We start from the raw sequence: 57,671 nt of genomic DNA, 5'->3' as shown, positions 1-57,671 counted from the left end.
GATAGTATTGCTTAGTACTTTGATTACTCACTACAGCCCCGAGTACCAAACCTGCAACAATAATGGGTAACGGCATAATGTACCTATATTATAAATGTTAAATTATCTTATTTAATTTTAGACCAATAATTGACTAAATCCTGTTACTGATTGAAACAAAATGTAAGCAAGGTAATCGACTTGTTTTTAATAGCTGTTATGCTAGACACAAGTAAAATAGTTAGAAGTAAACATATGGAAACCAGTCATTTTTTTGCAAATATCTCTAGGCTAAAGCTTATTTTTAGATGGCCGCTAATGCGAACCGTAACCGCTGAAAATGTTCAAGAACATAGCCACCAAGTCGCTACCGTTGCTCACATGTTAGCCGTCATCAAGAATAAAAAGTTTGGTGGTCGCCTTGATGTAAATCAGGTTGCTATAGTTGCTCTTTATCATGATGCCAGTGAAGTGTTGACGGGAGACCTGCCTAGTCCTATTAAGTACCATAATGAAGAAATAGCAAGAGCCTATAAAAAATTGAGAATATAGCAGAACAGTCTCTTTTAGACATGCTGCCAGAGGAATTCAGAGAAGATTTTGCTGATGTTATCGACCATCACAAAATACCAGAAGACATTGCCTTGATTGTTAAATCTGCAGACGTAGTCTGTGGTTATATAAAAGCGATAGAAGAAATTGCAGCGGGTAATCATGAATTTGAAAAGGCGAAAAAGAATATCGAAAAATCTTTAGAAAAATACCAAACTGAAGAATTACAGTATTTTATGAAGGTGTTTTTGCCAAGTTTTTCCCTTAGTTTTGATGAAATATCACGTCCGCTATAACTTACCTAGAAAATTAAAGCAGAGAGAATTCATATGGAACTATCCCAGCGCCGTTCAAATTTATCAACTAAACGGCCAAATGATCATAGGGAGCCTTATCAACGAGATAAGGCAAGAATCCTGCACTCTGCTGCTTTTAGGCGACTTCAAGCGAAAACTCAGATACTAGGAGTAGGCCAAGACGATTTCTATAGAACCCGACTTACCCACTCTCTAGAAGTTGCACAAATTGGTACAGGGTTATTGGCGCAATTAAAGCAAAGCCATCAAGTTATCAACAACCCAATATTTCAAAAGCTTCTCCCTCCAGACTCTTTAATTGAATCATTATGTTTAGCCCATGATATTGGCCATCCACCTTTTGGTCACGGAGGAGAAGTTGCACTAAATTATATGATGCATAACTTTGGCGGGTTTGAAGCCAACGGGCAAACATTACGAATCGTCTCAAAATTGGAACCATACACTGAATCACATGGTATGGATTTAACACGACGTACATTTTTAGGCCTAATAAAATACCCGCAATTTATAAGGGAAAATCCTAAGTATATTGCGTCACAAACTAATCACGAATTTATAAATGCAAAACAGTGGAAACCAACAAAAGGCTTATTCGAAGTAGATAAAGATGTTTATTCTTGGGTAATGGAAACCGCAACTGCAAACGACGCTAAGCTATTTACCAGTGCAGTTAGCGAAGACAATCAATCAAATACACCATATACTAAGTCAAAAACAAATTATAAATCTTTTGACGCTTCTATAATGGAGTTGGCAGATGATATAGCCTATGCCGTCCATGATCTTGAAGACGCAATAGTTTTAAACAACGTGACAGAGTCTGTTTGGCGCTCACAAGTTTTAGTTTCATTTAAAGCTTTAGATAATAAATGGGCCAAAACGCACTCAGAACAACTAACTGTAATGTTATTTAGTTCAAAACACTTTGAACGTAAAAATGCAATTGGCGCTTTAGTTAACCATCTAATTACTAACATCGCCATTACAGAACAACATAGCGGTTTTGAGCATCCCATTTTACGTTACAACGTAAAACTAGAGAGTTCAGCAGAATCCGTTCTTAACCTCTTAAAAGACTTTGTATACCAGAACGTTATTTTGTCAGCTCCATTACAACAAGCAGAGTTTCGAGGTCAACAAATGTTAGTGTCTCTATTTAAAGCGATTCAATCAGATCCCTTTAGATTGTTACCTACAGACTTATCACTTGTTTATCAAAGTACCGGGTCACTGGACCTTCAAAACCGGCTTATTTGTGACTTTTTAGCGAACATGTCAGACGTTCAAGCTACCCGTTTGTACAATACAATGTTTGTAGGTTAATCAATAATGGAACCCAATGTGTAACCCAACACGAAACATTACAAAACAACTTTCATTTTGTTCACTTTTAATTTAGTATCCCTTTTATCAACTGAGATTGGTTAAAAAGGAGTCTGTTATGAACGAAGAGTACAAACAAGAGCCTACTTGGCTACCCTACTACCTGCTTAAGTAACAATTAGTAACCTTTAAACAGCCATGTTAAATGGCTTTTTTTTTGCTTTGCAATTATAGTTACGTCATAAATTATTTTTTGTTACATAGCCTATACAAGCGATTATATGACTGACAAATCAATTTCAGAAGTAATTAAACTTCGCGAAATCAATACTCGTATTGAGACAAACCTTAGTAGCACTTTTAAAGTAATTGACCGATTTGGTGTTATTTTGAAGGGCAATCACAAAGAGCTTGATCATAAACTCGCTGAATTACGCAAAGGCATAAAAAAAGCGGAAGATTCTTCTGAATTAGAACCTTTTATTACCGCTACAAACCAGTCACTAAAATCATTCGAAGTAGAGTTTGCGAACAGCTTAAGAGAACTCAAGTCTGATGTATTAGAAATCGGCGAATCTCTACAATCTACAAAGGGAATGGATTCTACCGTTCGTAGAAATTTAAGGATGATATTAAATAAAATTAAGTCTACCGACTCTAGTATTATTACGGAAATCCAGCCTAATATAGCCAATTTAATGAAGTTGCTGGTAGCGGTAAAATTTAGTGATGTTGCCAACGAAGATGCTCCTAATGACGAGCCCAACAATATCGCCGAAACGTTCAATTCCAATATGATGCAAAGCCTAGTCTCTGGGTTAATCAAACTGTCTAAAAGTGATGTGATAAAACCAAGTTTAGATACGTTCAGTGACCGCATAAAAATAGCCGATAGCGAAGACCAAAAGCTAGATATTTGCCTAAGCTTTTTCGAAGACGTGGTTGGACGTTTTAGTGAAGAGTTTTCGCAGACACAACGCTTAATTTTAAATATCAACAAAGCGCTTGCTGATGTTCATGCTACGCTTCTCGATTCTCTTAAAAGCTCTAAAAACTATGACAAACAACTAAAGTCGTTAAATAGCCAAATCGATAAGCAAATCAAAGAACTCTCTGACAGCACGAACTCTGCAACTTCATTAAGTGATCTTCAGGTTGTGATAGATAAGAAGTTATCTGTTATCAATACTTCAATCCGCAAACGGGACGATATAGAACAAGAGCGGTCTGATAAATTACAGTCGGCATTAAATGCGATGGAAGCCAAGCTAGGTGGATTGGAGCAGCGGACTGACTACTATCGAAATAAATGGCTCGAAGAAAAGGTAAGGAACGGAATTGACACTTTAACCAGCTTACCTAATCGCGGTGCCTACGATAATCGTATTCAAGAGGAATACCAGCGTTGGTTGCGACAGCCTCAACCATTGTCTATAGCGGTTATTGATATAGACCACTTTAAAAAAATAAATGACAACTATGGTCATAGTGTAGGCGATAAAACGTTGAAAATTGTTGCCAATACTCTCAAAAAAAGCCTTCGCAAAACTGACTTTTTAGCGAGATATGGTGGTGAAGAGTTTGTAGTAATTATGGTTAACAGCGATCCAAGTAAAGTGGCTGAACCTTTAGAAAATTTAAGAAAGGCAGTTGAAAAAATTCCTTTTAAAGTAAAAGATACACCATTAAACATTACAATATCCATTGGATTTACCGCATTTTTAGCGGCTGATAATGTACACACCGCTTTTGACCGAGCGGACAAAGCCCTTTACGAAGCCAAACATACCGGCAGAAATAGGGTTTGCTATAAAAAATAGGAGTAGTTATGCGGATAGTATTAAGCCCGCTCGATGGAATGAATTTATTGTCTCAAGTCGAAGTGAAACAACTAGAAAAGTCGTCAAATAGTGACTTATACAAGCTTTTTAGGAGTTGTGCACTCGCAGTATTAAATGTAGGTAGCGAAACTGACGACAGTGCAGAGATCTATAACCAATATAAAGACTTTGATATTCATCTGATTTCAAAAGAACGTGGAATAAAAATAGAGTTAATCAACCCACCTATGTCAGCGTTCGTAGATGGTAAATTAATTGTAGGTATACAAGAACACTTACAAGCTGTAATACGTGACATATTATTTAATGCTAATAAATACCAGCATCAACCGTCATTAAACATTTCTGAGAGTAAACAAATTACGAATAATGTCTTTGACATGCTTCGGAATGCAAGAGTAGTTCAACCTATAGACGCACCAAATTTAGTCGTATGCTGGGGTGGCCACTCAATTGGGCCAGAAGAGTATGACTATACGAAGGAAGTTGGTTACCAACTTGGCCTACGAGGATTAAACATTTGTACCGGTTGTGGTCCAGGTGCTATGAAAGGACCAATGAAGGGTGCAGCGTTAGCACACTCAAAACAACGGATAAAAATGGCCGATACCTGGGTTTAACTGAACCTTCAATTATTGCGGCAGAAGCGCCTAACCCAATAGTTAATGAATTGGTTATACTGCCTGACATAGAAAAGAGGCTTGAAGCCTTTGTTCGAGTTGCACATTCAATTGTCATTTTCCCTGGGGGTGCGGGTACAGCTGAAGAATTGCTCTATATCTTAGGTCTTATGCTGAACCCAGAAAACGAACAGCAAATTCTGCCTATAATTTTGACGGGTCCTAAATCTTCAATTGCCTACTTTGAAGAGATTGCTGAGTTTGTTGAAAGTGTATTAGGTGAAAAAGCGAGAAGTTTACTTACTATAGTAACCAATGACGCAATAGAAGTTGCCTCTTTAGTAAAGGCACAAATGGAGCCTTTGCGTATACACAGGAAAACCATAGGCGATGCATATCAATTTAATTGGACGTTAAAAATACCAGAACCTTTCCAGCAAAGTTTTGACCCAACGCACCAAAACATGGCTAAATTAAACTTACATTTAGACCAGCCTGTGGAAGACCTAGCGGCAAACCTTCGTCGAGCTTTCTCGGGTATTGTTGCCGGAAATATAAAGCAAGAAGGCTTGTTAGCAGTAAAAGAGCATGGGCCTTTCGAATTATCCGGTGATACCGGACTAATGAACAAGATGGACAACCTGTTAGAGGCATTTGTAAAACAAGGTCGAATGAAGTTGCCCGGCTCAGTATATGAACCATGCTATAAAATAAAAACTTAATACAAAAACATTTACAAAGTTAACTTTGACAATACAACGGCCTTTATCGTTATAATGATAAAGGCTTTTTAATATAAACAGGTTAGACAATGAGTAAGAAAGTAGTTAAATATTCGCTAATTGGGTTTGGTTTATATGCCGTGTTAGCTGCAGGTGTATTAACGTTTTATGAAGATAACCCAGACCAAATGAGATGGGATGACAGGCAAGCATACAATAAAAAGTATATAAATGAGTTGTCTATAGACGAGCCTATATTTAAGGAGCGTATAATACAGTCGTTGGGTTCACCTGATATTACAGAGGCAAAAATACTAAACGGCGAAACATTTCAGGTTATGTTCTATCGTACTAAACATGAAAAATCTGATGGCATAACGACTAAAGACGAATGTACACCACTTTTATTTAAAGATGGCAAGCTCATTGCTTGGGGTATATCAGCCTTTGAACAATTTGACGCGATTAGAATTTGAACCAAGAACTCGCTTTAATAATGACAATACTAAGTCAGACGCAATAAACCACTTTATTGCGTTGGCTGGTAGATGCGCCACTGATTTTAGAACTCAAGACATTAGTACACTAAAAGTATCCATTGGTCACTTTATTGACGCAACGCAAGAAGTTCTAACGCATACACCAGGCGCCTCTCTACTTTTATTAAATGTGAGAGATAAAAAACAAAGTTACTTAACAAATCTTATTATTAAGACGGTATTGATTGCCAATGTTCTAGCTCATCAAGGCAATTATTCTCTGGTGACGAAACAGAAGCTAGTTACCACAACATTACTAATCATTTATACCATGTCTCCTTATTTTCTTAAGATAAAAGCTGACCATAGTTTATTCACTCAATATAAGAGTATTTTTAAAAATGCGGCTAAAATCACTTTCAAACAAGTCAAAAATGAATACATAGACGAGCCTGATATTCTTCGGATACTTTCGCAAATAGCGAATATCAATGAGTTTAAAAATAAAAACCAAGTATGCCAAACAATCGTTATTCTATCTTTGAACTCGGCTATTTACACCTGCCCTTTTACCTAAGTAAACCGTTATCGGCAGATGCAGCACTAGCTAAGTCTTTGGTGCAGCTTAATTTAATTTGTCCAAAACCATTTACGGCAAGTTATGTTGGAATGTTTAGCCAATGTATGTCTCTTTTGTCATTTGGCAAGTTGTGTGTTTCTGCTGACAACAATTTTTTAGTATCTGTAAACTATAAAGTTAATAATAGAAATGACATTTCAGAGGTTCCTTGTATAAGTTACGAGAAAGTTGAAGAACGTAATGTATTTGTCGCCCCCATGGTATTGAGTACAAACAAAATAAGATTTATTTTGCCGCAACAGGCTCTAAGTTATAAAACGTCACTCAGCCATTTATCAGTAGAAGTTATTGAAAGCCTTATAGGTTTAGCACCAAATAATAATGAATTAAACGCTAGGTATTTACCTCCGGAGTACTTAGACAAAACTTCAAAAGCACTGCTATCGGAAACGACTTTATTAATTGCCGACTACCTTTCTCAAGATACTCAAAAGTCTAAGTTAGTGATGGACTATGCCAAAGGCGTTACACGCACTCACCAGCCTGTTTCTAACATTCGACACGCTATTGCCCTTTTAGGAATGATTCGTATATACCCAGTAGTTTGTATTTCTGAAATGAAATTACTCCAACAAAAAAACTTAGCCTTTGGTGAGTATGAAGTTATAAACAAAGAAAATGTGTTTGCTGGTATAGCGAATGGCTTAAGCAAACTGGTAAGCTTTTCTATTCCTGAATATCAAGAACTAGTGTCTAGAGTTATATTTCAAGGTTTGATGATTATTCCAAAGAGTCGCTACGCCGCTAGCATTGCCACTTTACTAGGGCCGAATGAAAACGAGTTTTACACCCTAAACGACGCGTTTGGTAAGGCAAGAATAGTTGATTGGGCACGTTGCAGTAAAAGTTAGCTATTGACTGGAAATTACCCAAGGCCTACGCTGCTACTCTAAATAGCTTCTTTGAAGTAAAGTCAAAACTTATAGATTATAAAGCTGTTCCTAAACAAATTAGAGTAAACGTAAGCGGGTTAATTATAGCTGAGTGGACACTTTTAAACTGGTTAAAAGGTAATAACCGCCCTAGTTCTTTGGATGATATTTCAGGCGCATTATCAGTTTTGAATATAAGTAACAGTGAGTTTCTAACTATTTATCAGCAACTCATCGACAATAACCAACCTTGGTCTAGCTTGCGTTAAGCCTTATCAATATTACCCTTTAATGTAAAAACTAGTGTTGTCCATCCTCCTAACAACAAAATACCTCCTATTGGCGTAATAGCACCTAACAAGCCAATTTCAGTTATCGCTAAAAGGTAGAGAGAACCTGAGAAAAGTAGACTTCCGAATAAAAATAACTTTGAAGCTACTCTAGCAGCCTTAGAGTCTTTTAATAGCGATGTGAATAGCAAAACTATTGCATGATACATTTGATATTCTACCGCGGTCTGCCAAATTCCTAGCTGGTAGTTACTTAACATTCCCTTAAGTCCATGGGCTCCAAAAGCGCCAAAAGAAACAGCAAGAAAACCCAGTATAATCGCACTAATGAAAGCAAATTTAGAGTTAATATTATTCATTTAGCTGACCAGTTACAAATTGTTCTATTTTACTAACGGCTAACTGCATGTTGCTTAATTCAGTATATCCAGAAGCCTTTCTTGGTTTAAAACTATGATCACCATCAGGAATAGCAAAGGTTTGCATGTTCTTAGGCAGTTTTAATGATTGAATTAATTCGGTCCCACCAAAAGAATCTCTTTCTCCCTGCAGGATCAAAGTTGGTTTGACAATTTTAGGAAAATGGGCGATTCGTTCTTCAAGCTTCTCTGGTTTACCAGGTGGTATAAATGGATATCCCAAAACAATTAAGCCGTCAAATAAGTTACTAACGTCTGTTGCTAATAAACTCGCCATTCGCCCCCCCATACTTTTGCCTATTAGAAATAACGGCAGTTTAGGTGCAATACTTGTCTTTACCATTTCCATTTCTAGCTGAAAGTATTCTAATAACTGTGGGGCTCGATTAGGTGGACGTCTTTTTTCCGTTTCATAGACTGTTTGCATGTAAGGAAAATTGAAAGTAACGACATTAAACCCAAGTTTTGCCAATGACATTGCATAATCAACAATAAAAGTGTGCTTATTTCCGGCGCCTGCACCATGTGCAAATATTAAGGTTGCTTTAGCCTCTTCATTTAAATAAGTAGTTCTTTTATATCCGTCTTGTATTACGTTAATCAAATGCTAACCCCTGGGATTCTTTTTTACCTTATTCAACAACCACTGCCTAAATATTTTTATTTTAGGGCTATCAATTTGTGAATCGCGGCACGCTAGATAGTAAGCTCGTTCACTAATCAATGCTTGAGTAAATGGCACCACTAACCTCCCTGATTCAATATCCGGCTGTGCTAACACACTATGCGCTAACGCTATTCCTTGGCCGTGAATAGCGGCTTGGAGCACCATAGAGGAGTGGGAAAAAATAGGGCCCTGATTAACGTTAATATCCCTTAATCCTACGGACTTAATGTAATCTTTCCAATTATTGCGTGCAGTATCGTGAAGTAACGTAAAGTTTTTTAAATCTTCTAGATTCTTTAAGCCATTATTTTGGGCTAGCAATAACGGCGAGCATACTGGGATTAGGTATTCAGTATGCAGTTTGTCGGCATTTATGCCATTCCACTGACCTTTGCCATAATAAATAGCCACATCAACGTCATCTGTTAGTGAGTTTCGTCATGATCCTGAGCTTTAATGCGAACATCTATATCAGGATTGTGTTTAGAAAAATCACTGAGTCTTGGTACTAACCATTGAATCGCAAAACTAGGTGTCATTGCAATACTCACAGAGCCTTTTGCGCCACGGCTTAGTAGCCGCTCGGTTGCATCATAAAGATTAATAAAAATGTCTTAATATCTAAGTAGTAACTTTGTCCCTCTTCCGTAAGCAATAAGAGCGATTACGCCTCATAAAAAGTTTAATACTTAGATGATCTTCTAATAATTTTATTTGATGACTAATTGCCGCTTGTGTAACAAATAGCTCTTCAGCTGCTTTTGTAAACTGAGGTTTCTAGCCGCGGCTTCAAAAGCTTTAAGGGAATTTAGAGGGGGTAATCTTCTAGCCATTATTTTATTTTTATCATTAGAAATATTAAAGTGAGTTTACCATTTCATTTACTAAAGGCTACTGAAATATTAAGTACAGGTATTCAAATATACATACCATTAGTTAGTAACAAACCTTCTTTATTGTGAAAAGTAATATTATATGACGTATTTGCATTTCTCTTATGCGTTTAAAAAGCCTATCTTTAAGGTCAACATAATTTTACAAACGTTCCGGACATTATGGATAATATTTATATAGATAACTCTCAAAGCATAGGTAATACACCGCTCGTTAAACTAAACCGAGTCACGACAGGAAATGTATATGCCAAAATAGAATCGCGTAACCCTTCTTTTAGCGTTAAGTGCCGAATCGGTGCAAATATGATTTGGGACGCTGAGAAAAAAGGTTTGTTGACGGAAGGTAAAGAGTTAATTGAACCTACTTCAGGTAATACCGGAATTGCATTAGCCTTTGTTGCTGCATCTAGAGGCTATAAGCTTACGTTAACGATGCCTGAAACCATGAGTTTGGAGCGACGCAAACTACTTAAATCACTTGGTGCCAAACTAGTGCTTACTGAAGGCCCAAAAGGCATGGGCGGTGCAATCGCCAAAGCAAATGAAATTGTTGCTCAGAAACCTGATAAGTTTGTATTGCTACAGCAATTTGAAAACCCTGCGAATCCACAAATACACTTTGAAACAACGGGGCCAGAGATCTGGAATGCGACACAAGGCAAGATTGATATATTTGTTGCTGGTGTGGGTACTGGCGGAACTATCACTGGTGTTTCTCGTTATATTAAAAACGAAAAGAATAAGAATATACAGTCCGTTGCGGTGGAACCAACCCACTCTCCTGTAATTAGTCAGCAATTAGCAGGACAAGAATTAACACCTGGACCACATAAGATTCAGGGTATAGGCGCTGGTTTTATTCCTAAAAACTTAGACTTAAGCCTTATAGATTCAGTGGAACAAGTTTCTAATGAAGAAACTATGGAAATGGCACATAGACTAATGAAAGAAGAAGGAATTTTAGCTGGTATTTCTTCTGGTGCTGCTGTTGTTGCTGCCAAAAGACTTGCTGAACGACCTGAAAACAAAATAAGAATATTGTTGTTATTCTACCTAGTGCATCGGAGCGCTATTTAAGCTCACCTTTATTTGATGGTGAATTTGAAGAACAAGAACTAACTCAATAACCAGTAAGACTTTATTTATAAGCTTTTGTAGTACACTTGTTGTTGTCCCGTTTCAATTGGATAACAACAAGTGCTGAAAAAAAGCTTATTACTATATTTGATATTATTACTGCCGTTAGTAGGTTGTGAAGAAAAAAGTGACAACATCCCTGCATTTGCAAATCCCAATGCTCCAGAATATAGAGCTCTTACATTTTTCGATGCGATTTATAATAACGCCGATATGGAACTTGCGCTTAAATATTCTACCAAACAGCATGCTCGAATTATTAAGTCGTATGGAAGCGTAAAGGGTTACTCTAGATACGTATTGAATCTACAGTTTGATCCTGGCGTCGACTTAAAAATAGACAGAACATTAAGCCAAGTAGAAACCACTTCACAAAAAACAACGTCTGTTAATATTTTGTTTTCTGGCTTCTATCATGGCAATAAGATTAATGACTTAAGAGAAGTCAAATTTGAAAAAGTGAAGGGCCAATGGCTAATATCAAAGATAGCCGGTGACCCATACGCAAGAAGATAATTAGAGCCCTTCGGACGTCCCTTCTCTTCTTGGGTCAGCTGCACCTTGCCAACCACCTTCAACTTTTAGTATTCCGTGTATACCAGAGGTTAAGTTAAGCATTCTAACTTTATGGCCTTTGGCTTCTAGCTCTGGTTTTATTTCTAATAACTCAGCCCTATTCTCTAACGACGTGTAACTATTTCGATTAGAAATTCGTGGTAAGTCCACTACCTGCTTCATATCCATTTTATAATCAAGCAGTCCAATTAAGGCGTAACCTACATAGTTGATAATTCGGCTGCCGCCTGGCGAACCAATTAACGCAAAAACTTTATTGTCTTTTAGCACAATCACTGGTGTCATTGAGCTTCTAGGTCTTTTTCCGGCTTCAACACGGTTTGCAACCAACTTACCATTAACACTTGGTTTCAATGAAAAATCCGTTAGCTGATTGTTTAGTAGAAAGCCGCCTGACATTACGTTTGAGCCAAAGCCCATTTCAATACTTGTCGTCATAGATATCGCGTTTCCAAACGAATCAACTATTGAGAGGTGACTCGTATTTGGTTGCTCAATACTTACATTAGATGCAATTCGGTTATCACTGAAACGACCCGGTTTAGCTTTGCCCAAATCTTTTTATCGTCTATCAAGTTTGAACGCTTTTCTAAATAGTCACTAGCTAACATCTTAGACACGGAACATCAACGAAGTCACTATCCGCTATATATCTATTTCTATCTGCAAAAGCTAGCTTTGCTGCTTGCGTGTACCTATGAATTGTTTCTGCACTATCTACTGGAAACTCTGTTAAATTATAACGCTCTAAAAGTTTCAATATTTGTAATACAGTAACGCCACCAGAACTTGGGGGTCCCATGCTACACACTTTATATACGTCACTAGCTTGGTATTCGACACAAACAGGCTCCCTTTCTATGGATGTGTAGTTTCTTAAGATCGCTTAAAGACAATAAGCCAGGGGAAATCTCACTAGTTTGTACCGCTGTAACAATCTCTTTAGCTATTGTTCCGGTGTAAAATTCTTCTACGCCATTTTCAGCCAATTTTCTAAGCGTTTTAGCGAAAGGCAAGTTTTTGAGTAACACTCCTTCTTCGATAGCCTTTCCATTGGGATAAAAGTATTCTTTGGCTGGTGAAAGTAATTTTAACCCTGGGTTCATTTCCATCTTTACGAGCGACGCTAATCGAGGGCTAACCATAAAACCCTTTTCGGCTAATTCAATAGCTGGCTGAAATAGCGAAGCCCATGGTAGCTTGCCTTTTTTATTATGAGCATCTGACAACATTCTCATGACACCCGGTGTACCAACAGACTTACCACCAATAACGGCATCAATCCACTTTATTGGCTTCCCATTTATATCCAAAAACAGAGCTGGAGTCGCGTTTTGTGGTGCAGTTTCTCTACCATCAAAAGTAGTAACTTTCGATGTTTTTGCATCAAAACTTAGTAAAAATGCTCCTCCACCAATTCCTGAAGATTGGGGCTCTACTAGTGATAACACTAACTGGGCAGCAATTGCCGCATCAGTAGCAGTGCCGCCCATTTTTAACATTTTTAATGCAGCGTCAACGGCGTGCGGATTAGCTGCACTCACCATCGCATTTGTACTCAAACTTGCTTTTGTATAATTAAGACCTGTAAATGCCTCTGGAACAGCTCTAGAAGGCTCGTCTGCAAAAACAGAGCTTGCAAACATTAAAGGAATAAGACTAAATAAGCGCATAACAATCTCGAGTAATCATAAGAAAACATGATAGTAACAAAACCAGATCAAATTCTCATGGAGTTTTCCATCAGCCTACCTAAAAACAAGAGGAGCTAACGTTGCTAGGGTTTCCAACTCAACTGAAATATATAATTGGCCCTGTTTCTGTCGCTTTTTTTATAGTTATCGCCTCTCTTATCCCAGATAATTTTTTGGAAACGCTATATTTCGAACCCAACAAAGCTTTCAGTGGTGAATTATGGAGAATAATCACTGGACAGTTTTTGCATTCAAACAATGCTCATATGTGGATGAATATAGCGGGACTTGCATTAGTTTGGGCCTTACATGGCGATCATTATCGAATTCATCATTTTTGGGTATTAAGTATTGCTGGAATGTTATTGGTTGGTTTATTGGTAACATTATTTAGTGAGTACGGTATTTACACAGGTTTTTCCGGTGTTTTACATTTTCTTCTAGCTTATGGCGCTATGATAGATATCAAAAATAAAGATAAAACGGGTTACCTATTAATAATCGGCCTTATCGCTAAAGTCGCCTATGAGAATATTTTTGGTGCGGCGCAAAGCACAGAACAACTTATTGACGCTAGTGTAGCGGTTGATGCGCACGCATTTGGTTTAGTAACCGGTTTCTTGTTATTTATAGTAATAAAAAGCCTCTATATATAAAATAAAGGCCTTTATAGTATTTTAATTTAAAGCTTAGATACCTAAATTAAGGTTATTCTCAAACAACTTGTATATTCGCCTATATTCATCCAACCAACTTGATGGCTGAACAAAGCCATGTGGCTCTACAGGGTAGATAGCAGTTTCGAAATTCTCTTTCTCCAACTCTATAAACCTCTGAACGAGCCGCACTACATCTACAAAAAAGACATTGTTATCAACCATTGGAGCATTAATCAACAGTGGTTTTGTTAGTCCTTCTGCAAAGTAGATTGGTGAGCTTTTTCTATAAGCAATCATATCGTCTTCAGGTCGATTTAATATATTGGAAGTATAACCATCATTATAATGAGCCCAATCAGATACCGGTCTTAACGCGGCGCCTGCTTGAAATAGATCAGGTTGTGTGAACAACGCCATGAAAGTCATAAAGCCGCCGTAAGAACCTCCGTATGTACCTACTCTATTTCTATCAACGTTCGCATTTGAAACGAGCCAGTTAACGCCGTCTGACAGATCTTCAATCTCTGGAGTGCCCATTTGACGATAGATAGCAGTTCGCCAATCACGCCCGTAACCTTTAGACGCCCTATAGTCCATATCCATAACAACATAGCCTTGCTGTGCAAGCATATTGTGGAACATAAACTCCCTGAAGTAGCCAGACCAACCTTTGTGGCTATTTTGCAAATAACCAGCACCGTGATTGAATATTACTGCTTTCCTTGGCTCACCCTTTTTATAATCGGTAGGGTAATACACTCTTGCATAAATTGGCTTGTCGGTGTTTGTAGAAGGGACTGCTACAATTTCTGGTGCAGTCCAAGGCATCGCTTTAAACTCTTCTGAAACTGTATTGGTCAGTCTAGTAGATTCACCTGATTTGACTGTATATGTATATAAGTCACTAGGTCTTAGTAAATTTGAATGACTAACCAACAACTTAGTTTCATCCGGACTTAAAGAAAACGTATTTTCTCCAGTTTTATCGGTGATGGCAGTTGGATTCATAACCTTGTTAACAGAACTTTTCAGCTTATAAACATGATACTCACCCGGGTGATTTACGTTCGCCCTAAATATAAACTGTGAATCGTTTTTAGTTAAAACAGGGGTTGAAACCTCATACTCACCATCAGTTAACTGTTTAGTTTGTTTTGAATCGATATCTTTAGTGTAAGGTGAGAATATCCTGTTTCTTCCGACAAATAGTAAAGTTTTTCACTGTTGTTAAACCAGCCAAAATCATTAAACGTATAGTTTATCCATGCGTCGTCATGCAATTGATGTTGGTTTACAAACTTATGTTCATTGAGATCTACAGTTGATAACCAGCGGTCTTTGTTGTCCCAAGCCTCAAGCATAATAGCCACTTGTTTACTGCTCTTGTGCCATTGTATTGCTGATTGTGACCATGACCAATCTACTATTAGGTTAATTGTTCTCGGTTTGCTTTCTGACTTATACTCTTTGCCTTCTGCTGCATAGTTTTCTGCTCTAACGTCAGCTAAGACATCTTTATCAAAATCTGGCAGCGAATTTATCGCTAGCTCAAATTTCTCTCCTTTGGCAATATCAACTAACCAAAACTCTTGTTGAACAGGTTTAGCATCGGCTACTCTTCTGCGTACTTTTTCAACTTCGATACGACCATCTTGAGCGATATAGTTAGGCATAACATCCGTATCATCGCGCCAAGATGACTTTTTTTGCACAACAACAATTATTTTCTCAGCATCTGGAGATACCTTGGCTGCTGAGAGTACGTTACCCTTTCCAAAATAAAAGTGCTTTTTATGAGCAAATTTATTCTGTGCTTTAAGGGCCTCATTCGACTCATATCTTTCAATGTTATCTTTGTGCTTATTGGCTACATAATTTATAAGTGAGTGTTGCTCAGACGCTATAAGATCAGCTGGACCTTTAGGCGCTCCGGGCTTGTCACTCATTGACAGCTTAAAGACTTCATTTACTTTTCTATTCTTAATATTATAAGAAATAAATCGATTAGCTTCCCAATAACCAAGCAAGTTATCTTTTACAAACTGTGGTGAAGACTCGTAGTCACTCGTATTCGTAACTTGAGTTACTTTACTAGTTTTTACATCCCATAAAAAAATATCACCTTTAAAAACGTATGCTGCAAACTGGCCATCAAGACTGTAAGTTGTTTGTGACAACTTAGTTTTGTGAGCTTCATCAAAGCCTATTTCTTTAAAACTCTTTGGACTCAAACTGTCCAAACGAATTTGTTTATTCACAGCGGATGATTTTACGTCTTGATTAAAAGTGACATGTCTAGAGTCCGGTAGCCATTTAGGCGATGTTGGTGTTGTTGCAATCCAACTAGGATCAGACATGATTTTTTCTAACGATATTTCCGTATCGCTAGCGGCATAAGAATTAGCGCTAATTACGAATAATGCGCTCAGAATATTAACGGCTAGCCTCGATGTACTAACCTTTATATTAAGTTTTGACATAGTGAATTCCATTTTATTTAGTGTTTGTCACTGACCACGTACTAAGTTTACCTAACACTTTAGTAATTGCAGTAGAAGCAGCGAAACCGAATCGCTCTGCAATATTGTGCTTCACTTTGTACTCAATTTTATAAACATCATATTTATCGACAGCTTCTAGTAGAAGGTCATCGCTTGTCATGACTCTATCAACTAAGTTTAGCGTCAGAGCTTGGCTACCATACCAATGTTCACCTGTTGCTACTTTATCAATATCGACAGAAGGACGGTTGTCGGCGACAAACTCTTTAAATAGTACATGTGTCTCTTCAAGCTCTTCTTTAAATTTTGTTCTAGCCGTGTTGGTATTTTCACCAAGTACCGTTAAAGTACGTTTAAACTCGCCGGCAGTATGTTGCTCAATTTCTACATCATACTTCTTTAACAACTTGTTAATATTTGGTAATTGAGCAACAACGCCTATAGAGCCTATGATGGCAAATGGTGCTGCAACAATTTCATCTGCCACACAGGCCATCATGTAACCACCAGAAGCAGCAACCTTATCTACAGCTACCGTTGTATGAATATTCTTGGATTTTAATCTCGCTATTTGCGATGAAGCTAAACCATATCCATGAACAACACCACCTGGGCTTTCAAGGTTTAGTAGAACTCGATCGCCTTCTTCAGCTATCGATACAATCGCTGTTATCTCTTCTCGTAGAGACTCAGTTGCGCTTGCTTCAACATCGCCGTCAAACTCTAAAACAAATAACCGCGACTTTTCTAACTCTTCAGTGCTACTTTTCGATTTTTTCTTATTTTCTTTTTTCTTGCTTTTATCTTCTGCTTTTTGTTTTTTATCAAAGGCTTTAATTTGTTCTTTAGATAATAATGCTTTCTTTAAATCTTTAATGTCTTCTTGATACTCTTCTGACAAGTATTCAATGTTTAATTCGCCCTTTTTACTATTTTTTGGCTTAATAGCGGCGCCCGCTATAAAACCTAAAACCAACCCAATCGCGACAACTATTGTTGCTGTTTTCGCAATAAACAAACCGTACTCATATAAAAATTCCAACTTTAACTCCTGATGGGCTTAACAATTTAACAAAAAGTGTACTTCATTTGATCTAGCAGTCACAAACAAAAAAACCAGCCGAAGCTGGTTTTTATTAACTAACCGAAAATTCTATGGAGCTGGAGCTTCACAAGCGTTCTCTTCTAGTCCTTCAATAATACCTGCACCAATAGCTGTCGATGAGATATTTATAAGTTTACCGTTTGAACCAAAGAATGTACCAGCCATAATCAATGTTTCAGCATTCACAGCTGAATACAGTGATGGGTAAGGCATTGGTAACGCAGTTGCCGGGCTAAGGATAGTGCTATGTGCGCCATACTTAAATTCAACAATGCTTTGGAAACCAGTTTCTGACATACCACAGTTAGTCACTTTAGTAAGCTCTAGAGACTTTTCTAAACCGCTTGTTCCTGCAATAAAGTTAGTTGAAACTGAATTTGGAACAACCAAGTCAGATGGGTTTAAACCTAAACCAGCTGTTTCAGAACCTTCGTCACCAACCATTTCATAGACTAAAACTGGAGTGCCTGTTTGCTTCAATAAACCAGCATAGTTAGTAGGGTCGCCCGCGTCTAATACAGTTTGAGCTGCAAAAGAGAAAGAGGCAAAACCAGCTTGCATTGCGGCTTGTTGTTCTTCCGTAGCGCTCGCTTGTAATGCTTGGTATGCACATACAAGCGCAACGTTTTGATCAACTACATTATAATTTGCATCAAGCGCTGGACCACATTGCTCAGGATTAGCTGCGACAATCGCACCGAACGCTGCAGGTTCTAAATTAGCCGCTAAAGCTGCTGTTAGCTCGTTGCCAAGTCCATAAATAACTGACGCTTGAACAAGTGGGCCAAATGCTTTTGACTCAACTAAGAAGTTTGCAACACCACCACCTGGGTTAGACAAAACTGAACTGTTAATTTTGTACAGTCCGTCTAGTGCCTCATTACCCGTCGGTGTGTTCGCAACTGCTGTGAAATCAACACCAGTAATAGCACCTAACGAGTGACCAAGATAATGTACATTACTTGTATCTATAACATTTACATCAGGAGCCATTGGATTTGTAAAGTCTGCTAGGCCATTGATTGCTAGACGAAGTTTAAGTCCATCAGCAACTGATTGACGTACATTGTCACGCGCTGATAACAAGCTTTGAAGATTTAGATATGCGGTAGGGTTGTTACCTGGCACGCCAGATGAAGCATTAACAACGATAGGGTCCATGCCTTCAACTTCTACTACGAAACCGCGTTCGCCGTGTAGAGGATGGTCTATAGCCACAGTTACAAAGCCCATAGCTGAAAGAATACCCGTTGCCGCTAGCATGTCTTCTTTTTTAGACGTTATGCCATGCTGAAGGATAACCACTGGCCAACCTGCTTCAGGCTTAACTAAAGGATCCATTAGGCCAAATGCTGGTCTAACCATATTAGCATTGTCAATATTTGGTACCGTAATTTGTACCGGCACTTCCTTCACGCTTTGTACAGCTGGAATAGGATTGTATTTTGTCAAATGACGTGCAGTATCCACACCAAAATCAGCTAAACCAAGTTGTACACACATTTCGTGGTTATCACCTGCGCCAGCTGCTAATGCCGCTTTTTGCTCGTCAGACAAACCGCTTAACGTTGCTCCGCTATCACACATTGCTTTCCAGCGAGTAGTTAGTGCATCAACACCGTCTTCTAAATAGTATGGTAACTCTACCGAAGAACCAAATAAGTTTGCTGTGTTGTAAACCATATAAGCTTGTGACATTGGGTCTGCAGGAATCGCGCCTGCTTGAGCTAACGCCATGGCAACCGTAACTGGTGCTTGTATTGGGTTGCCTTCACCGTCAACACCTACCGTAGCCATTGCTTGTGCCATTGGCATAACAACTGAAGTTGGATCCGCCGCCGCCATCGCGCCAAATGTTTGGCCATTTAACTTTTTAACAACTTGTAACGGATCTGCTGCAGGTAAACCGGCTGATTGAACCGTAAATGCTTGAGTGTAAACAATAGAGGCACCGTCAGCACCTAAATCACCTTCAAGCACGTCTTCAAAGTTGTTGATCATTGTTTGAAGTAAACGAATACCAGCTTGCGTTGAATTTAACTGGTCAGCTGTAAGGCTAGGTAACACGATTGGAGACGTGTTTATATCTGCTTTAATGCTTGAATAAGTGCTAGACGGTAGTAATGAATTACCATTGCTGTCCATTACTTTGTCAGTTAATACTGCAACATAGCTTGCGCCGCCTTCAAAGGGCTTGAGTGGTACGACAGCAATTGAACCACCGCTTAACGTCGCAACAAAATCAACACCAAATGTTAATTTTTCTTCACCTTTACATAACAAACCTGACTTAGCTGGATCCATACAATCTGCATCAGTCAAGCTAGGGAATTTTTCTACTTTATATAGTTCTACTGCACCAGGAACCATAAGGCTAGCAGGGTCAATAGTTACATCGCTTGCAGACGAATAATCTAATGCAATAGTAAATGAGTTCTGTGTTCCCCAACCATCTAGAGCACCAATAGCTGACTGTGGATTTGAAAAGTCAACTTCTTCGCCAGCAGCTTTAGCGGCTGTTTCAGATGGCATTTCAAGTGTACCGTCAGTAGAACCACTAAATAGCAAGTCATTTGGTACTGAAATTTCACCAGCGGAAGGATTAAATACCACGCTGATACGAGGTGTTGTTGCTTTAGCTACTGCAGCAGCTTGCAATTCTGAGCGTTGTGACGCCGTGTCTGTTTGTACATCTGCAAGTGTTGTATCGTCACAGGCGGTAAGCCCGAGCGCACTTGTAATGGCTAAACTAAGTACTAATTTTTTCATTTCTCTCCCCAGAGTCCTAGTTATTATTTTTATTGACGTTATTCCGTCTTTTTTAATTTGGGACAATATTAACAGCTTAGACCAGTCAAAGTTACATTAGATAAATCCAATTAGCTAGTCTTAGGTTTAAAATCAATACAAAAAATTGTTTCTGGTAATGAATTTTAAAGCGATGCCCTGTAACATACGGTTATTATAATAATTGTTGATTAGCTTGAATATGAAAAATTTGCAACTTCCTGAAGATAAAACGATTTTAAAAGACAAAGTTATTTTAGTTACCGGCGCAGGCGATGGTATAGGACGACAGGCTGCCCTTACCTTTGCTAAATATGGAGCTACTGTAATCCTTTTAGGGAAGACAGTTAAAAAATTGGAATCTATTTACGACGAAATTGTTGAATTAGGTGCACCACAACCAGCCATCATTCCATTGGATATGAAAGGTGCCACAGTAAAAAACTATCAAGATATGGCTTTAACTATTATTGACCAATTTGGTCGTTTAGATGGTCTATTGAATAACGCCTCTATATTAAACTCGTTAAATCCAATCGAACACATTAATGAAGAAACGTTTGATAAGGTAATGAAGGTTAATTTTAAAGCTACATTTTTCCTTACTCAATCACTTATTCCAGCACTAAAACTTTCGAAATCACCAAGCGTCTTATTTACTTCAAGTAGTGTTGGTAAGCAAGGTCGAGCATTTTGGGGAGAATATGCGTTTTCTAAGTTTGCAACAGAAGGCTTAATGCAAACTATGGCCGACGAATACGAACACATAGGCATGAGAGTTAACGCAATAAACCCAGGAGCGACTAAAACTAGAATGCGTGCAAAAGCCTACCCTGGCGAAGACGCAAATAAGTTAAAAACTCCTGAGCAAATTATGCCAGCTTATTTACACCTAATGTCAGATGAATCCATTGGCATTTGTGGACAGTCTATTGATCTTTAAGTCTTGTCGGGATTTCAATTATAAATTGTGATCCCTTCCCTAATTCACTTTTAACTTCAATCTTACCCTGTAAAGCCTCGGTTACAATATTAAAAACAATACTCAAACCCAAGCCACTTCCACCTTGTCCTCTTTTTGTCGTGTAAAAAGGGTCAAAGATTTTTTCAATATTACCTTCTGCGATTCCTACACCATCATCTTCAATTGAAATAGTAACACTATCGTTATCATTACTGCAGATTACATTAACGACGCCGCTATCATTTTTTTCATAGCCATGGATTAACGCATTAATCAATAAATTAGAGATTACTTGTGAAAATGCGCCTGGCCTCGTAGATACATTTATACCCTGAGGGCAAGTTAGTTTAAGTTGGATATTCGTTGGCTTATACTTTGGCTTTACCGTATCAAACACTTTGTTGAGGTAATCATGTAAGTTTAACTCTCTTACATCAAAGTTATTTTGGTCCACTGCGACTTCTTTAAAGTTTTTAATAAGAGTTGAAGCCACATTCAGTTGTTCAGTCATCAGAATTAAAAGGTTTCGGTTGTCTAGAATATATTGGTCGAAGCCACTAGCCGTTAAGGAGCCGGAATTCTTATGTGTTTCTAAAGTATTTAGCTGCGATATTGCTTGGCTTACTCCGGTAACAGCTACGCCAAGCGGTGTATTAATCTCATGAGCTACACCTGCAACTAATTCCCCTAAAGACGCCATTTTTTCTGCTTTGACCAGCTCATTCTTGGCGTCGTGTAGATCCTCTAAAGCACCAAGTAACTGCGTATTAGCTTCTTGAAACTCTCTTGTTCTTTCATCAACAGCTAACTCTAGGTTTTCCGTTAACCTTTTTAATTGTGCTGTACGTTCTTCAACTATACCTTCTAGATCTTCATTCATTCGCCATAAACTTTGCGCCATTTTTCTAATATTCACTGATAATGTAACTATTTCTGTTGGGTCTCGGTCCTTAAACTCGATCTCTACCCCCTTCTGGCCTTCTGCAACTTCTCCAACCTTTTTATTTAGCACGGTAATGGGATTTGTTATTTGTTTACTAAACCACATACCTATTAGTAGCGTTGCTATGAGTACTAACACAAAAGCAGTAAAAAGCTGTTTGTAAAACTGGTCAATTGCTGAGAAAACTTCATTACTATTTATGTTCACTTCTACTGCGACTTTTCGACCCGGAATTAATTTGTCTATCGTGATAAAAGGTAATCGCTGAGCTAAGAAACTATTTAAAAAGCCATCATAGGATACTTTTTTTATCGTCACTTTAGGGTTGATATCAGCAACTAGTTTTAGATCTTTCAGCTCAACCCATTGATTGCTTGAATTTATTACAAACACCTGAGAAGAACCTTTTTCACCAAACCCCGTATTGTCGTAAAATGTTTCAATAAAACTTGTAACATCAAGAACTATTTTTAATACACCTTGAAGTTTGCCATCATAAATAATGGGTTCCGCAGTATGAATATATGTTTTGCCAATTTTAGTTTTACTTATTTTAAAAAAGCTATATTGATTTGGCTCATTTTCATTAATTAAGTTGATGCTTTTACTTATATCATTTAGCTCACCCAATGATGCCAATAAGGAGCCGTTAGCTGAGAACGCTTCGATTTTTACCAATACGCTTGATGATGCCATGTAGTCATTCAAGATTTGTCTGATCGCTACAAAATCCTTTGGTTTATTGGACGCAACATAGTTAGTTATTATTGAAGAAAGTAAGGAGTTATCAGATATTGACGGTCCAATTTCTAATAACCCGTCTAATGCTTGTTCAACTTTAATTTCTTGGCCACGTACAAGGGAGTCTAGTCGTTCGTTCAAGTTTTCATTGATATAACTCTTACTAAAATTAACGGTAAGAAAAATAAGGATAATAAGCGCTGCTAAAGCAGTACCCATAACTAAGATTAAAGTACGTGTAAAAATTGACAAATCACTATTCCTCTTCTATTTGTTTAATTTAGTTGTGGATTTCTTGTAATCCTTCACTAAACGTAGCACTTCATTAGTTTTAATTTAGAAGGGAAATGAATATATGACAACAAACGGTTTGAATTCGTCTTTTATGTTTGCTCCAGAAGAAGATGCAGGAATAGCAGAGAAGACAGTAAACCTTGCCCCTTGGATTGTCATTATTGTTGATGATGAGCCTAGCATCCATCAAATCACCGAAATAGCGTTAGGCCAGTTCACGTTTGCAGAACGTCCTCTAGAGTTTTTACATGCATATACAGGTAAGGAAGCTAGAGAGATTATTAGCTCAAGAAACGATATTTCTTTAGTTTTATTAGATGTAGTGATGGAAACAGATGACGCAGGTTTACAAACCGTCAATTATATTAGAAATGAATTAAACAATCATAATATTAGAATTATTCTTCGCACTGGTCAGCCAGGACAAGCGCCAGAGTTAGAAGTCATCGAAAAATATGATATCAACGGCTATAACGAAAAAACTGAACTCACTGCGAATAAACTACACTCAGTCCTGTATACGGCTTTACGGTCTTACCGGGACATTATCGCATTAGATAAGCATCGCCATGGCTTAGAAAAAGTAATTGATGCCACTGCGTCTATTTTGGAAAAGAATTCGATTAAAGAGTTTGCACAAGGCGCGCTTGAACAGTTAGCTGCAATTCTCTACCTAGAAGAGGATATGGTTTTAGTAGAATATGATGCACTAATGGCTACTCGTTCAAAACAAGATATTAATATATTAGCCTCTCTAACATCAGATATGGATAAAAATCACGATTCTGACCTTAACTTTTTAAATACAAATTTTGAGCGTGAAAGTAGTAATTTTGCAACGCACTCTCTAGTAACCGATAAAGATCAAGTTGTATTTACGAACAAATACGGTGACAAGCGTTTAGTACTATCTATTAAAGGCCGCACCGTAATCTCCGATATCGATTACTCGTTAATAGAACTATTCTGTAAAAACGTTGCTATCGCTTTAGAAAATATTGAGCTCTACGAAGAAGTTTCTGATACCCAAAAAGATATTATTTACTCTGTTTGTGAATTAGCAGAGTCTCGTTCACAAGAGACAGGTAATCACGTTCGCAGAGTCGCTATGTACTCTAAGGTCATGGCTGAAAAATATGGCCTAGAGCATGACCAGTGTGAGGAGCTGTTTTTTGCATCCCCATTGCATGATGTTGGCAAAGTTGCGATTCCGGACAACATACTAAATAAACCAGGACCCTTAGATAAAGGCGAGTGGGAAATAATGAAGACTCATGCTGAGGTTGGTTACAACAGCCTAGCTCATCTTAAAAAGCCAATTTTTCAGGCCGGTGCGACCATTGCTGGTGAACATCATGAAAATTGGGATGGTTCAGGTTACCCTAAAGGACTTTCCGGAGAGAATATCCACATTTATGGACGGATCACTGCTGTTGCAGATGTTTTTGACGCCTTAATGAGTAAACGTTGTTATAAACCAGCTTGGGATCAAGCTACCGTAAACAGTTTTATTCTTGAGCAAAAAGGAATAAAGTTTGAGCCAAAGTTAGTGGATATCTTTATAGAGCACTATCAGGAGTTTGTTGACATATTTGAGGCTTATAAAGACCCAGAATAAAAAAGGGCCTATGAAGGCCCTTAACGATAGTTACCTGAAGTAATATCTATTAGAAACAATTACTTCTTGTTTTTAGCTTGGCGTACTTTGTGTTTCTTCACCGCTCGTTTAATTCTAGCATGAGCAACACGTCTGGTCTGAGCCGTCTCTTTTTGAATGTTCGGGTTAAACTCCCTTAATTCTCGGTCAAGTCCTACCTTTTTTCGTAGTTGGTTTAAGTCATCTAAACCTAGCTCTTTCCAGCCACCTTGAATAAGACGACGGTCTAATTTAACTTCAGAGTATCTAACTCTTACAAGTCTAGAAACAGTAAGCTCCTGTGATGCCCATAAACGACGAACTTCTCTATTTCGCCCTTCTTTTAGACTAACACTAAACCACTTATTTGAGCTTTCATCATCAGAGTTACGTTCCGCTTTAACTCTATCAAACTTTGCCATGCCATCTTCAAGCTCTACACCTTTTGTTAAGTTTTGAAGCTTTTCATTGGTAACGTCACCAAAAACACGAACAGAATATTCACGCTCTATTTCGTAACTTGGATGCATTAGTCTGTTGGCAAGTTCACCGTCATTTGTAAACAATAACAGGCCCGACGTGTTTACATCTAGACGACCTATACCTATCCAACGGCTATTTTTTAGCTGCGGCAATCGGTCATATACTGTTGGTCTGCCTTCAGGGTCCTTTCTTGTACACATCTCACCTTCAGGTTTGTTGTACATGATAACTCGACATATCTCGTCTTCTTGAGACCTAATATCTACGATATGCCCATCAACTCTAATAGTCTCTGTTCCTTCAACTCTATCGCCAAGCTTTGCAACATTACCGTTTACGCTAACTCTGTTTGCACTTATATATGCTTCCATTTCGCGACGTGAACCTACGCCACAACGCGCTAGTACTTTCTGTAATTTTTCACTCATTATTATCTAATTCTCTACTATTTATTCTTTATCAGGCAGTGAGGTTTCACTACCGCTAAATTCGTTCTCGAGGCGACTTGAGATCAACTCGATAGATTCTGGTTCCATTAAAGTGGGTAACTCAGACAAAGACTTCAAACCAAAATAATCTAGGAATGCCTTGTCTGTACCGTAAAGCGCTGGGCGGCCAGGAACTTCCTTATGCCCTACTACTTTTATCCACTCTCTTTCACTTAGTGTTTTTATAATATTAGAACTTACCGATACACCGCGAACATCTTCTATTTCACCGCGTGTAATAGGTTGATGGTAAGCTATCAACGCTAACGTCTCTAACAACGCTCGACTATATTTTGTTGGCTTATCCTGCCACAAACGATTTATCCAAGGACCAAACTCATTTTTAGTTTGAAAACAAAATCCGCTAGCAAGCTCAACTAGCTGAATAGGTCGATTCTTGTAATCTTTTTTTATTGAATCTAAGGCAGCTTCAATTTCAAGCTTCTTAACCAATTCATCGCCAAATACTAAGCTTTGTATTTTAGAAATTGAAATAGGCTTTGAGTAGCTAAACACAGTTGCTTCAACTATAGACTTTAACTGACTTTTTGACAGCGTATTTACTTTTAAGTCACTCAATTTCGGCCCCTTTGTATTTTACATGCAAAACACCAAAAGCCGAAGCTTGAACCACATCTAACATCGATTCTTTTACTAATTCTAGTATCGCTAGAAACGTAACAACAACGCCTGCTTTCCCTTCAGATACTAAAAACAAGTTTTCAAACGGAACAAATTTATTACTTTCTCTTAATTTGTGAAGGATTTGTGTCATACGTTCTCGTGTCGATAGCGTCTCTTTAGATATTTCGTGATGTTTAAATGCAGAAGCTCTTTTTAGTATATCTTGAAAAGCTATCACTAATTCCTTTAAATCTATTTCAGGCCGGTTCGCAGCAATGGCATCGGTTACTGGAGCTTCAATTGCAACAATAAATGCTTCCCTACCCAATCTGGGCAGTTCATCTAAATTTTCTGCTGCTTTTTTAATGACTTCATACTGTTGAAGCCTTTTTATAAGCTCCGCTCTAGGGTCATGTTCTTCATCTTCTAATAAGTCATGCTTAGGTAACAGTAATCTAGACTTTATCTCTGCTAGAAGCGCCGCCATCACGAGATATTCAGCAGCTAATTCTAGTTTTAGGCTGCGCATAACATCTACATATTTCATGTATTGTTTGGTTATCTCAAATATTGGCAAATCAACAATATCAAACTTCTGTTTTTTTATTAGATACAGTAAAAAATCCAGTGGACCTTCAAATGCATCTAAAAAAACTTCTAATGCATCTGGTGGTATAAAAAGATCCTGTGGACGTTCAATGACAATCTCGCCCCTAACTAATGCAAGTGGCAAGTCTTGCTGAATCATGTTTGTTGTATCGTTAACGTTTACCATTACTATTCAAAAAGACTTACGTCTCCTTCGCCACGCCTAATGATTTCGGCTTCGCCTTCAGAGAAATCTATTATAGATGTTTGAGTTTCAATTAGATAACCACCATGAATGATAAGGTCCACTTGCTTTTCTATTCTAAACCTAATTTCATCCGGATCAGATTCCGAAAAGTCTTCACCTGGTAAAAGTAATGAGGTTGACATAATTGGTTCACCCAACTCTTCTAACATCGCTAGTGCTATTTTATTGTCAGGGATCCTTATACCAATCGTTTTTCGCTTTTCGTTTAAAACTCGTTTAGGCACTTCTTTTGTACCCTTAAAGATAAATGTATATGGGCCTGGAGAATGGGCTCTAATGGCTCTAAATGCTTGATTATCTACTCGAGCAAAATTCGCTATCTCTGAAAAATCCTTACAAACCAGTGTGAAATTATGGTTCTTATCTATTTTTCTGATTTGAACAATTCTATCCATCGCTTTCTTATCGCCCAGTGCACAGCCGATAGCGTACCCAGAATCTGTTGGATAAACGACTACCCCGCCTTGGCGAATAATTTGTACAGCCTGGCTAATCAGACGTCCTTGAGGGTTCTCAGGATGAATGTGGAAAAACTGGCTCATATTAATTCCTTACCAATTATATTTTTTTTTAACTGCATTATGGTGCGTTCCAATCGTCATGTGTCCATACGGGTCGACATGTTTCGCTTAAGTGTAGGCCTCTGCCCAACTCTGTCCAGCGCGTTGGAGCATGAAAGTCGGAGCCTTGTGAACTATATAAGTCATGTTCCGTCGCCAACGATGAAATAAACTTGCGTTGGTCTGGGCTCATTTGAGTTAACCCTACTTCTAGTGCATCTCCGCCAGCAGAGGCAAACTCAGCTACTAGTTTTCTTAACCATTTATTCGACAAATCATAGCGTATTGGATGAGCAATAACAGAAAGACCTTCAGCCTCTTTAATTAAGCGAAACTGCGTCTTCGACTTCCATCCATTCAGGAGTGACATAAGCCCCTTTTCCTTTACCTAAATACTTTTTGAAAGCTTGCTCAAAATTAGCTACGGCACCCAATTTAATTAGCGCTTTAGCGAAATGAGTTCTGCTTATAACACCGTCACCAGCGTATTCTTTAGCTAACTCAAACGTATTTTGGATCCCTTTTTTAGCTAATTTAGCCGCTATTTTTAAAGCTCGGCCATTGCGCTGTTCTTGTTGCTGTTTCAAAGAGGACACTAAATTTTCATTTTTAGTATCGATACACAGACCAACAATATGAATTTCAAAACCATGCCATTTCGTCGAAACCTCAACACCGTTAATAATCTTAACAGCATAGTTTTTATCGTTAATTTCTTGCTTTGCTCGAGCTATACCATCAATACAATCGTGATCCGTAATTGCTAAAACATCAACCTGTTTATTACTTGCTCTAAATACCAATTCTTCTGGTGTTAGTACACCATCTGAGCAGGTTGTATGGCTGTGGAGGTCATACTTAGTATTTGGGTTTAAATTTGTCTCTATTTTCATCCGCGCATTATGCCACAGTGGTCATTGCTCTACCATTGATTAAAATTATCATTGACATAATCTTTAAAACGCGTTTTTATATGCGGGTCTTAAATTTAAAAAGCAGAATCAAACAGATGATAAACTTACATTCAACTCGCAGCTGGCATTGGTGGTGGATTCCTAATTAACGCGGGTGGATGATCTGTATCTGACTATTGAGATACGAATTTGAAAAAGAAAACCCGCTTTGTGCGGGTTTTTTTGTACCCGTAATTCGGGATAAAATAAAGGGCAAACTGAAACATGTTATTTAGTCAAATTAAAACCGAACTCGGTGAAGCAACAAGCATATGTATGCCTTGTGATTACATTGCTTCACCTACGCAAGCATTTGAAACACTTGCTAACAATAGCGACTATAGTTTGCTATTGGAATCAGCAGAAATAGACAGCAAAGATAATCTTAAAAGCCTTATGCTTATTGATGCCGCAGTTGTTTTTGAGTGTTTTGGTAATAAGGTGGTGGCAACAGCTAAATCTGAGAATGGTGATGCAGTATTAGATTATTTGGTAGAAATTTTCACCGATAAAAGTCTACCTATTTCGTCCCATTGCGATATAAGAAGAGACGTTTTAAAAATTGAGTTTTCATTCTTGGGTGTGCAGCCTGACATTGATGAAAGTACTCGATTAAAACAGTTTAATGCTTTTCAGGTATTGCGCTCAGTTATTCAAGATATTAAACATAACTCAGACGATGTATTCTCCGTATTTTTAGGCGGTGTTTTTGCCTACGATATGATCGCAAACTTTGAGACTTTACCAGACGTGCCCATTGGAACTAATACTTGCCCGGATTATTCCTTTTATTTAGCAGAAACCATGCTAGTTATAGACCATCAAAAACGTTCCACTGACCTAATAGGAAATGTTTTTAGTGGTGAAAAGGTGTATCAAACTTGTTTCGCAATTGGTAAACGCCTAGAAATGCTGAAAAAAAGTATAAGTAATTTGCCGAATGAAACTAGTATCGTAACTACATTCCGCAATATCGATTTTTCTTTAGCTATACCAAACATTTCAGACTCAGACTTTAAAAATACAGTTACCAACCTTAAAGAAAATATAATTCAAGGGGATGTGTTTCAAGTTGTACCATCTAGAGGTTTCGCTTTAGATTGTAAAAGTGCAATAAATGCTTACAAGCAGCTTAAAGCCGACAATCCTAGCCCTTATATGTTTTATCTGAAACATCCTGAGTTTGAGCTGTTCGGTGCTTCACCTGAATCAGCCCTTAAATATGACGCAACTTCAAAGCAAGTAGAAGTCTACCCTATCGCAGGTACACGAATTCGAGGCTTTAGGAATGACGGTTTCTATTGACCAAGACTTAGACTCAAGAATTGAATTGGACTTGAGAAACGATAAAAAAGAAGTTTCTGAGCATATAATGTTGGTCGATTTAGCTAGAAATGACGTAGCTAGAATAAGTAAAACAGGCAGCCGATATGTTAAGGACTTTTTAAAGGTCGACCGATACTCCTACGTTATGCATTTAGTGTCGAGGGTCATTGGTGAATTAGAAGACGATTTAGATGCTTTGCACGCTTATCAAGCATGTATGAATATGGGCACTTTAGTTGGCGCACCAAAAATAAAAGCTTCGCAATTAATAAGAGATGTAGAAAAAGAAAGGCGTGGCAGTTATGGGGGTGCAGTAGGTTATCTAAACGGTCGAGGAGACATGGATACCTGTATTGTTATTAGAAGTGCATTTGTTAAAAATGGGCAGGCCTATGTTCAAGCTGGAGCAGGTGTTGTATTTGATTCAGACCCAGACTCTGAAGTTGAAGAAACGAGTAATAAAGCGAGAGCCGTTATTAAAGCTGTATTAAACGCAAATCAACAAGAATTGGAAGGGAATGCATAACGTGGCAGATATAATTTTTATCGACAATCAAGATTCCTTTACCTACAACCTTGTTGATGAGTTGGAAAAGCTAAATCATAACGTAATCGTATATAGAAATTCTGTAGAGGTTGACGTTCTCAAATGTAAACTAGAGGCGCTAATTAGTGAAAACAGTGAATGTATATTGTTTTTCTCGCCTGGGCCTGGAACCCCTTCTAATTCTCCAATAATGGGTACTATGCTAAGGGCATTTGTAGGCAAATTACCAATTATTGGCGTTTGTCTAGGTCATCAGGCAATAGCAGAACATTTTGGTGGTACCGTTGGGTTAGCTGGTGAAACAGTGCACGGTAAATCATCAATAATAGAATGTAACAATCACCCTATTTTCAGCGGACTTCCTAATAACCTTACGGTAGCTAGGTATCATAGTTTAGTTGCAACAACCGTACCCTCAAACTTAGAGGTGATCGGTCACTACAAAGAAATGCCGATGGCATTTATAGATGAGAAAAATCAAATTTTAGGTTTTCAGTTCCACCCTGAGTCTATTTTAACGACATTAGGTTCAAAACTGTTAGAACAAAGTATTAACTATTTAATAAAGGAAAGTTGTAAATAATATGAATACTGTACAGCTAGACCTCATTCACTTAGCAATGACAAACCGCTCTTTAACAAAAGAGCAAACGTACAAACTTTTTACAGATGTTGTTAACGGAGAAATGGAAGATATCCCATTAGCTGCTTTATTAAGTGCATTAAAAGTCCGTGGCGAAACGCCAGAAGAGATCGCTGGTGCGGCGATGGCACTCGCAGATAACGCAATACCTTTTCCTGATTTAGATTTTGAAACGATAGACAACTGCGGTACAGGTGGTGATGGAACGAATACCATTAACATCAGTACTTTGTGTGCAATCGTTGCCGCGAGTATGGGCCTAAAAATGGCAAAACATGGCAATAGAAAAGTATCTTCTAGCTCTGGTTCTGCTGATGTGTTGTCAGAATTAGGTGTTCCACTTGATATGACTCCAGAAGTAGCGAAAAAGTGCCTAGTAGAATCTAATCTAACGTTTCTTATGGCACCGCATTACCACCGCGGTATTAAGCATGCAATGCCAGTAAGAAATACGCTTCGTACGAGAACTATATTTAATGCATTGGGGCCACTAGTTAACCCTGCAAAAGCCAAAACCTGCATTATAGGCGTGTACGACGCTGACCTTTGTCGCCCTATGGCTGAGTCTTTAAAACTATTAGGTAAAGATAGAGCTTGGGTCGTTCATGGTGCTGGTATGGATGAAATTGCCGTTCATGACAAAACAAAAGTGGTGCAGTTAATCGATGGAAAAATCTCTGAGTTTTATGTTTCACCTGAAGACTTTGGACAAATACGATATACCATTAAAGACCTTGTAGGTGGAGATCCTGCACACAATGCCCGAATTATTAGAAAGGTTCTTGCCGGAGAAGGTGAAGCTGCCCACAACGCTGCTGTCATCCTTAATACAGCCCCGTTATTAGTATTAACAGGCCAAGCTGAGTCCTTAATGGAAGCCGCTAAAATGGTTGAACAAAAACTGTTGTCAGGAAGTGCCTTAGATACTTTAGAACATTTCGTAACTATAGCAAAAAACGGATAACACTAGCGCATGAATGTATTAGAGAAAATAGTTTTAGATAAACGCGACGAGCTCGTTGGCAGAAAAAACACAATGCCACTCTTTGCTTTCAAAGATGGCTTAGAGCCTTCGACACGAAATTTTTATAGCGCCATAAAACAAGACAAAACAAAGAATAATCGTGGTTTCATTCTAGAAGTTAAAAAAGCAAGCCCTTCTAAGGGCCTAATCCGAGAAGATTTTGACCTTGAGGAGATATGCAGTGCATATAGAAATTATGCTAGCTGCGTATCTGTTTTAACAGATGAAAAGTACTTTCAAGGTGACTTTGAACGTTTACCAAAAGTCCGCGAATTGATGCAACAACCGATACTTTGTAAAGACTTTTTTGTTGATGAGTACCAAGTTTATTTAGCTCGTTTATATGGTGCAGATGCAATATTACTGATGCTATCTGTGCTTAATGATGAAGAATACCGCAGCTTGGCAGATTTAGCTCTTTCTTTGGAAATGGACATTTTAACTGAAGTTTCAAACGCTGAAGAAATGGACAGGGCAATAAATCTTAACGCGAATATTGTTGGCATTAATAATCGTAACCTGAGAGACCTAAGTACAGATTTAAATCAAACTATTGTATTAACAGAACAGTTTCTATTAGGCACCGATAGCGAGCGCCAAGCAAATACGTTATTAATTTCAGAGTCTGGAATTTATACACATCAGCAAGTGGCTCAGCTTTCAACGCTAGTTGACGGCTTTTTAGTAGGCAGTTCGTTAATGGCGGAGAAGGACCTAGATAAAGCCTGTTCAAAATTAACTTGTGGTGAACACAAAGTGTGTGGGTTAACGACGTCAGAGCACGTTATTGGCGCGGTACAAGCAGGTGCAGAGTTCACAGGATTAATTTTTGCGGAACAAAGTAAGCGGAAACTTGGACTATCAAAAGCGAAGCAAATCGTTGATGACGTTAGGGCCTCAAACAATGCTATTAGAACTAAGTATGTCGCGGTTGTTCAAAATCAAAGTATCGAGTTTGTTCGAGATTTAATAAATGAATTGCCACTATTTGCTGTGCAACTACATGGAAACGAGTCTGAAGACTACATAAAACAGGTTCGAGCCTTGGGTACTAATTGTGAAATTTGGAAGGCTTGTTCAATTGGTGCTAGTGAAGACTTGCCACTTAATTGGCCTAATGTGGACAGAATTGTGTTAGACGCAAAGAGCGTAGATGGCGAACTTGGCGGTACAGGGCAAACATTTGAATGGAGCAAGTTAGCTCCGCTATTTTCAAAGTTTGATGGACCAAAAATCATGCTTGCTGGCGGTATTAGTATTTCGAATTTAGATTCCGCTCTTTCGCAACCAGTCATAGGTTTAGATTTAAACTCTGGGGTAGAAAGTTCACCTGGCGTTAAATCCACCGAAAAGTTAAACAACATATTTAATAAAATCATGAGTCGTACAGCGTCTCTTAAGGACCAACATGAATCAGAATAAAAAAACATTACCTGCCTATTTTGGTGACTTTGGCGGTATGTTCGTGCCAGAAACTGTTTGTTCCGGCCTTAGAACAATTAGAGCAAGCTTATATTGCAGCTATGGATGACGACGCTTTTCATAGCGAGTTTAATGCTTTACTGAAGGACTATGCAGGTCGCCCTACTCCATTAACCTTATGTCGTAACCTTACTGAAGGCACAAAAACCAAGATATATCTTAAACGAGAAGATTTATTACATGGTGGCGCGCACAAAACTAACCAAGTGTTAGGACAAGCACTGCTAACTAAACGAATGGGTAAAACTCGTGTCATTGCGGAAACGGGTGCTGGACAGCATGGCGTAGCAACGGCTCTTGCATGTGCACTGCTAGGATTAGAAGCTCGTATTTATATGGGCGCTAAAGATATTGATCGCCAACAGCCGAATGTTTTTAGAATGAAGTTGATGGGCGCAGAAGTCATTCCAGTTACATCAGGCTCGGGTACCTTAAAAGACGCAGTAAATGAAGCTATGAGAGATTGGGCTTCAACTTATGAAGAAAGCCATTATTTACTAGGTACAGCTGCAGGTCCTCATCCTTTCCCAACGATTGTTAGAGACTTCCAAAAAATGATTGGAGAAGAATCTAAACAACAAATTTTAGCAGCTGAAGGAAAGCTACCTGACATGGTACTTGCTTGTGTTGGTGGTGGATCAAACGCAATTGGTATGTTTAATGACTTTATTAAAGAAGAAGCCGTTAAACTAGTTGGGGTCGAGCCTGGTGGTAAAGGCCTTGATAGCGGCCTTCACGGTGCCGCGTTAGCCGTAATAGATAAGGGGATTGACTCTACTGGTATTTTGCACGGTGCCTATACCCATATAATGCAAAACCCTGATGGCCAAATAGAAGAGTCTTACTCTATTTCTGCTGGTTTAGATTATCCTGCTGTTGGCCCTCAACATGCGCATTTAAAAGCTATCGGTCGAGCTGATTACGTAGCTATTAATGATGATGAAGCGCTTGACGCGTTCCAAGTTCTGGCTAAAAAAGAAGGTATTATACCAGCCGTAGAGTCTTCTCATGCTTTAGCGTATGCACTAAAACTAGCCAAAGAGTCTCCAGAAAAAGAACAAGTATTATTGGTTAACCTTTCTGGTCGTGGGGATAAAGATTTAGCCCACGTACATGCGGTATTATCGGAACAAAACAAACAGAACACGGAGAGTAAATAATGAGCCGTTATGATCAGATGTTTCAACGCTTAAAAACGGAAAATGCAGGTGCATTTATACCTTTTGTAACTATTGGTGATCCTAGTTTAGATAGAAGTTATGCAATTATTCGTCAACTTATACTATCCGGCGCTGATGCTCTGGAGCTTGGCTTGCCGTTTTCAGACCCAATCGCTGATGGACCAACTATTCAACAAGCTAATATTAGAGCGCTTGAAAGTGACGTCACAACTCAAGATTGTTTAGACGTTATTGCGCGCATTCGACAAGAGTTTCCGGATACACCTATCGGCTTGCTGCTTTATAGTAATCTAATAATGGCAAAGGGTTTACCAACTTTTTATCAAGATTGTGCTAATTCTGGAGTTGACTCTGTACTAGTGGCAGATGTGCCAGTTCGAGAAAGCCAGCCATTTAGAAATGCTGCAAAACAAGCAGGCATTGAACCTGTGTTTATTGTACCACCTCATGTTACAGACGAGACTCTGCGTGCCGTTGCGTCTTATTCTAGAGGTTATACTTACTTATTGAGTAGAGCGGGAGTAACTGGAGCAGAAACAAAAGCCAATATGCCTCCAGAGGTTATGATAAATAAACTGCTTGAGTATCGAGCTGCACCACCTGTACTTGGCTTTGGGATATCCTCACCTACACAAGTAGAGCAAGCAATATCCGCAGGTGCATCAGGCGCTATTTCAGGCTCTGCAATTGTTAATATAATTGAGCAGAACCTGCATGATCAAAACAGTTTGCTAGAAAAGTTAGGCAAGTTTGTTACTGAGATGAAAGCAGCAACAGTTAGGAACTAGGCTTAACTAATTCCTATATATTTATGAACCTGCACTGATAAACGCCAATTTTTATCTTTGCAGGTTTCTATTGCCAGTTTTGTTGCTGATGTCTTTTGACTGATAGGTTGCAAGTAAATCAGAGCATCGTCAGAAATTGGTGCCACCGCAATAAGCTCTTCCAGTTCTTCTACATGCTTTTGTCTAGCTATCGGGTGCTTAATCTCATTTGCCCTAGCCATACAACTTTCTAATACTTTATAGCCTCCGGCCATGTTTATTTTTGGCGAAACCGTTACCCATGTTTTTTCCGGTACTTTTATTTCAAATGTGCCACTCGTCTCTATCTGTGTAGAATAGCCATTTTCATGTAAAACATTACATAACGGATTAAGGTCATACATAGCGGGTTCGCCACCAGTAATAACAACATGCTTAGCTCTATAACCTTCGTTTTTAATAAATGACAGTAATTCCTCGGCGTTAGCTGCGGCCCACTCCTCAGTTTCATCTGTTTTTGCTAAAACGTCCTTCAGCTGAATACCAACGCCTTCATTAATAGGCCATGTATGTTTAGTATCACACCATGAACATCCAACTGGGCAACCTTGTAATCTAATAAAGATCGAAGCCGTGCCTGTGTATTGGCCTTCACCTTGAATCGTTTCAAAAAACTCATTTATATTATACGTTGTCATAGGAAACCTAATAAAACACGCGAGCATATCCTATAGTTTAGGGATACGACCTTTTGATTTTGCGTGGAATGCTTTAAAATTGAATTATTAAGCATTATAACAAAACTTAACCAATAATTGTTTGGTTCTAATTAGGATTTTTTATGACTGAAAAAGTCGTCGTTATCTTTTCTGGTGGTATGGATTCATATACCGTTTTAAACAAAGCTATAAAAGATGGTTTTGACGTTTATGCACTTACTTTTGACTATGGTCAACGCCATGTAAAAGAGGTTCAATACGCAAAAAGAGCTTGTGAACAATTGAATATTCAACACAAAATTGTGGACATTAGCGCCATAAACTCAATTATCGCAGGCTCATCGTTGACAGATGATATAGACGTACCAGATGGACACTATGAGTCTGACAGCATGAAACAAACCGTTGTGCCAAATAGGAACATGATTTTACTTTCTCTTGCGATTGGTTACGCAGTCAGCCTTGAGGCTACAAAAGTCTATTACGGCGCCCATTCTGGTGATCATGCAATTTACCCTGATTGTAGACCAGAATTTGTTGAGAAAATGCAAAACGTGGCGGCCATCGCTAATTACGAACCTGTTGATATTGCTGTGCCTTACATCAATAACGACAAAATTGAAATTTTAGCCGACGGTATAGGAATGGGCTTAGACTATTCACAAACTTGGACTTGCTACAATGGCAGAGAAAAAGCATGTGGTACCTGCGGTGCCTGTCAGGAACGTTTGGAAGCGTTTGATAAAAATGGTCTAACAGACCCTTTGGAATATGAAGCTTAGTACCAACAAGGATTATCAAATAGATGCGTCTACTTTAGAGTGTTTAGACGCTTCTATCTTTGAGATAATTTCAAAAGGCGTGACGTCTGAATATGATCTTATTAAAGCGCTTCAGGCTGAGCCATATCAATTGTTTTCCTCAAAGTCTTTGGCTAAAACTCTGACACTTTTCCATACGCACTTTTTTGTTTTTAATTCTCTTTTCAGACTAAAGCAACAAGGTGAAGCCACTGGTGAATTCAGCCTTCATATCGAGGCAAGTGCCATAAAGTTGTACCCTGAAAACACAAAAATAAACGACTCACGTCACGAAAACCTAGCTAAATACTACTTAGACTGGAAAAACATAGAGGCCAGTCAGGAGCAAGTAGAATTACTAATATCTAGTTTTTGGGTTGAATATGATCGATATAACAACTTAGTTACCATTAACGCTAGTAATGAAACTCGTAAAAAAACACCTTTGATCAAATAGCCCACTATTTTTAAAGCTATTAATAAAGCCTTCCTTTAAGATGCTAATTTCTTAAACTACTCTTTTTGCATTTTAATTGATATTTAATTTACTTTTCGTTTTTCAAAAGCCAATTATTTAAAATTTTAACCTGCCCACATTTCTGTGCAGCATAAGTCAACCTAAGCGCGTTTGACAATATCGTACTGTCGTCCCAACCAGTCTGGTGTCGTATATCTTCTAGACATTCTTGAGCTTGCTCCGTCAAGTAACCTCTTGCTTCTTTTTTTCCATCTTGCGCCTTTTTATCTCTATAGCGCTTTTGTTTTTCAGCGTTTGTAAGTGGCATTTCATTTACCTAGTTGTAGAAACATTATTTATTTCACTGCTCAGAGTTGTTTAGCGTACAAGTGTACGCTAAATTAGCATTTCGATTACTCAGGTGGATATAAGTAAAAACAATATGGTACAGAAAAACAGCTACGATAAAAACGATTTAATTGCATGTGGTAATGGTGACTTGTTCGGACCAGGCAATAGCAGATTACCTTCAGACAATATGTTGATGATGGACAGGATCGTCTCTATAACAGAAGACGGTGGAGAGCATGGCAAAGGACAAATTTTAGCTGAACTTGATATAACACCTGACTTGTGGTTTTTTGATTGCCATTTTAAAGGCGACCCAGTCATGCCAGGTTGTTTAGGCTTAGATGCGATGTGGCAACTGGTAGGCTTTTTCTTAGGCTGGTCTGGCGGCCCTGGACTTGGAAGAGCACTAGGTGTGGGCGAAGTTAAATTTACTGGTCAAATTCTTCCTACCGCAAAAAAGGTAACTTACAAAATAGACTTAAAGCGCGTTATAAAAAGAAAATTATTTATGGGTCTTGCCGACGGTACCGTTTCTGTAGATGGAAAAGTTATATACGAAGCAAAAGATTTAAAAGTAGGACTATTCACCGACACGTCTTCGTTCTAGATTTAGATTTAGATTTAGAAAACAGGATAATAAAAAAGCTCGTCGTAACGAGCTTTTTTTGTGGCTACTAATAACTATTTAAACAAACCGTAGTTTTTGTCACCTAAGGCTTCTCGATACCCTCCAAGCCACTGAGATTTTGATTCTTGAGATTGATATGGACAAGCTTCTTTTGAGCGTCCTGTAATACCTGCTTTATAACCTTGCGAATGAGCTCTGTCTAAGCGATCACGTTTTTGTCTTTTCATAGGCATAACCTCTATATTTTGTTTATTGTTATAGAAACCTTAAACGAGTGTCTATTGATATTCGTTTAAGGCTTATGTATATGAATAGTAAATTACGGAAATATGATCAACAGTTAATTTGCCACAAAACTGTAATATATAAAAAAGCCCATGGGATACATGGGCTTGGAGTTTAGATTAAAGAGTTATAAAAAACGTCTTCTAATAACTGCAAATATGGTTAGGAATGAAATCATCCAAATACTATTTGAAAAGCCTTTTCGTTCATAGTTAGTTTCTTCAACGTTACACGAATCAACCTCTCCGCCGGCTACAGGTTCTAACAATACGGCGACAGGAACCTGTGACATTTCAACGTTACCGTCCTCATCAAGTATTTCATTTCCAAGAGCATCTAAGGTTTTTACTGTTTTTAAAGCTGTAGCAACAATTTCATTGTTATTATTAATATCAACGGCATCTACTACTTCAAATTCTGAATCACAAGATATCAAATCATTTAAGTCATTGAAGGTATCTGTATTAAAGTCATATAGGTAACCATGTTTACGACGATTAGTCGCGTTAGTTATTTCATATTCTCCATTACCTACGATCATTCCATTTTCATTAATTGAATTAGCCGTCGTTTCACTACCTTTATAAAAAAGCGTTGGTGTAATCAACTCTTCTTTATCAATGTCGTAAATAAACATGGAGTCATTAAAAACACCATTCAGTATGTCTCTTACTTTACCTACGGCCAAATTCGAGTTATTAACATCTACTGCATAACCAGAATCATAATCATCATTATCTTGTAATATATTTTTTGTTTCTCCGTTGGAAAATACTAACGGATAATCAAAAATAAATGTCGCCAACGCGGTTTCAGACTCAGTATATTCACCATACCCTACTGCTAAACCACTATCATTAACAGCGGTTGCTACTGTCTTAAAGTTCTTAACTTGGAAATCTGAAGGTGTGAACGCCAATTCATATACTTGTTTCTCTGCAACTTGATTATCTGAACCTAACTTCCATACTGTTGCTCGACGTTCATAGATAGAGTCGCTAGACTGTTCCTGAAGTGACCATGCGCAAATATTTTCAGGTATCGATTGCTCACTACACTCATCATTAATTTGTGTTTCAAGAGTGCCGTAAATTCCTACTGAGTCATAACCAGCTACATAACCAGTGTCTGAAATGTCATTGCCACTTGTTTCACCACCAAACACACTATACGTAGGCTCGATTAATGAAGTCTCGCCGTTACTAGAAACGACAGCTCGCAGGCTATAATCCCGAGTAAAAAAGTCTGAGGTAACAGTACTATCACCAGATTCGTATGTATAAGAATCAGATTTATAAGGGGCTGACACACTTCCTACCGCAACACTAAGGTTATTAATAGCGCTTAATCTTTCTATGTTACTTCTAGTTAACTCACCCGTTTCGTCGGCTACAATATCAACTAAATTTAGAATACCGTTGTCACTAACACTGCCATAATAGCCAGTTTTTTCATCTCCAACCTTTTGGAAACTAGCACTGAACGTATAAATACTATTGGCACCTAATTGTATTTTTAAACAATCAGCTGATTCAGCATCTAATTGTTCTGTATCAAGCTCTTCATCAGAAATATCGCAGGCCGTTATCAAACCCAATGTCGAACTTTTTAGTGCGTCATTGAAGTAGAACGGATAATTAATACTGTCACGTCCTAAAGTTAAAACTTCACCTGCATCATTATTTGCTACACCAAAAGACTGTCGGTGGTCTGGCGTAACTGATAATTCAATAACTTTGTACTTAGCTGCGATTACAGACGAGCTTCCTAATAAGGACGCGATAACAATTGCAGTTTTGGAAAATTTCACCATGTTCAAAATAAATACTACCTATTAATTCTGTTGTTTTTCTTCTAGCTCTTCCCAGCGGGCGAAGGCAATTTCCATCTTCGACTCAAGTTTTGCCAATTGGTTCAATGCTTTTTGAGTTTGTTCACTATCACTTGTAAAAAAGTCTGGGTCATTCACTACTGCTTGAGCTACTTCTAATTCTTGTTCTAAATTTTCTAAAATCTTCGGCAATGATTCTAACTCGCGAGTCTCATTGTATGAAAGCTTTTTCTTTGCTGAAACTTTCGTCTCTTTTCTCACTATACTAGGTTGAGATTTTTTTTCAGCATCAGAGTTTTTTGTTTTATCCGTAGAGGCAATACGAGTTAAGTAATCTCTATAATCTGCATACCCACCAAATACTTTGTTTATGTAACCCTCACCCTCGAAAGCCCAAATAGTCGTAGCGGTATTATCAATAAATTCTCTATCATGGCTTACTAGTAATACGGTACCTTGGTAGTTTGCCACTAATTCCTCTAAAAGCTCTAGCGTTTCCACATCTAAGTCGTTTGTTGGTTCATCAAGTATTAAAACATTTGAAGGCTTAACAAATAGCTTTGCTAAAAGAAGACGGTTCTTTTCGCCACCTGACAAGGCTTTAACGGGCGTTCTTGAACGTGCTGGCGGAAATAAGAAATCTTGAAGATAGCCAAGAACATGACGGCTTGAACCATTAAAATCAATCTCTTGTTTACCATCGGCAACATTATCTTGGACCGTCTTTTCAATATCAAGTGCTAAGCGATGCTGGTCAAAGTAAGCTACATTTAGGTTTTCACCAATATGAATAACACCTTGTTCTGGTTGTATGTCACCAAGCAATAATTTGATTAGCGTCGACTTACCAACACCATTTGGCCCGACAAGTGCGACCCTATCGCCTCTCATTACCAAACAAGAAAAATCATTAATCAGTGTTTTACCCGGAATCGAATAACTAATATCTTTAGCTTCAAATACTTTCTTGGCACTTTTTTCACCTTGTTGAATCGACATATTTGCAGTGGTAGGTGCGTCAATTCTGTCGTTGCGCTGTACCCTGAGGTCTTTTAAAGCTCTAACTCGACCTTCATTTCGTGTTCTTCTGGCTTTAATGCCTTGGCGAATCCAAACCTCTTCTTGCGCTAATTTTTTATCAAATAACGCATTTTGCTGCTCTTCTACTTCTAATAATCTTTGTTTTTCTTCTAAATAATACTCATAAGTACCAACAATACTTAATGCATTACCTCTATCTAAGTCGATAATACGAGTCGCCATTGCTCTAATAAACGCCCTGTCGTGCGAAATAAAGACGATGGCACCCTTAAACTCTTTTAGGAAAGACTCTAACCAAGCTATTGCGTCTATATCTAAGTGGTTCGTTGGCTCATCTAACAAAAGAATATTTGGTTGTTTAACCAATGCACGAGCTAAGGCAAGTTTACGTAGCCAACCACCCGACAATTTGTTGATGTCTTGTTCAGGATTTAAACCCAACTTTGTTAGCGTTTGAGAAATTCTTAAATCTAACGTCCAGCCTTCATGTTGATCAATTTGTTGTTGTAACTTTTCCATTCGAGACATCAAAGAAACGTCATCCGCAATTTTCATCGCAATATCGTCAAATTCATCCATTAGATCTTTTATATGTTGCAGACCCGCACTCACAAATTCTAAAACAGTACCGTGTTGGCCTCTTGGCGGATCTTGCTCTAATCTCGCTACGGTTGCGTCATTAACAAACTGCAATTTACCGTCGTCTAATGACTGATCTCCGCTTATTACCTTGAGCAGCGAAGATTTACCTGCGCCATTTCGTCCAACGATACAAACTCGTTCGCCAGCGTTAATTTGAAAATCCACGTGATTAAGAATTGGATTACTGCCAAATGCCAGCTGTGCGTTGCTAAGTCTAACTAATTCCATAATGCTCTTTATATTGCTCTATTTGTTGTATATCGAAAGGCCAAAATAACGCTTGTTCCGCATCTTCGGCAATTAATACAGGTATTTTGTCACCATAGTGTTTGACCAGTTGATCATCGAATACGATATCTATGATTGAAAAGGTAGTACCTGAATCATTGAGGAGTTTAATAGCAAGGCTGCACAAGTGACAGCCCTGCGTTGATAAAAGATTGAGGCTAGCCATTTTCTTTTAAAATTAATTTCCAGCAATGGTGGATATTTTGATTGCGTTTAAAGTCTTCTGGTAATGTCTTATCTTTAATATCAATAATCTCAAACCCTAACGCTTCTATCTGTTCAACTTCTAACTTAAACTTTCGTAAGTTATTTGAAAACAAAATAGTACCATTTGGATTTAACCTACTTTTTACAAGTTCTAATATCTCAACATGGTCTCTCTGCACATCCCAAGTTCTGTCCATCTTTTTAGAATTAGAGAACGATGGTGGATCTAAAAACACCAAATCAAATTTATCACGAGACTTTGCCAACCAATCTAAGCAATCAGCCCGTTGGAAATAATGACCTTTCTCAGAGATTTTATTTAAACTAAAGTTGTCTTTTGCCCAGTCAATATAGGTGTTTGACATATCGACACTTGTTACGCGGTTTGCGCCGTTGAGTGCAGCATGCACAGATACACTACCGGTGTAACAGAACAGGTTAAGAACGTCTTTGCCTTTACACCACGATGCAAACTCTTTTCGAGTTGAGCGATGATCTAAAAACAGACCCGTATCTAAATAATCGTGTATGTTGACATAAAACTGAGCACCAAACTCTTCAACTGAAAAACGATGATATTTGCTATCTTCTTTTTCGTACTGCTTTTTACCTTTCTGTGCCTTTCTCACTTTAATAGAAAAGTTTTCAGCATTTAAATCAAATTTTTGCTGAAGAATACTAAGAACATCTAAAAGGCGAATTTCCGCAACACTTTCTTTTATAGTTTTTGGAGCTTGGTATTCGTAAACTACAACGCGACCATCATAATAATCTACCGCAACGTTATACTCCGGTATGTCGGCGTCATAAACTCGATAACAAGAAATGTCTTCTTTTTTAGCCCACTTCTTTAAACGTTTTAGGTTTTTATCTACACGCTTAGAAAACGCTTGACCATCTTTAGATAAATAATATTCACCGTTTTGTGCGCTTTCTGATAGTTCACATTGTTGAGGTGTTAATTGATAGTTTGCTAAAACGGTTTCTATTTGTCCGTTTTTGAGCTTAAACTCTTTGCTTTTTTGTAACCTTAATAATTTTAGCAATAAGGTTTGGCCCGTTAATAACGAAACATGCCAGTTTTCATAATTCTTTTTGAAGTTTAAACCTAATCGTTTAAACAAAGATAGTAATTCAATTGCATCACCAATACGCTCACCATATGGGGGATTTGAAACAATCCAGCCAGGTTTAAGCTTTTTGCTAACCGTTGCATTTGCTGCGTCTTGTTGATTAATACTTATTACTTCTTCCAAACCAGCTTCAGCAATATTGGACTCGGCTTTACCTATTACATAATTAGAAATTTCAAAACCAATAAATTGTGTTGTTGCTGGTACTTCTGCATCAATAGCCTCTTGGCGCAACGCATTGTATTTGTTTACCGAAAACTCAGGGTGTTTAACAAAAGGGAAAGTTCGCTTATTAAGGCCAGGCGCTCTTCTTATGTGCATCATCGCAGCTTCGATTAATAACGTAGCTGAACCTGCAAAAAGATCGACAAATGGGCTGCTCTGATCCCAACCGCTTCGTTTGATTATAGCGGCCGCCAAATGCTCTTTTAAAGGTGCTGCACCCTGCTCAACGCGATAACCACGCTGATGTAATGATGATCCGGAAAAGTCGACATAGATATTACAGCGACCTTTAAATAATCGAGCGTGGATTTTTAAATCAGGATCTGATTTGTCGATATCAGGGCGTTTACCCGTTTCTTCACGGATATTGTCAACGATAGCATCTTTTACGATAAGGCCACCAAATTGACTATTTCTTATACTTTTGTCAGTTCCGACAAACTCTACGGCAAAACTATCTGTTTTAGTAAAGTATGGGTGCCAATCAAAGCCAATAACACCGTTATATATTTTTTCCTTAGTGTTACCACTAATATCAATTACATGTTTCAAAACACGAGTCGCTAGGCGCGACCAGAAGCATATTTTAATGGCGACTTCAAAGGTGGCTGAAAAGTGAACAGACTGCAATCTTGGGCTAACTTCTGTTGCCCCTAGTTCAATTAGTTCGTCGGCTAATAGCGGCTCTATTCCCGCTGATGTTAAAGCTATAAAATTTGGCATAATCACTAAACTTAGAAAATTTGCAGACATTATAGCAAATTTATACGAAAGACCTATTTATTACAGTTTTTTTAATTCAGGTGTTGCATTAAAATTTTAAGTCGTTAGTATACGCACCTCGCTGAAGCACGCTGTGCCGAAGTTCGGTCATTAAGTATGTAAAGACCTTTAAAAAAACATACAGTCTACTGGCGCGGGATGGAGCAGTCTGGTAGCTCGTCGGGCTCATAACCCGAAGGTCGTCGGTTCAAATCCGGCTCCCGCAACCAATTTTTGGTAGCCTTCGTTAAGAATGAACGAAGTAAATATAAATATTCAGTCTACTGGCGCGGGATGGAGCAGTCTGGTAGCTCGTCGGGCTCATAACCCGAAGGTCGTCGGTTCAAATCCGGCTCCCGCAACCAAATTTTTGGTAGCCCTTCGTTAAGAATGAACGAAGTTAATATAAATATTCAGTCTACTGGCGCGGGATGGAGCAGTCTGGTAGCTCGTCGGGCTCATAACCCGAAGGTCGTCGGTTCAAATCCGGCTCCCGCAACCAATTTTTGGTAGCCCTTCGTTAAGAATGAACGAAGTAAATATAAATATTCAGTCTACTGGCGCGGGATGGAGCAGTCTGGTAGCTCGTCGGGCTCATAACCCGAAGGTCGTCGGTTCAAATCCGGCTCCCGCAACCAACGTTTATAAACGTAGATGTTCTGTATTTAAAGCTAGTATTTTAGGCTAGCTACATAAGTTTCAATCTCTATTTTCACTTCAGGCCAGTGCGCCAAAATATGTTCTTTTTTTACTTTGCCACTACCCTCTGTTTTTTCAAACTCTTCACAAATAGTTGCCATAAATCGAGCGCCGACCATTTTTGACATAGTTTTTACACTGTGTGCATGTCTAACAGACGTTTCTAAATCAGCACTGCGTAATTCAGTAATATAAACCTGAGCTTCACTGCAATAAGATTCTAAAGCGTCTATTAACATCACTTCTGGTAACCCTTCAAAGTTCATAATAAGATCATCAACACAAAATGTATTTTTCATATTTCGCTACTTTTTTCTTTGAATAATAGGTTTAGTAAGTATGCCCATCCACGCAGTTCGTAAACTTTTACTAAACTGACCTTTACCCTGAAGGGCTAGTTTAGGGGTTGAGTACTTGTCAAAGGGTAGTTCTGAAATCATTTTTATTCGTTCTGAAAATGGCTTCCAGATTGCGAGATCGGGATTTGATGCTTTTATAGGTTTTATCGCATAGTTTAAGTCGTCCAAACACATCCTTATTTGTTTGATGTCTTCTTTTGCAGTTGGATAGGTTTCTTTATCCGTCCTGTAAAAATGAAAATGGTTAAGTTGGAAGCATAAATCCTTTAACCTTCTATCTATTTGATGAAAACCAGTAGTCGCGTCAGATGGCCATTTAATAAATTGGTTTACAGCCTCACTATCTGCACTCTCTAACTGTTTTCTAGCTTTAGTTTGCTCCGAAGGCTCATTCTTAACGACCGACGATTTAACTTTAACCTCTTTAGGAGGATTTGCTTCTCGAAGTTTTTTATCTAATTCTTGAAAATGTTCGGCGGTATTGATGTTTGCCTTCTTGTTTAGGTGATTCTGCACACGTTTTCTTAACTCTAGAGCAACAATAGGTTTAGCCATAATGTCGCTAACCTGGAACATTAAGCATTCCTTTACCGCCTCTTTATAGGTATTTCCAGAAAAAATTAACACCGGAATATCATGACTGCCTTTGCATTCCCCTTTTCGAATTTGTTTTACTATTTCTAGGCCCGACCCATCAGGCAAATTTAGATCAATTATAGCTAATTCCATATCGTACCTTTGCAACAATGTATCGGCTGTGCTTACTCTAGATGCTGTGTGGCACTCAACACCAGGTATAACTCTCAACGTTTCATTAAGGAATTGGCACATAAGATTAACGTCGTCCACTAACAAAATATGAACAGTTCTTACTTTCTGAACATTTCCTACTACAACCATATTTTAATGAACTCCATATTCCAGACAGTGACTAAAGCGAAAGTTCAATCACATTGTTTCTAATAGAATATTTATAGTCTATAAATTAAATAATTACCTATACTAAGATATGAAACAAAAGCTAAAACATAAAAAATTAACAATGAGAACTTTCCTACATGATTATTATTGCCACACTTTGCCTTTTTGTAGCGTTGTTAGCCGGCATAGCTATAGGGTTATTGCTTAATAAGACAGTAGGCGTAAATTTTAGCAACGACAACAGATCAAAAGACACTGATAAAAATAGCACTGTGAGTACAGCTGATAACAACGAGTACTTTAATTTCTCTAACCCAACCTTTTTACTATTAGCAAACTCACTACCTACTTACCTAGTCATTATTAAAAATGATGGAACCGTATTGTTTGTAAATGAGACTTTTAAAACTTTTATTGGCGATAATCTACCTGCGTTTAAAATTAACTGGCTTTCATTTGTTTCAAAAAACGACGTTGATAGAGTTAAAACTAAGTGGCGTAGCGCAGTCAAAAATAACCAATCAATTAGTTTTGAGTACCGGTTTGATGACGGCAAAGGACTCATTCAACATATTGAAACCTTTCTAACCCCAATTGTGAACCCCGATAACGGTGAAATAGTTTGGTATGCTAGTTCTGTTAATAATTCAAAATTAGAAGACTTCAAAAATCAGATAGAGCAACTTGCTGCAAAAAGAGAAGGTATTTTACAAAACATGGAAGACGGTTTTATTAGTGTAACTGAGGATTTGTTTGTAGATTACGTTAATTTTAGAGCCGAAATCATGCTTCAACTTCCACAAAACTGTATTGGAATGAAGTTAAAAGAAACGACAAGGTTCTTCGAGGAGCCGGATATACTAGCGCATATAAAATACGCACTAAATAATACAAAAAGTGACAACTTTGAGTTCTCGTACAAAGGTGACGAATACTATATTCGCATCTACCCTACCGCAACAGGATTGAGCTTTTATTTTCAAGATATTACTTCCGAGAAGTCCTCTAGAAATGAATTAAAACTATTAAGGACGGCTATAGACAAAGCCAATGATGTGGTGTTGATTACAACCGCAGATCTAGAGCAACCGGGACCTACAGTCGTTTATGCTAACGAAGCATTTGAGCGTGTCACTGGATATAGCCGCCAAGATATCATTGGCCAAAGCCCACGTTTATTGCAAGGTAAAGGAACCGAACGAAAAAACTTAGATGTTCTAAAAAATGCATTGCAGTCTTCAAAGCCCGTGCGTGTTTTGCTAACAAACTATTCAAAAGATGGGCAAGCTTATTTTAATGAAGTAGATATCTCGCCTATTATCGACAAAAGCGGAGTGACTACCCATTTTGTAGCGATTGAACGTGATATTAGTAAACAAAAAGAACAGGAAGATTTGGCTTTTAGAGCTCACAAAATGGACTCAATTGGCTTGGTTACCGGTGGAGTAGCTCACGATTTCAATAACTTATTAACAATTATATTAGGTAATTGTGAAATCCTTTCTAGCCAGTTAGAAAACCAAAACGAAAATAAAAGCCAAGAATATTTAAACGCTATATCGGATGCTACTCGACAAGGCGTATCACTTACGCGAAGCTTATTAGCTTTTTCTAAAAGGCAACCTTTTAATAAAAACACTGTAGTAATTGATAATATTTTAACTTCAGTGGTCCCCCTTATTAAAACCGCACTTGGGGCGCAGTTTGAGTTTACTCTTAATGATGAATGTAGTAACCGCAAATTGGCTGGAGATCATGCCCAATTGGAAAGTATGTTTTTGAATATGGCAATAAATGCCCGTGACGCTATGGAAGGCAAAGGTTCATTTTCAATCTCTATTAAAGATAAAGTAGTTAAAGAAGCAGACAAGCTTAGCCAATACTTAAACCCTGGTAATTACACACTTATTCAATTTAAAGACTCGGGTAAAGGTATGACACCTGAAGTAATAGACAAAATATTCGATCCCTTCTTTAGCACTAAAGCATTAACAAAAGGCACAGGTTTAGGTTTGAGTATGATTTATAGTTATGTAGATCAGTGCTCTGGTTATATCGCTGTAGAGTCAAAAATTAACCAAGGTACAACCTTTAACGTTTATTTACCGGCTGGTAACACTGTTGAAAATGATCAGGACAAACAGCAAAAAACAATAAAAGAGCTGGACTTAGTAACTGATTTCACAGGTAAAACAGTACTAATAACTGAAGACACCCAAATGGTAGCTAAAGTGGCCTGCCACATATTCAATGAACTTGGCTTTAACGTATTGTTGGCAACAGATGGCTTAGAAGCGCTGGAGTTGTTTGAAGAGAACCCGCAGATAGACCTGTTATTCACTGATATTATTTTACCCAATGGTCTTACAGGAAAAGATGTTGCTAATAAAGTCAAAGAGTCGGTACCAACTTTGCCTGTCATATTTACTTCAGGTTTCACAGACGGTAAGTTGAAACATGATGATTATCAAAATACAAATACAGAATTTCTTCAAAAACCTTATACAAAGAAAGCTCTCGTTGAAACGGTTAACTTAATTACATTTTCCTAAACGACTTAACTTTGCCGTTTTGTTGCTCACCGCAATTTACAACCTACTTTCCATTATTTGTGTAGAATATTTTACTATAAGTTAGAAGTCATTTTCTCTAATAGAACAAAATATAATAAATTGAGACCAAAATGAAGAAAGGAATTACCACGCAGGTAGCAGTGCTCTTTCTGTGCACGTCTGCTTTTTCTAATGCAAACGCAGAGCAAACGGATTTACAACACATCACTTCGGATTTAGTAACTCCGACTGAAATTCCACGTATCCATAAACCCATCACTATTGATGGGCATATAAACGAAGCTATATGGTCCAAAGCACGTCGGTTTTTAGTAAATAATGTAACGTTTCCACATGAAAACATACCGTCTCCTGTCCAGACAGAAGCCTTTATGATGGAAGACGGTGAAAACCTATATGTTGCATTTAAAGCCTATGATCCAGAACCTCATAAAATTCGCGCTTTTTTGAGTGACCGTGACAAAAACTGGAATGATGATTTAGTCGGTCTAAAAATAGATAGTTTTAATGACGATACCCTAGCCTATCAGTTTTTTATTAATCCTTTAGGTACTCAAACAGACTCTATAGAAAACGCACTTACAGGCCGTGAGAGCTCATCTTGGAACGGTATATGGGATTCTGCTGGAAAAATGACAGAGTTTGGTTATACGGTAGAAATTGCAATTCCGCTAAGGATTTTAAACTTCAATGACCGCCTCGATATTCAGCAATGGGGTTATGAGCTCGTTAGGTTTTACCCTAGAGATGAACGTTTAAGATTATCAAATGCAAAAATGGATCAAGGTCAGGATTGTTGGGTTTGTCAAATGCCCACATTGCAAGGGTTCAAAGGTGCTAAACAAGGAAATAACTTAACGGTAGTACCTACGTTAGTTAGTGGACAAACACAAACCAGAGACATTAATACAACAAACAACCAAACCACCATTGAAGACTGGGAAGATGAATCTAATACGGATGTTGGATTAGACTTTAAATGGGGTATAACACCCGATGTGACTTTAAACGCCACACTAAACCCAGACTTTTCGCAAGTAGAAGCGGATTCAGGACAACTAAATGTTAACAATACATTTGCTTTATTTACGCCAGAAAAACGCTCTTTCTTTTTAGCCAACGAAGATTACTTTAGTACTCCACTAAGCCTTATTTATACTCGTAATATACAAGACCCTGACTATGGCGCCAAAGTAACAGGTAAAATGGGTGATCATTCATTTGGTGGTTTTGTTGCTAATGACAAAACATCACTATTTTTACTTCCAGGTAATTTAGGCTCCAATGTTTATGAAGTAGATGAAAAAACAACAAATGGTGCGTTACGATATAGCTACTCTGTAAATGATGACTTAAAAATGGGCGCAACAACAACCATTCGTAAAAATAGTGAATATCACAATTATTTAACGAGCTTAGATACCCGTTATCAACCAAACCAAAATAATCGCGTTAACATACAAGTATTATCTTCAGATACATATTTAGCTCAAAGTTACATAGATGATATAAAAAACTCTGGTAACTACAGCTCAGAGCAAGAGTTAAGAGCAGACAATATTAACGGCAACGATACAGCATACAGAATCCACTATAACCATACTAACCGTGATTGGTTTTTTGATATGACACACATGAATATCGGTGAAAGCTTTAGGGCCGACTTAGCTTTCTTTAATAATACTGATCATAAAAAGACAGTTATTGGTGGTGGCCATATTTGGCGTGGTAACGATGAAGATTGGTGGACTAGGGTTCAGTTGTCTGGCGATGTAGACTGGACACATAACCAACGTGGTGAAAAAATTGAGCAAGAAGCAGAGATGTATTTGAACGTTAATGGTCCTATGCAATCATTTTTACGTCATGGAATAGCAGCTCGCACCAAGGTCGGCAATCGAATTGATGAAACAACGTTAGCAATAGACGGAAATACCGAAGAGTTTGATGAAGTCTCATTCAGTTCTTGGATGGAGTTTAAGCCTACTTCGCATATTTGGCTAGGTAATTATCTAAGACTAGGTACCGGTATCGACTATAGTAACTCGAGACTAAGTGATGTATTTGTTTGGGAGCCTAAAATTACATGGCACGCCAATAAACATTTAGAGACCAAATTAGCGTTAAAGCTATCAAAGATGAAGTATAAAGGCGATGATATTTATACTGCTAACTTAATTGATTTAAGGTTAAGTTATCAGTTTAATATACGAAGTTTTTTACGACTATCTGTTGTAGGTTATGACATTGAAAGAACACTTGAAAACTACTTACCAGAAGTCAGAGATGACTTTAATTCAAATTACAAAAGTGTTTCTGCACAGTTATTATTTTCGTACAAGGTCAATCCACAAACGTTATTTTTTGTAGGTTATTCTGATGGCGGTTATCAAGATGATGATTTGAGTAAAGTGACAAAAAATACCAGAAGTGTATTTTTAAAAATGAGCTACGCATGGATTATGTAAACGCTTAATGTACGACCTAGTATAAGTAAAAAGCTCTTAATATGTTTAAGAGCTTTTTTATGCCTCTATTCTACTGGGCTTGTTTCTGAAACACCTAATTGACTTTGATTACGTTCTATAAATTCGAGAATGTTCTTCTGTTTAGAGAAGTCATATAAGTTCCTAAATCCAGCCCATTCAATTAATACTAACAAACTAATGGTTACATAGTTCCATTCAGTTAGACCACCCTCTCCTAGCTTGCTATCAAAATAAGAAAACGTTGCTTCGCTTCGTTCTCTCTGGATATTAAAATACAGCTTATCTTCGCTTGTATCTACCGCAGATCGTTTTAAAATCATCATATTAACAAGAGAGTCGTTACAACTATTAATTAGTGCTAAGTCATTCTTTTCTTGCCAATTAAGTGGTGCAAGGTCTAATACTTCTTGTACATATTCAAAAGCTAAGTTTGAATCCAATAATAACGGTAAGTTAGTATTATCGGTGTCTTCAAACATAGGTATTTTTAACGTTGGGTTCACGCTTTTAAGCTTTTCCCTGTCGCTGCCAAATATATTTGTATTCTCAAAATCGTAGGGCGTAGACGCCAGTAGAATGCGAAGTCTCCTAACGTAAGGAGAAGTTAACGAACCATATATTTTCATTTTATTTCCTATACCTTAGTTAAAATGAGATGCATATAACGCCCAATTTCAGTATATGGGGCTAACTGACTATACTTTAGCTCCATATCTAATATGTTATCAACATCACTTTCCCATTTATTAACATCTCTTATGTAGTCATGGAACACTCGAACACCAGATTTGATTGCAATGGTAAGCTTTTCTTCTGATACCCACTGGTATACATCTGCAGGTTCTAATGCAGACTGAGGATTTAACTTTACAACCCTCTTCGCCTTCATACCCGCTCTTATGTAGTCAAAATTCCCATACACCAGATTACTCAATGTTTGACCTATTTTGTTATAGAACATAAAAGAAATAGCGCCACTAGGTTTACATAAGGCATTAAGAATTGTAAACGCTTCTCTTGGTTTTTCTAACCACTCAAATACAGCATGGCAAAGTACTAAGTCATATTTTTCATTAAGGCTTTGAGATAACTCTTGTAACGGCAGACACTTAAAATTGATATTTTCTAGCCCTTTATCCTGCGCAGCCTGTTTGGCTATAGTTAACATTTCCTCTGATATATCTGTTAATGTCACTTTGTGTCCAAGTTCTGCGAGTTTAATTGCTAGTTGTCCTTGCCCACCACCTACATCAAGAACAGAAAGTGTTTTTCCAGAACCTAGGTTAAAGTCAATATACTGTTTTAAGTCTCTAGTTAATACAGCCTCTCTAACTCGGCCTTTACTAGTTCCGTATATGTTCTTCTTAAAGGTGCCTTTTCTATCATCAAAGTTTTGGTCTGTTGTCTTCATATTAAACCGGATTGTGAATATCTATAAATGAAACATCTAGGTCAAATTGCTCTTCTAAATGCTCACCTAAACGTTGTACACCGTAACGCTCGGTAGCATGATGACCTGCTGCAAAAAAATCGATATTTTGCTCTCGAGAACTGTGAATAGTTTGTTCTGATGCTTCACCTGTAATGAAGGCGTCAATTCCAGCATTTGCGACCACATCTATATAACTTTGACCGCCCCCTGTGCACCAGGCTACAGTTCTAATATCCTCATCTCTTACTGCATTAACTAATGGCTCACGCAATAAGTTCAGTTTTATTAGTTTAGCTAACTTGTTGGCTGTTGTACCTGTGGGTAACTCGCCTTGCATTACTATCCCTTTCGGCTTAATCCCTGGAAATGGTTTAACATTTGTAATACTAAGCTTTTTAGCGAGCTGTATATTGTTGCCAAATTCAAAATGAACATCTATTGGCAAATGATAGGCTATTAAATTAATGTCATGTTTAAGTAGCTTTGCAATACGTCTTTTTTTCATGCCTGTTATCGGGTCAGATTCACCTTTCCAGAAATAACCGTGATGCACTAATATTGCATCAGCCTTGTTTTCAATTGCAGCATCTATTAATGCTTCCGAAGCGGTCACCCCGGTTACTATTTTATTTATTTTGGAGCAACCTTCTATTTGAAGTCCATTCGGGCAAAAATCTTTTATATTATTAGAATCAAGCAGTTCATCTAAATAGGAAATCAATTGGTTTACTTCTACAGACATAAAATTTCTCCAAAAAAAACAATACTCCAATATTCTACGCGCTTTTATTTATATTGTGCACTTTGACGAGCATTTAAGGCGAAAAACGTTCTTTTATAGTCTAATTTCTCTGTAAAGTTGAAATTTACCTTGAAAGTTTGTATAAATAAACTTCATCTTTTTTAAAATAATTATTTAGGTAAATATAATGAGTAAACTAGACAAAGATCAGGTCTTGTCTGACTTCACAGCAGCTTACGTAGCTAAAAATGGAAAAGAGCCATCAGTTGAAGTAAAGAGTGGTTGGTACAGCATCGATGGCGGTAAAAACGTTCGACTAGCTGCTATTGAAGAGATGACTCAAGAATTGTCTGGTTCAGCTCCAGCGGCAAAAGCGGCAGAGCCAGCAAAGGCAAAAAAATCAGCTAAAAAAGCAGCGCCAGCTAGCAAAGTTACAGAAGCAAAGTCAGCGGGATTTAAAGTTGTTAAAAAAGGCGACGGATATAACCCAGCAAACTTCTGGTTAGACTATTTAGCATCACTTAATAGTGACAGTCGTACACCACAAGGTTTCTACTAAAGCTTATTCTATAAATAATGTTTTAATAGAATAAAAAAACCAGCTTATAGGCTGGTTTTTTTATACTTTAATTTTGAGTCTACTTTTCCTGCTTTACTAGTTCAGCAGTGCCAACTTCAACTCTAGCCTTTAGCTTTTGACCAGGTCTAAAAGTAACAACTCGACGAGCAGAGATTGGAATATCTTCGCCCGTTTTTGGATTTCTACCTGGGCGTGATTTTTTCTCACGCAGCTCAAAGTTACCAAAGCCAGAAAGCTTAACTTGTTGGCCACTTTCTAAGGTTGAACGAATTTTTTCAAAAAACTCTTCAACTAAACCTTTTGAGTCGGCCTTATTAAGACCTACTTTTTCAAACAACTGTTCTGCTATTTCTGCTTTGGTTAATGCCATAGTTTTATTGCCTTAGCGTCGCGTCAAATTTATCAGTTAACATATTCACTACTTGATCAATTTTAGTACTAATATCCTGTTCTTCCAATGTTTTTTCAACATCTTGTAGTACTAAAGAGATGGCTAAACTCTTATTGCCATCTTCTATACCTTCTCCACGGTACACATCGAATAAGTTTAGGTCAACCAATTGATTTCCGCCAATATTTTTAATTTCTTTTAAGACTTCGCCAGCATTAACAGCTTCTTTTACAACTACGGCGATATCTCTTCTATTAGATGGATACTTAGAAACTGGCTTTGCGTCCGGTAAGTTTCTAACTTCAATCTCTGACAAGATTAGTTCAAAAACAAAAGTTTTTCCGTTTAAGCCGATAGTTTTTTCGATTTGTGGATGAACGGCCCCCACATAACCAATCACATTACCGTCTCTGGTAATTTGTGCTGATTGTCCTGGGTGCAACGCAGCAGAGTTTCTATCGCCACTTGCCATCGGCAAAAATTCGATATTACCAACTGACGCAGTTTTGGCCAGCAATGCTTCTACATCACCTTTAATATCGTAGAAATCAACTGCTCTTGGGTTACCATCCCAATATTCTCCATTAACTGTGCCTGAGATAACACCTGCTAACATAGCTTCTTGGCGAATATTCATTTCAGAGTTAGTGTCTGGTAAGAACCTTAAGCCCGTTTCAAATAAACGAACTCGGCTTTGTTGTCTCTTTTGATTATTAGAAACAGCCGGTAATAAACCTGACCATAAGCTCAGTCTCATAACTGACATATCTGCTGAAATAGGATGTGGTAAAACCAAGCCTGATTCATTCGGGAACAAAGCTGACTGAACTTTAGGATCAACAAAACTATAAGTGATAGCCTCTTGATAACCTAAGTCTACTAACGTTGAAGAAAATACATTCTTTTCAATATTCTTTTCAGGATGGCTAGGCATCTTTAAAGAAGCCGTTGGCGCAATATTCGGTATGTTGTTATAGCCGTAAACACGAGCAACTTCTTCAATTAAGTCTTCTTCAATATTGATATCGAACCTGAAGCTAGGAGAGATGGCTGACCACGTTCCAGTTTCAAAAGTAACATCTAAGCCCAAACGGCTTAATATAGTAGTTACTTCTTCATCACTAATTACATGACCTAGTACTCTGTCTAGTCTTTCACGACGCAAAGAAACCACAGGCTCTTTTGGTAACTCATCATTGTTTACCGCTTCAACAATTGGGCCTGCTTCTCCACCGGCAATCTCTAACAATAGTTGAGTTGCTCTTTCCATTGCAGTGCGTTGCAGTTTAAAGTCTACACCACGCTCATAGCGGTGAGATGCATCAGTATGCAAACCGTAACGACGCGCTGCGCCTGCCATTGTCACAGGTGAGAAAAATGCGCTTTCTAAAAGAACATCTTTAGTTTCTGTTGTGACACCAGAGTTTAAACCACCAAACACACCAGCAATTGCTAGCGGCTTATTGTGATCAGCAATAACTAAAGTTTTTTCATCTAACTTAACTTCAGACTCATCCAGTAATACTAACTTTTCATCTGTGTTGGCTAATCGTACTTTTATTCCGCCGTCAATCTTAGATAAATCAAATGCATGCATTGGATGACCAAGCTCTAATAATACAAAATTAGTAATATCAACAACCGGGTCAATTGAGCGGATACCACTTCTGCGTAACTTTTCAGTCATCCACAATGGCGTGGCTGCATTAACGTTAATGCCTTTTACTACACGACCTAAATAACGAGGACAAGATGTTGGTGCTTCTAATTCAATTGATACTTTATCTTCAATTGACATAGGCACGTCTTTAACGTTTAAAGCTTTGACATCTTCGTTGTTCAGAACACCAACTTCGCGCGCTACACCTAATATTCCAAGGCAATCACTGCGATTTGGCGTTAAATCAATCTCAATAATTTGATCGTTTAAATCTAAATACTCTCTAACATCCGTGCCTAAAGGCGCGTCGTTTGGCAACTCTAAGATACCATCGCTGTCGTCAGCCATACCTAATTCAGACCAAGAACAAAGCATACCAAAAGAAGGTTGGCCTCTTAATTTAGCTTTCTTGATCTTAAAGTCGCCCGGTAAAACCGCGCCTACCATAGCAACGGCCACTTTAAGGCCTAAACGACAATTTTTAGCACCACAAACAATATCGATTAGTTCGCCATCGCCTGCAGTACCAACATTTATTTTTGTAATCTGAAGTTTATCTGCTTCAGGGTGCTTACCACATTCAACGACTTCACCAACAACTACACCGGTAAAATCTGCTGCTGCGGGCTCAACACCATCAACTTCTAGGCCAGCCATAGAAAGCTGTTCGCTTAATTCATTAGTTGATATGCTCGGGTTCACCCATTCACGTAACCACTTTTCACTAAATTTCATTGGATGAATTCCTATTTAAACTGCTTTAAGAAACGAAGATCGTTTTCGAAGAAAGAACGTAAGTCATTTACGCCGTAACGCAACATTGTTAATCGTTCAACGCCCATACCAAAGGCAAAGCCAGTGTATT

Annotated in this window: 47 protein-coding genes, 4 tRNA genes and 8 pseudogenes (2 of these 59 cut by a window edge); 28 read left to right on the top strand and 31 right to left on the bottom strand. The window is 38.0% G+C overall.

The window, feature by feature from the left end:
- Window positions 1–76, bottom strand: the 5' end (the start) of a protein-coding gene (locus tag GNP35_RS04160; RefSeq protein ID WP_155694791.1) for a hypothetical protein. Its footprint begins 500 nt before the window's first position; the window shows 76 of its 576 coding nt (coding positions 1–76); the start codon lies at window positions 74–76; the stop codon falls past the left edge of the window.
- A 158-nt stretch (window positions 77–234) separates the two neighbouring features.
- Between GNP35_RS04160 and yfbR the strand changes: the two are divergent.
- The 7 genes and pseudogenes from yfbR (at window position 235) to GNP35_RS04125 (ending at window position 7,327) form a co-directional block, all read left to right on the top strand.
- Window positions 235–827: pseudogene (yfbR, locus tag GNP35_RS04155) on the top strand (5'-deoxynucleotidase).
- A gap of 33 nt (window positions 828–860) precedes the next feature.
- Window positions 861–2,174, top strand: coding sequence for an anti-phage deoxyguanosine triphosphatase (locus tag GNP35_RS04150; RefSeq protein WP_155694790.1), 1,314 nt, complete (start codon window positions 861–863; stop codon window positions 2,172–2,174).
- A 281-nt stretch (window positions 2,175–2,455) separates the two neighbouring features.
- Window positions 2,456–3,994: a GGDEF domain-containing protein gene (locus GNP35_RS04145; protein ID WP_155694788.1), complete on the top strand. Its 1,539-nt coding sequence runs from the start codon at window positions 2,456–2,458 to the stop codon at window positions 3,992–3,994.
- An 8-nt stretch (window positions 3,995–4,002) separates the two neighbouring features.
- Window positions 4,003–5,357 (top strand): annotated as a pseudogene (ppnN, locus tag GNP35_RS04140) (nucleotide 5'-monophosphate nucleosidase PpnN).
- Window positions 5,358–5,446: 89 nt separating this feature from the next.
- Window positions 5,447–5,833, top strand: coding sequence for a DUF3192 domain-containing protein (locus GNP35_RS04135; protein WP_155694786.1), 387 nt, complete (start codon window positions 5,447–5,449; stop codon window positions 5,831–5,833).
- Window positions 5,805–6,413: a hypothetical protein gene (locus GNP35_RS04130; RefSeq protein ID WP_155694784.1), complete on the top strand. Its 609-nt coding sequence runs from the start codon at window positions 5,805–5,807 to the stop codon at window positions 6,411–6,413. Before GNP35_RS04135 ends, GNP35_RS04130 begins: the two co-directional genes overlap by 29 nt.
- Entirely contained in the window at window positions 6,353–7,327 is a 975-nt protein-coding gene (locus GNP35_RS04125) for a hypothetical protein (protein WP_155694782.1), read from the top strand. The genes GNP35_RS04130 and GNP35_RS04125 overlap by 61 nt, the downstream gene beginning before the upstream one ends.
- A gap of 286 nt (window positions 7,328–7,613) precedes the next feature.
- Here the strand turns inward: GNP35_RS04125 and GNP35_RS04120 are convergent, their stop codons facing one another.
- The 3 genes and pseudogenes from GNP35_RS04120 to GNP35_RS04110 all read right to left on the bottom strand — a co-directional run bounded on the left by GNP35_RS04120 (window position 7,614) and on the right by GNP35_RS04110 (window position 9,557).
- Window positions 7,614–7,997 (bottom strand): DUF423 domain-containing protein, encoded by a 384-nt coding sequence (locus GNP35_RS04120; protein WP_155694780.1) that lies wholly within the window; start codon window positions 7,995–7,997, stop codon window positions 7,614–7,616.
- On the bottom strand, window positions 7,990–8,661 hold the full coding sequence (locus tag GNP35_RS04115; RefSeq protein WP_230961300.1) for an alpha/beta family hydrolase: 672 nt from the start codon (window positions 8,659–8,661) through the stop codon (window positions 7,990–7,992). The genes GNP35_RS04120 and GNP35_RS04115 overlap by 8 nt, the downstream gene beginning before the upstream one ends.
- A gap of 3 nt (window positions 8,662–8,664) precedes the next feature.
- Window positions 8,665–9,557: pseudogene (locus GNP35_RS04110) on the bottom strand (transcriptional regulator GcvA).
- A 222-nt stretch (window positions 9,558–9,779) separates the two neighbouring features.
- Between GNP35_RS04110 and cysK the strand changes: the two are divergent.
- Window positions 9,780–10,747 (top strand): annotated as a pseudogene (gene cysK, locus GNP35_RS04105) (cysteine synthase A).
- Between the two features lie 70 nt (window positions 10,748–10,817).
- Entirely contained in the window at window positions 10,818–11,273 is a 456-nt protein-coding gene (locus GNP35_RS04100) for a hypothetical protein (protein ID WP_155694778.1), read from the top strand.
- Here GNP35_RS04100 and GNP35_RS15990 read toward each other — a convergent pair whose 3' ends face one another.
- From GNP35_RS15990 to GNP35_RS15980, 3 genes are read right to left on the bottom strand one after another with little or no spacing between them, the layout of a single operon-like run.
- Window positions 11,274–11,888: a gamma-glutamyltransferase gene (locus tag GNP35_RS15990; RefSeq protein ID WP_269139915.1), complete on the bottom strand. Its 615-nt coding sequence runs from the start codon at window positions 11,886–11,888 to the stop codon at window positions 11,274–11,276.
- A 49-nt stretch (window positions 11,889–11,937) separates the two neighbouring features.
- Window positions 11,938–12,195 (bottom strand): gamma-glutamyltransferase, encoded by a 258-nt coding sequence (locus tag GNP35_RS15985; protein ID WP_330997707.1) that lies wholly within the window; start codon window positions 12,193–12,195, stop codon window positions 11,938–11,940.
- Window positions 12,158–13,006 carry a gamma-glutamyltransferase gene (locus GNP35_RS15980; protein WP_269139914.1) on the bottom strand — a complete coding sequence of 283 codons (849 nt, stop codon included), beginning with the start codon at window positions 13,004–13,006 and terminating at the stop codon, window positions 12,158–12,160. The genes GNP35_RS15985 and GNP35_RS15980 overlap by 38 nt, the downstream gene beginning before the upstream one ends.
- 101 nt (window positions 13,007–13,107) lie before the next feature.
- Between GNP35_RS15980 and rrtA the strand changes: the two genes are divergently transcribed.
- Window positions 13,108–13,683 (top strand): rhombosortase, encoded by a 576-nt coding sequence (rrtA, locus tag GNP35_RS04090; protein WP_155694776.1) that lies wholly within the window; start codon window positions 13,108–13,110, stop codon window positions 13,681–13,683.
- A 33-nt stretch (window positions 13,684–13,716) separates the two neighbouring features.
- Here the strand turns inward: rrtA and GNP35_RS16485 are convergent.
- From GNP35_RS16485 to GNP35_RS04075, 3 genes and pseudogenes are all read right to left on the bottom strand, one after another.
- A pseudogene (locus GNP35_RS16485) lies at window positions 13,717–16,166 on the bottom strand (S9 family peptidase).
- Between the two features lie 13 nt (window positions 16,167–16,179).
- Window positions 16,180–17,229 (bottom strand): protease SohB, encoded by a 1,050-nt coding sequence (gene sohB, locus GNP35_RS04080; protein WP_155694774.1) that lies wholly within the window; start codon window positions 17,227–17,229, stop codon window positions 16,180–16,182.
- A gap of 111 nt (window positions 17,230–17,340) precedes the next feature.
- Window positions 17,341–20,061, bottom strand: coding sequence for a VolA/Pla-1 family phospholipase (locus tag GNP35_RS04075; RefSeq protein WP_155694773.1), 2,721 nt, complete (start codon window positions 20,059–20,061; stop codon window positions 17,341–17,343).
- A gap of 220 nt (window positions 20,062–20,281) precedes the next feature.
- On the opposite strand from GNP35_RS04075, the gene GNP35_RS04070 reads away from it, so the two are divergent.
- Window positions 20,282–21,022 (top strand): YciK family oxidoreductase, encoded by a 741-nt coding sequence (locus tag GNP35_RS04070; RefSeq protein WP_155694771.1) that lies wholly within the window; start codon window positions 20,282–20,284, stop codon window positions 21,020–21,022.
- Here GNP35_RS04070 and GNP35_RS04065 read toward each other — a convergent pair.
- Window positions 21,009–22,979, bottom strand: coding sequence for a sensor histidine kinase (locus tag GNP35_RS04065; RefSeq protein ID WP_155694769.1), 1,971 nt, complete (start codon window positions 22,977–22,979; stop codon window positions 21,009–21,011). The two genes, GNP35_RS04070 and GNP35_RS04065, sit on opposite strands and share 14 nt — an antisense overlap.
- A 103-nt stretch (window positions 22,980–23,082) precedes the next feature.
- Here GNP35_RS04065 and GNP35_RS04060 point away from each other — a divergent pair, with 103 nt between their 5' ends.
- Window positions 23,083–24,639 (top strand): DUF3369 domain-containing protein, encoded by a 1,557-nt coding sequence (locus GNP35_RS04060; RefSeq protein WP_155694767.1) that lies wholly within the window; start codon window positions 23,083–23,085, stop codon window positions 24,637–24,639.
- 59 nt (window positions 24,640–24,698) lie between these two features.
- Here the strand turns inward: GNP35_RS04060 and rluB are convergent, their stop codons facing one another.
- The 5 genes and pseudogenes from rluB to GNP35_RS04035 all read right to left on the bottom strand — a co-directional run bounded on the left by rluB (window position 24,699) and on the right by GNP35_RS04035 (window position 28,561).
- Window positions 24,699–25,568, bottom strand: a complete 870-nt coding sequence (gene rluB, locus GNP35_RS04055) for a 23S rRNA pseudouridine(2605) synthase RluB (protein WP_155694765.1) — start codon at window positions 25,566–25,568, stop codon at window positions 24,699–24,701.
- A gap of 21 nt (window positions 25,569–25,589) precedes the next feature.
- Window positions 25,590–26,207, bottom strand: a complete 618-nt coding sequence (gene scpB, locus GNP35_RS04050; protein ID WP_155694763.1) for an SMC-Scp complex subunit ScpB — start codon at window positions 26,205–26,207, stop codon at window positions 25,590–25,592.
- Complete coding sequence (locus tag GNP35_RS04045) at window positions 26,200–27,027, bottom strand: segregation and condensation protein A (protein ID WP_155694761.1); 828 nt, start codon at window positions 27,025–27,027, stop codon at window positions 26,200–26,202. The genes scpB and GNP35_RS04045 overlap by 8 nt, the downstream gene beginning before the upstream one ends.
- 2 nt (window positions 27,028–27,029) lie before the next feature.
- Window positions 27,030–27,650 (bottom strand): L-threonylcarbamoyladenylate synthase, encoded by a 621-nt coding sequence (locus tag GNP35_RS04040; protein ID WP_155694759.1) that lies wholly within the window; start codon window positions 27,648–27,650, stop codon window positions 27,030–27,032.
- 37 nt (window positions 27,651–27,687) lie between these two features.
- Window positions 27,688–28,561 (bottom strand): annotated as a pseudogene (locus GNP35_RS04035) (PHP domain-containing protein).
- A 285-nt stretch (window positions 28,562–28,846) separates the two neighbouring features.
- Here GNP35_RS04035 and GNP35_RS04030 point away from each other — a divergent pair.
- From GNP35_RS04030 to trpA, 6 genes and pseudogenes are all read left to right on the top strand, one after another.
- Window positions 28,847–30,473, top strand: a pseudogene (locus GNP35_RS04030) (anthranilate synthase component 1).
- Window positions 30,466–31,077, top strand: coding sequence for an aminodeoxychorismate/anthranilate synthase component II (locus GNP35_RS04025; RefSeq protein ID WP_155694757.1), 612 nt, complete (start codon window positions 30,466–30,468; stop codon window positions 31,075–31,077). The pseudogene GNP35_RS04030 and the gene GNP35_RS04025 overlap by 8 nt, the downstream one beginning before the upstream one ends.
- 1 nt (window position 31,078) lies before the next feature.
- Window positions 31,079–32,101 carry an anthranilate phosphoribosyltransferase gene (gene trpD / locus GNP35_RS04020; protein ID WP_155694755.1) on the top strand — a complete coding sequence of 341 codons (1,023 nt, stop codon included), beginning with the start codon at window positions 31,079–31,081 and terminating at the stop codon, window positions 32,099–32,101.
- 9 nt (window positions 32,102–32,110) lie between these two features.
- Window positions 32,111–33,583, top strand: a complete 1,473-nt coding sequence (gene trpCF, locus GNP35_RS04015) for a bifunctional indole-3-glycerol-phosphate synthase TrpC/phosphoribosylanthranilate isomerase TrpF (RefSeq protein WP_155694753.1) — start codon at window positions 32,111–32,113, stop codon at window positions 33,581–33,583.
- Window positions 33,570–34,803: pseudogene (gene trpB, locus GNP35_RS04010) on the top strand (tryptophan synthase subunit beta). Before trpCF ends, trpB begins: the two are co-directional and overlap by 14 nt.
- Entirely contained in the window at window positions 34,803–35,612 is an 810-nt protein-coding gene (trpA, locus tag GNP35_RS04005) for a tryptophan synthase subunit alpha (RefSeq protein ID WP_155694751.1), read from the top strand. Before trpB ends, trpA begins: the two are co-directional and overlap by 1 nt.
- A gap of 2 nt (window positions 35,613–35,614) precedes the next feature.
- On the opposite strand, the gene queE is transcribed toward trpA, so the two are convergent.
- The gene (queE, locus tag GNP35_RS04000) at window positions 35,615–36,289 is read right to left on the bottom strand and encodes a 7-carboxy-7-deazaguanine synthase QueE (RefSeq protein ID WP_155694749.1); all 675 of its coding nucleotides are present in this window, start codon (window positions 36,287–36,289) and stop codon (window positions 35,615–35,617) included.
- A 143-nt stretch (window positions 36,290–36,432) separates the two neighbouring features.
- Here queE and queC point away from each other — a divergent pair, with 143 nt between their 5' ends.
- Both queC and GNP35_RS03990 read left to right on the top strand, forming a co-directional pair.
- Window positions 36,433–37,092, top strand: coding sequence for a 7-cyano-7-deazaguanine synthase QueC (gene queC, locus GNP35_RS03995; protein ID WP_155694747.1), 660 nt, complete (start codon window positions 36,433–36,435; stop codon window positions 37,090–37,092).
- Window positions 37,082–37,567, top strand: coding sequence for a DNA-J related domain-containing protein (locus GNP35_RS03990; RefSeq protein ID WP_155694745.1), 486 nt, complete (start codon window positions 37,082–37,084; stop codon window positions 37,565–37,567). Before queC ends, GNP35_RS03990 begins: the two co-directional genes overlap by 11 nt.
- Before the next feature lie 88 nt (window positions 37,568–37,655).
- Here GNP35_RS03990 and GNP35_RS03985 read toward each other — a convergent pair whose 3' ends face one another.
- Window positions 37,656–37,895 (bottom strand): hypothetical protein, encoded by a 240-nt coding sequence (locus GNP35_RS03985; protein WP_155694743.1) that lies wholly within the window; start codon window positions 37,893–37,895, stop codon window positions 37,656–37,658.
- Between the two features lie 114 nt (window positions 37,896–38,009).
- Here GNP35_RS03985 and fabA point away from each other — a divergent pair, with 114 nt between their 5' ends.
- Window positions 38,010–38,525 carry a bifunctional 3-hydroxydecanoyl-ACP dehydratase/trans-2-decenoyl-ACP isomerase gene (gene fabA / locus GNP35_RS03980; RefSeq protein WP_155694742.1) on the top strand — a complete coding sequence of 172 codons (516 nt, stop codon included), beginning with the start codon at window positions 38,010–38,012 and terminating at the stop codon, window positions 38,523–38,525.
- A 74-nt stretch (window positions 38,526–38,599) separates the two neighbouring features.
- On the opposite strand, the gene rmf is transcribed toward fabA, so the two are convergent.
- From rmf to rlmKL, 5 genes are all read right to left on the bottom strand, one after another.
- Window positions 38,600–38,773 carry a ribosome modulation factor gene (gene rmf / locus GNP35_RS03975; RefSeq protein ID WP_155694740.1) on the bottom strand — a complete coding sequence of 58 codons (174 nt, stop codon included), beginning with the start codon at window positions 38,771–38,773 and terminating at the stop codon, window positions 38,600–38,602.
- 185 nt (window positions 38,774–38,958) lie between these two features.
- Window positions 38,959–40,644, bottom strand: a complete 1,686-nt coding sequence (locus tag GNP35_RS03970) for a DUF3466 family protein (protein ID WP_230961304.1) — start codon at window positions 40,642–40,644, stop codon at window positions 38,959–38,961.
- Window positions 40,645–40,665: 21 nt separating this feature from the next.
- A complete protein-coding gene (uup, locus tag GNP35_RS03965; protein ID WP_155694736.1) occupies window positions 40,666–42,573 on the bottom strand; it encodes an ATP-binding cassette ATPase Uup in 1,908 nt (635 codons plus the stop codon).
- Entirely contained in the window at window positions 42,560–42,799 is a 240-nt protein-coding gene (locus GNP35_RS03960; protein ID WP_155694735.1) for a glutaredoxin family protein, read from the bottom strand. The genes uup and GNP35_RS03960 overlap by 14 nt, the downstream gene beginning before the upstream one ends.
- Window positions 42,792–44,921, bottom strand: coding sequence for a bifunctional 23S rRNA (guanine(2069)-N(7))-methyltransferase RlmK/23S rRNA (guanine(2445)-N(2))-methyltransferase RlmL (gene rlmKL / locus GNP35_RS03955; RefSeq protein WP_196492421.1), 2,130 nt, complete (start codon window positions 44,919–44,921; stop codon window positions 42,792–42,794). The genes GNP35_RS03960 and rlmKL overlap by 8 nt, the downstream gene beginning before the upstream one ends.
- Before the next feature lie 192 nt (window positions 44,922–45,113).
- Between rlmKL and GNP35_RS03950 the strand changes: the two genes are divergently transcribed.
- The 4 genes from GNP35_RS03950 (at window position 45,114) to GNP35_RS03935 (ending at window position 45,598) form a co-directional block, all read left to right on the top strand.
- Window positions 45,114–45,190 (top strand) — tRNA-Met (locus GNP35_RS03950).
- Window positions 45,191–45,248: 58 nt separating this feature from the next.
- Window positions 45,249–45,325 (top strand) — tRNA-Met (locus GNP35_RS03945).
- A 60-nt stretch (window positions 45,326–45,385) separates the two neighbouring features.
- A tRNA-Met gene (locus GNP35_RS03940) sits at window positions 45,386–45,462 on the top strand.
- 59 nt (window positions 45,463–45,521) lie between these two features.
- Window positions 45,522–45,598 (top strand) — tRNA-Met (locus GNP35_RS03935).
- A 33-nt stretch (window positions 45,599–45,631) separates the two neighbouring features.
- On the opposite strand, the gene GNP35_RS03930 is transcribed toward GNP35_RS03935, so the two are convergent.
- Window positions 45,632–45,958 carry an Hpt domain-containing protein gene (locus GNP35_RS03930; protein ID WP_155694731.1) on the bottom strand — a complete coding sequence of 109 codons (327 nt, stop codon included), beginning with the start codon at window positions 45,956–45,958 and terminating at the stop codon, window positions 45,632–45,634.
- 6 nt (window positions 45,959–45,964) lie between these two features.
- On the bottom strand, window positions 45,965–46,918 hold the full coding sequence (locus tag GNP35_RS03925; RefSeq protein WP_155694729.1) for a response regulator: 954 nt from the start codon (window positions 46,916–46,918) through the stop codon (window positions 45,965–45,967).
- 158 nt (window positions 46,919–47,076) lie between these two features.
- Between GNP35_RS03925 and GNP35_RS03920 the strand changes: the two genes are divergently transcribed.
- Both GNP35_RS03920 and GNP35_RS03915 read left to right on the top strand, forming a co-directional pair.
- Window positions 47,077–49,491 (top strand): PAS domain-containing protein, encoded by a 2,415-nt coding sequence (locus GNP35_RS03920; protein WP_155694727.1) that lies wholly within the window; start codon window positions 47,077–47,079, stop codon window positions 49,489–49,491.
- 131 nt (window positions 49,492–49,622) lie between these two features.
- Complete coding sequence (locus tag GNP35_RS03915; protein ID WP_155694725.1) at window positions 49,623–51,980, top strand: carbohydrate binding family 9 domain-containing protein; 2,358 nt, start codon at window positions 49,623–49,625, stop codon at window positions 51,978–51,980.
- Between the two features lie 65 nt (window positions 51,981–52,045).
- Here GNP35_RS03915 and GNP35_RS03910 read toward each other — a convergent pair whose 3' ends face one another.
- From GNP35_RS03910 to GNP35_RS03900, 3 genes are read right to left on the bottom strand one after another with little or no spacing between them, the layout of a single operon-like run.
- Window positions 52,046–52,627, bottom strand: coding sequence for a glutathione S-transferase N-terminal domain-containing protein (locus GNP35_RS03910; RefSeq protein WP_155694723.1), 582 nt, complete (start codon window positions 52,625–52,627; stop codon window positions 52,046–52,048).
- 8 nt (window positions 52,628–52,635) lie between these two features.
- A complete protein-coding gene (locus tag GNP35_RS03905; RefSeq protein WP_155694721.1) occupies window positions 52,636–53,412 on the bottom strand; it encodes a methyltransferase domain-containing protein in 777 nt (258 codons plus the stop codon).
- A 1-nt stretch (window position 53,413) separates the two neighbouring features.
- Window positions 53,414–54,175 carry a Nif3-like dinuclear metal center hexameric protein gene (locus GNP35_RS03900; protein WP_155694719.1) on the bottom strand — a complete coding sequence of 254 codons (762 nt, stop codon included), beginning with the start codon at window positions 54,173–54,175 and terminating at the stop codon, window positions 53,414–53,416.
- 187 nt (window positions 54,176–54,362) lie between these two features.
- Here GNP35_RS03900 and GNP35_RS03895 point away from each other — a divergent pair, with 187 nt between their 5' ends.
- Entirely contained in the window at window positions 54,363–54,734 is a 372-nt protein-coding gene (locus GNP35_RS03895) for a hypothetical protein (protein WP_155694717.1), read from the top strand.
- Window positions 54,735–54,813: 79 nt separating this feature from the next.
- Here the strand turns inward: GNP35_RS03895 and GNP35_RS03890 are convergent, their stop codons facing one another.
- The 3 genes in view from GNP35_RS03890 to pheS are tightly spaced (at most 11 nt apart) and all read right to left on the bottom strand, a layout consistent with a single transcriptional unit that may run on beyond the window.
- Complete coding sequence (locus GNP35_RS03890; RefSeq protein WP_155694715.1) at window positions 54,814–55,125, bottom strand: integration host factor subunit alpha; 312 nt, start codon at window positions 55,123–55,125, stop codon at window positions 54,814–54,816.
- A 4-nt stretch (window positions 55,126–55,129) separates the two neighbouring features.
- Entirely contained in the window at window positions 55,130–57,541 is a 2,412-nt protein-coding gene (pheT, locus tag GNP35_RS03885; RefSeq protein ID WP_155694713.1) for a phenylalanine--tRNA ligase subunit beta, read from the bottom strand.
- 11 nt (window positions 57,542–57,552) lie between these two features.
- Window positions 57,553–57,671, bottom strand: partial view of a phenylalanine--tRNA ligase subunit alpha gene (gene pheS / locus GNP35_RS03880; protein ID WP_155694711.1) — the 3' end only. 862 nt of this gene lie beyond the right edge of the window; the window shows 119 of its 981 coding nt (coding positions 863–981); its start codon lies off the right edge, out of view; it ends in the stop codon at window positions 57,553–57,555.

The organism is Psychrosphaera haliotis (assembly GCF_009728465.1).
GTDB classification, from domain to species: domain Bacteria; phylum Pseudomonadota; class Gammaproteobacteria; order Enterobacterales; family Alteromonadaceae; genus Psychrosphaera; species Psychrosphaera haliotis.
Note: the sequence above shows the minus strand (reverse complement) of the source record. Positions and strands in the feature narration are given on the sequence as shown.

Excerpts from the sequence above, each read along its gene's own strand:
- GNP35_RS04150 (WP_155694790.1), top strand. The coding sequence starts at position 861 with ATGGAACTATCCCAGCGCCGTTCAAATTTATCAACTAAACGGCCAAAT.
- GNP35_RS03970 (WP_230961304.1), bottom strand. The coding sequence starts at position 40,644 with ATGGTGAAATTTTCCAAAACTGCAATTGTTATCGCGTCCTTATTAGGA.
- GNP35_RS03890 (WP_155694715.1), bottom strand. The coding sequence starts at position 55,125 with ATGGCATTAACCAAAGCAGAAATAGCAGAACAGTTGTTTGAAAAAGTA.
- trpA (WP_155694751.1), top strand. The coding sequence starts at position 34,803 with ATGAGCCGTTATGATCAGATGTTTCAACGCTTAAAAACGGAAAATGCA.
- GNP35_RS03915 (WP_155694725.1), top strand. The coding sequence starts at position 49,623 with ATGAAGAAAGGAATTACCACGCAGGTAGCAGTGCTCTTTCTGTGCACG.
- queC (WP_155694747.1), top strand. The coding sequence starts at position 36,433 with ATGACTGAAAAAGTCGTCGTTATCTTTTCTGGTGGTATGGATTCATAT.
- GNP35_RS04145 (WP_155694788.1), top strand. The coding sequence starts at position 2,456 with ATGACTGACAAATCAATTTCAGAAGTAATTAAACTTCGCGAAATCAAT.
- GNP35_RS03910 (WP_155694723.1), bottom strand. The coding sequence starts at position 52,627 with ATGAAAATATATGGTTCGTTAACTTCTCCTTACGTTAGGAGACTTCGC.
- rlmKL (WP_196492421.1), bottom strand. The coding sequence starts at position 44,921 with ATGCCAAATTTTATAGCTTTAACATCAGCGGGAATAGAGCCGCTATTA.
- GNP35_RS04040 (WP_155694759.1), bottom strand. The coding sequence starts at position 27,650 with ATGAGCCAGTTTTTCCACATTCATCCTGAGAACCCTCAAGGACGTCTG.
- GNP35_RS04070 (WP_155694771.1), top strand. The coding sequence starts at position 20,282 with ATGAAAAATTTGCAACTTCCTGAAGATAAAACGATTTTAAAAGACAAA.
- rluB (WP_155694765.1), bottom strand. The coding sequence starts at position 25,568 with ATGAGTGAAAAATTACAGAAAGTACTAGCGCGTTGTGGCGTAGGTTCA.
- GNP35_RS04060 (WP_155694767.1), top strand. The coding sequence starts at position 23,083 with ATGACAACAAACGGTTTGAATTCGTCTTTTATGTTTGCTCCAGAAGAA.
- GNP35_RS15980 (WP_269139914.1), bottom strand. The coding sequence starts at position 13,006 with ATGCGCTTATTTAGTCTTATTCCTTTAATGTTTGCAAGCTCTGTTTTT.
- GNP35_RS04135 (WP_155694786.1), top strand. The coding sequence starts at position 5,447 with ATGAGTAAGAAAGTAGTTAAATATTCGCTAATTGGGTTTGGTTTATAT.
- rmf (WP_155694740.1), bottom strand. The coding sequence starts at position 38,773 with ATGAAAAGACAAAAACGTGATCGCTTAGACAGAGCTCATTCGCAAGGT.
- GNP35_RS03920 (WP_155694727.1), top strand. The coding sequence starts at position 47,077 with ATGATTATTATTGCCACACTTTGCCTTTTTGTAGCGTTGTTAGCCGGC.
- fabA (WP_155694742.1), top strand. The coding sequence starts at position 38,010 with ATGGTACAGAAAAACAGCTACGATAAAAACGATTTAATTGCATGTGGT.
- GNP35_RS03985 (WP_155694743.1), bottom strand. The coding sequence starts at position 37,895 with ATGCCACTTACAAACGCTGAAAAACAAAAGCGCTATAGAGATAAAAAG.
- GNP35_RS03925 (WP_155694729.1), bottom strand. The coding sequence starts at position 46,918 with ATGGTTGTAGTAGGAAATGTTCAGAAAGTAAGAACTGTTCATATTTTG.
- GNP35_RS03905 (WP_155694721.1), bottom strand. The coding sequence starts at position 53,412 with ATGAAGACAACAGACCAAAACTTTGATGATAGAAAAGGCACCTTTAAG.
- GNP35_RS04025 (WP_155694757.1), top strand. The coding sequence starts at position 30,466 with ATGCATAACGTGGCAGATATAATTTTTATCGACAATCAAGATTCCTTT.
- uup (WP_155694736.1), bottom strand. The coding sequence starts at position 42,573 with ATGGAATTAGTTAGACTTAGCAACGCACAGCTGGCATTTGGCAGTAAT.
- GNP35_RS04045 (WP_155694761.1), bottom strand. The coding sequence starts at position 27,027 with ATGGTAAACGTTAACGATACAACAAACATGATTCAGCAAGACTTGCCA.
- trpD (WP_155694755.1), top strand. The coding sequence starts at position 31,079 with ATGAATACTGTACAGCTAGACCTCATTCACTTAGCAATGACAAACCGC.
- GNP35_RS04120 (WP_155694780.1), bottom strand. The coding sequence starts at position 7,997 with ATGAATAATATTAACTCTAAATTTGCTTTCATTAGTGCGATTATACTG.
- queE (WP_155694749.1), bottom strand. The coding sequence starts at position 36,289 with ATGACAACGTATAATATAAATGAGTTTTTTGAAACGATTCAAGGTGAA.
- GNP35_RS03930 (WP_155694731.1), bottom strand. The coding sequence starts at position 45,958 with ATGAAAAATACATTTTGTGTTGATGATCTTATTATGAACTTTGAAGGG.
- trpCF (WP_155694753.1), top strand. The coding sequence starts at position 32,111 with ATGAATGTATTAGAGAAAATAGTTTTAGATAAACGCGACGAGCTCGTT.
- GNP35_RS04075 (WP_155694773.1), bottom strand. The coding sequence starts at position 20,061 with ATGAAAAAATTAGTACTTAGTTTAGCCATTACAAGTGCGCTCGGGCTT.
- GNP35_RS04125 (WP_155694782.1), top strand. The coding sequence starts at position 6,353 with ATGCCAAACAATCGTTATTCTATCTTTGAACTCGGCTATTTACACCTG.
- pheT (WP_155694713.1), bottom strand. The coding sequence starts at position 57,541 with ATGAAATTTAGTGAAAAGTGGTTACGTGAATGGGTGAACCCGAGCATA.
- GNP35_RS03990 (WP_155694745.1), top strand. The coding sequence starts at position 37,082 with ATGAAGCTTAGTACCAACAAGGATTATCAAATAGATGCGTCTACTTTA.
- GNP35_RS03900 (WP_155694719.1), bottom strand. The coding sequence starts at position 54,175 with ATGTCTGTAGAAGTAAACCAATTGATTTCCTATTTAGATGAACTGCTT.
- GNP35_RS03960 (WP_155694735.1), bottom strand. The coding sequence starts at position 42,799 with ATGGCTAGCCTCAATCTTTTATCAACGCAGGGCTGTCACTTGTGCAGC.
- GNP35_RS03895 (WP_155694717.1), top strand. The coding sequence starts at position 54,363 with ATGAGTAAACTAGACAAAGATCAGGTCTTGTCTGACTTCACAGCAGCT.